This is a genomic window from Desulfosarcina sp. (assembly GCF_055467485.1).
In genome coordinates this window covers 1-57205 of sequence record NZ_JBUOIV010000032.1, presented here as the reverse complement: position 1 = coordinate 57205, position 57205 = coordinate 1, and the positions used below count along the sequence as shown (strand labels likewise).

The following is a 57205-nucleotide window of genomic DNA, read 5'->3' as shown; positions in this document are numbered from 1 at the left end:
CGTCCGCTCCGCCGCAAGGTCCTTTTATCGCAGGCATCGACGCCTTTTCGACTGCCGCCGCCTGGACGGTAAAATAAAGGATGGCCACGGAGATCTGAGGACCGACCACGTTTACTTTACGAAAACCGGTATCCAGATCATCGACTGCATCGAATTCAATGACGGCCTGCGCGTTCTGGATATGATCAGCGACCTGGCTTTCCTGATCATGGATCTCGAATACAACCATTTCACGGAAGCGGCCCGGTCGCTGATCCGGTGGTACGTGAAACTGACCGACGATGTCGGCGCCCTGCCGCTGCTGCCCTTTTTCTGCTGCTACCGGGCCATGGTGCGCTGCAAGGTGAGCTGTTTCCATCTCCGCGAATGCAGCAGCCCGAAGGCTGACCGTGAAATCCTGAAGGCGGCCGCCGGACGCTACCTGACCATGGCCCACGGTTATGCCGCCGCCTTCAGCCGGCCGATCCTCTGGGTGGCCTGCGGCCTGCCCGCCTCGGGTAAAAGCACGATTGCCAGGGCGCTGGCAGCGGTGGTCGACGCCAATGTGATTCGCTCGGACGTGATACGCAAAGCACTGTTTTCCGGTTCACCCGAACCAATCGATCCGACTGCATATGGCGCGGGAATGTATTCCGCCCTTGCCAGCGAGGCGACCTACGAACGCATGTTCGCCCTGGCCCAGGAGGATCTCAAGAAAGGTAAAAGCGTTATCATCGATGCCACCTTCCACAAGGCATTACGAAGGACCCAAGCCCTGCGTCTGGCGACCAGTCGACAGGCAACGCCTGTTTTCGTGGAATGCAGGGCCGCCGAGGCAACCCTGGCAACACGGCTGCTTAAACGGGAAACCGAACCGTCGGTGTCCGATGCCAGGCTGATCCACCTGGAGGCCTTCAAAAAGCGCTTCGAACCCCTAGCCCCGGTCGGCAGTGCCATCCATATTATCGTGGACACCGACAATCCGCCGGCAGTCTGCCTGCGGCAAATCCTGCTGGCCGACAGCCTTTTAAGTTTGACACGGATAGGAGGCAAGCATGTTTAATCGAATAGTAGCCGCCACGGATATCGTCACCTCCGGCGATGCCCCGGTGATTTCGGCAGCCCGGCTGGCCCGGCAGCAGGATGCCCGCCTTTATCTGCTGCATGTGATGGAATCCGCCTCGACAGAAAACCGCCGTTTGATCCGTCACTTCGATACCGGTGCGGAAATGATCACCGATGCCGGCTATGAACAGGCCATCCGGCAACGGTTGGAAAAGACCTATGAGAAAGAATTGACAGATATCCCGCATGAAACAAGGGTCGCCATCGGCTACCCGTGGGAGGAGATCCTGCGGTGGGCCCGGGAGATCGATACCGATCTGGTCGTGCTGGGCCCCCATTCGACCCGGGCGGAAGAAAAAGGCGTCGTAAGGGTTGCCGGGCGCGTCGGATCGACGGTGGAGAACGTCGTCACGCGGGAGACCTGTCCGGTGATGGTGATCAACAGAACTCTACGGACTGACCAACTGCGGTTTCAGCGGGTGCTGGTGGCGGTCGATTTCTCCCGATCCTGTGAATGCGCGGTCAGTTTTGCGGCGGCATTGGCTAAACACTTCAGCAGCCGGCTGATGGTGTTTCACATGATTCCGGTGCCCCCGTTCCCCAAATACACCCGGGACGACTATACTGCCGATGTGGCCCATTCAAGAAAGCGGCTCGAGTCGTTTTATGAGACTTACCTGGACGGTATCGACCACCAGTATCTGATCAGGGCCGGCGCCATGCCCCACCTGGAGATACTCGCCTGTGCCGGGGATAGCGCCGCCGACTTGATCGTCATGGGGTCCCACACCAAGGAAAAGCCGGGCAAATGGTATCCGGGCAGCGCCGTGGAGCGGGTCGCCTACCGGGCGGACTGCCCGGCGATGGTGGTCACCGACCCCGGGGCGCTGACCCACTGGGACCTTACCGTCACCGCCGATGACGGGGAAGGCAAAGACCGGTTGATCCATGTGTTCAGCGGAACGTAAACCGGAAAACTCACAAACGTAAGGAGAATTGCCATGACAACCAAATCTCAAGTATTCAAATGCAAGGCCTGCGGTGCCATCGTCGCCGTCATCACCGGGGGCAAAGGGGAACTGACCTGTTGCGACCAGAAGATGGTTGAAGTAACGCCGGACAAGGCCAAAAAACTGATCTACGGCATGAGTCGTCCCGGTTCTCCTTGAGAAGGATGCGGATGTTTTTTCTTCGTCTCCGCTGGTGGGGTCGCATAACGAAAAGAGCTGTTTTCAAAACAGATTCCCGGAGAACGCTGAGATCAACAGTTGTGCGTATATGATAATGCCGCCGGTGAAGGTGCAAAGGCATCTGCGCGTTGCCATCCAGGGGTTTCTTCAGGGGTGCGGGGTAGGTCGAGACCGCTCTCGTTCCCGGTGTTGAGCTGCGCCAGGCATATTACTGCCGGTAAATTTTATCCACCCACTCCTTGAACCATTTCGGCTTCTGAAACAGAACCATGATCAGTACCATGGCTGTGATCGGAATGGGAACGACGGTGTCGACGATGGCGAGCACGATGAGGTTGATTAAGATCTGCGTTTTTAATGACACGTTCGTTGTCCTTAAGGATGTTGACAAATGCCAGCAAGCCGGTCATGCGGCATTGATCAGTTTACAAAAACGCACCTATTTTCGACCATGTTCCGGTCCATAACCGAACTGGGCGCTTTGCCTGATGGCCTGTTACCTGTTTTTCAACGACCTGTCAAAATACAAATTCAGACGCCTTTGAAGGAGGTTCACGACCACGGCTCGCGAATTCCGAAGATATGGAAAACGGGGCACGGGCAGGATGGTTGCATACTCTGAGAAAATCCAGCGACTTGAGGAGAGGGGAAAATGGCGGGCAGGCTTCAGTGCGGTTGACGTTCAACGGTCCATTGGTCGTCTATGGAAAAGGTCAGTGGATGAATGCAAACCCGAAAACGGGAAATGGTGAACCTGTGAATGCTTGCCCTGAAAATATACTAGGCATCGATATCGGTTCTTCCGCAGTCGCCGTGGCAGAGATCAACCCGGCCGGCGAATCGATCAGGTCCACCTATGGTTTTCACCACGGCCGGGTCGAGGATCACCTGAAACGGGCGCTGGGCCGGTTCGACTTGTCCCGTATCGCCGGGATCGCGGCCACGGCCTCCACCCCATCCACCGTCAAGGCATCCCATCGCTATGACAATCGGATCGCGACCCTGGCAGCTGCGCGTCGCTTTTACCCCAAGGCCCGATCTGTGCTTATCATTGGCGCCGAAAAATTCGGTCTGATCCAATTGGACCGTCAGGGCAATTATCGCACCTTCCGCGCCAACAGCGGCTGCGCCGCCGGCACGGGCAGCTTCCTCGATCAACAGGCGCAGCGTTTGAATCTCGAAGACGCGGCTGCCCTCAGTGCGCTGGCCCTGAGCAACACCGGTTCCATTCCCAAAATCGCCTCGCGCTGCGCGGTGTTTGCCAAAACCGATCTGGCCCATGCCCAACAGGAAGGATATCGGATTGAAGAGATCTGCGATGGATTGTGCTGCGGATTGGCCAAAAATGTAGTGGACGTCCTGTTCAGCGGTCAGACCCCCTTAGGACCGATGCTGTTGACCGGCGGGGTGGCCAACAACCCGGCGGTGGCCGGACATATCCGCGACCTGATCGGGCTGACGCTTATCATAGCCCAGCACCCCTGCGAGGCGGTCGGGGCGGCCCTGTGTCTTTTGGGGGAGAAGCAGCGGCAACGGCTGTCGCAACCGCTTTCGGCAGCGGATATCATCATCCCCCAATCCTTCGAAAAACAATTGTGCCATGATCCCATTGAATTGAGACTTTCCGACTATCCGGCGTTCACCAGCCAGCAGGCCTACACCGATGCACGGTGGGATGCATCCAATCCGGTGGAAGTGGATCTTTACGAGGATCTTGCGCATCTGGCCGGTCAAGCGGTTTATCTGGGCATCGACATCGGCTCCACCAGCACCAAGGCCGTATTGATGACCCGCGCACGCCGTATCGTGGCCGGTTTTTATACCCGTACTGCCGGAAAGCCGGTAATCGCCACCCAGAACCTGCTTGCCGCCATCGACGCCTTGAGGGAGAAACGACAGGTCAAATTTGAAATCGGCGGCGCAGCCACCACCGGGTCCGGGCGAAAATTTGCCGGCACCATCGTGGGGGCCGACTTGATCATCGATGAAATCACGGCCCACGCCATGGCGGCCGTCGCCCTCCATCCGGCGGTGGACACCATCATCGAAATCGGCGGCCAGGATTCAAAATTCACCACTTTGCAAAACGGCCGGGTCACCTTTTCGACCATGAATGCCGTGTGCGCCGCCGGAACCGGCAGCTTTATCGAAGAACAGGCCCAAAAACTGGGTGTCCCCCTTGAGCGCATTTCCGAACGCACCGCCCACCAGCGATCTCCGCTGGCCAGCGATCGTTGCACGGTATTCATGGAAAGGGATATCAATCACTACCTGTCCAACGGGTATTCGGTAGATGAGGTACTGGCCGCCGTGCTGCATTCGGTGGTGGAAAATTATTTGAGCAAGGTGGCCATCGAAAGCAGCATCGGTACGACCGTAGCTTTCCAAGGCGCCACGGCCAAGAACGAATCCCTGGTGGCGGCAATGGAACAGCGCCTGCAGCGACCCATCTTTGTTTCCCGCTTTTGTCACCTCACCGGGGCCATGGGCAGCGCCCTGATCCTGGCCGACAAGGGGGTGGAAAAGACCTGCTTCAAAGGGTTGGGTCTGTATAAACATACCATCCCCATCCGCTCCGAAATATGCGAGCTGTGCACCAACCACTGTAAGATCACCGTTGCCCAGGTCGAAGGCATCGAGACGGCCTATGGCTTCCTGTGCGGCAGGGATTACCAGACCAAAAAACGGGTCGACCACAACCGTTCCGGTTTTGACCTGCTGGCCGAACGCAGCCGAGCGTTTCGTAAGGACCACCCCACCACCCAGCCCCACGGGTTGACCATCGGCCTGCCTGCCGCCCTGTATCTGATCGAAGACCTGCCCATGTGGCAACACTTTTTCGCCGACCTGGGCATTCGCACGGTCACCAGCAAGGCATACAGCAACGCGCTGAAAGCGGGCAAACCACTGGCCGGAGCAGAATTCTGCGCCCCCATGACGGCCCTCTGCGGTCATGTGGCGCACCTGTTGTCACAATGCGATTATGTTTTCACGCCTTTTTATCTGGAAAAAAAGACGCCCCAAAAAGGTGTCCGGCGGCAGTACTGCTACTACACCCAATTCGCACCGTGCGTGGCGTCGACGTTTCCGGCGGCGGACGCAGGAAAAAAACTCCTGACACCGCTGGTGCATTATCTGTACAATATGCTCTCGACCAAAATGCAGTTGTACACCATGCTCAACACCCACGCCCGCCTCCGGATCAGCTTTCTTGACGTCTCCGCTGCTTTCGACGCTGCGCTGAAGTTCAAGCAGGCGGCGCAGGCCAGATTGAAAAATGTGTATCGACACCATCTGCAGACATCCACAGCCCTCCACGCGGTGATGCTGGGAAGGCCCTATACCGTTTTGGTTCCCTCCATGAACAAGGGCATTTTGGATATCTTTGCCGCCCTGGGTGTAAAAACCGTTTATCAGGACATGCTCTCCTATAAGCCGGAAGATGTTCGCGCCATTGCACCGCTGCTTGGGGAGGTTCACTGGCACTATGCCGCCCGGATTCTGGAAGCGGCGGAAGTGGTCGCCCGCATCGATTCGGCTTACCCGGTGCTGGTGACGGCCTTCAAATGCACTCCGGACAGTTTTATCATCGACTATTTCAAAAAGGTGATGGCCGCCCACGACAAACCCTTTCTGATCCTGCAACTGGATGAGCACGACTCCAGCGTCGGCTACGAGACCCGCATCGAAGCCGCCATTGCCGCATTCAGGAGCCATCACACGTCACGGATTAAAAAGACGACGCCGGTCTATGCCCCGTGTCTGGTTCCGAGCAAGGTAAACGTGCTGACCGAAAAAACCCTGTTTTTTCCAAACTGGGATGAAACGGCCCAGCGCCTGGTGGTGGCCAACCTGCAGAAAGAAGGCCTTGACGCCCGGCTGCTGCACGGCAGCGATGCGAGCATGCGCAGGAGCATGCACCTTAACAGCGGCCAGTGTATCCCCCTGAATATAGTCGCCCAGGAGTTAATCGATGCCATCGAAACCCACGACCTGGATCCCGGCCGCACGGCGTTATGGATGTTGGGTTCCAAGATCGCCTGCAACATCGGGCTCTATGCCCACCAGATTCAAAACATCCTGCATGCCCACGGCAACGGGTTGCAACATACCGGCGTGTATACCGGCAGTCTCTCTTTGGCCGATATTTCCATGCGCCTGCCGGTCAACACCTATCTGGCCTACATGTTCGGCGGGCTGCTCAAAAAAATGGGATGCCGCCTGCGGCCTTATGAAAGAGTCCCTGGAACCACGGACCGGATCATGCGTAAGAGCCTGACCCTGCTGGAAGGCGCCTTTCGCTGGGGTCGATCCAAGGAAGACGCCCTGGCACAGGTCGTCACCTGGTTTGAAGCCATCGAACTCCGGGAGGAGAACCTATCCCATCTGCGGCCGAAGGTAGCCATATTTGGCGATATCTATGTGCGCGACAACGAATTGATCAATCAGGACCTGATTCACTTTATCGAGGCGCACGGCGGCGAGGTGGTGACAACACCTTACCACGCCTATGTCAAAATGATCGCTAAACCCTACCTGCACAAATGGTTTGCCGAGGGCCTCTATCTGGAAGCTCTCTCCACCAGAGCCCTGATTGCCACCATCTCCCACCTGGAAAAAACGTACTATAAATACTTCCAGCGCATCCTGAATGAACCGGAACCGGTCTACGACGAATCCCCCGAACAGATCCTTTCGACCTATGGCATCCGCATGGAGAACACCGGCGAGTCCATGGAGAGCATTCTGAAAATCCACTATCTGATAAGGTATCACCCCGACATTGCCCTCTTCGTTCAAACCAGCCCGGCCTTCTGCTGCCCGTCGTTGATCACCGAGGCCATGGCGGCCGCTATCCAGAAGATGACGCACACCCCCATTTCTACCATTACCTACGACGGTACCGGGGGGAACAAGAATGAAGTCATTATCCCCTACCTCACATTTCCTCGAAAAGAAGAACAGTCAGGAGAATCGATCAATGCAAAAAATCATCGGTATCTGGGTTGACCACAAAAAAGCGGTAATCGTTACCCTGAATCAGGCGGGAGAAACGAAATCAATCCGTGAAATCCTATCCGACCTGGAGCGGCATGTCCGACTGTCCGGTGGATCGCGAACCAAACGAACACCGTGGGGTCCTCAACAGATTTCCTCGGACAATAAGATGGAAGCACGATACCGGCAGCAATTGAGCCGCTTTTACCAGAACGTCATCGAAGCGGTCGCCGACGCCTATAAAATTGTTCTCATGGGACCCGGCGAGGCAAAGGTGGAATTGAAAAAGGAAATGGATAAGTCCAAAGTGATATCGGAAAGCCTCGTCTTCATGGAACCCTGCGATAAAATGACCCAACGGCAGATCGCCGCACGTGTCAGAGACTTTTTTGCACCGCTACCTTGAGGTCGGCGGAATAGTGAGACCCGTTGGCCGCGAATAAGGGTTGCCAGCAAGCGGCAGAATGGCGTAGATCATAGGAAGAGGTCATCATCCGGATACCGGATCGGTCGGTTTTTTTGTGCTTTTCCTCAATGCATGGTGAATGCTGTGGTGACGGACCGGAAAACCGGGGGGGCTTCCTCCCGTGGGCTGCCCAAGTGGATCCTGTTACTCCTCATTGTGTCGGCGGCGGTGTGGGCCTTATGGCATTACACGCGGCCGGATCCTGTAGGGGTGTCGGTCAAGCCGGTTACCCGGGGCACGGTTGAACGCACGGTGGCCAATACCCGTGCCGGGACGGTGAAGGCCTGCCGGCGTGCCAAGTTGTCTCCCAGCATCGGCGGGCAGATCGCCCTGCTGCCGGTCAAAGAGGGGGACCGCGTCAAGGAAGGCGCCCTGCTGCTGGAGTTGTGGAACAACGATCTGGCCGCACAGGTCATGCTGGCCGAACGGGAAGTGACCGCCTCCCGTTCCAGGACGCTGTCCGCCTGTTCGCGGGCCGAGGTGGCCGCTAAAAATGCGGACCGGTTGCTGACCCTGCTCAAATCCAATGTGGGAACTCAGGAGCGCACGGAAAACGCCGTTGCCGAGGCCGAGGCTCTCAACGCCGAGTGCGAAGGTGCCCGCAGCGAGGTGCAGGTCCGTGAAGCCCAGCTGGCCGTGGCCAGGGCCAATCTTCAGCGCACCCGGCTGCTGGCGCCCTTTGACGGGGTGATCGGCGAAATCAACGGCGAGCGCTACGAGTACGTCACCCCCTCCCCGCTGGGTGTGCCCACGCCACCCGTGGTGGATATTATCGAATCCGGCTGCTTTTACGTCATCGCCCCCATCGATGAGGTGGATGTGGCCGGCATCCGGGTGGGAATGCCGGCCCGCATCACCATGGATGCCTATGGCAGGCGGATTTTCCAGGGAAAGGTGCGCCGGGTTTCCGATTACGTCCTTGATCTGGAGAAACAGGCCCGCACCGTCGACGTGGAGGTCAGTTTCACCCACCCGGAGGATTTCTCCCTTTTGCTGGCCGGCTACAGTGCAGACATCGAAGTGATCCTGGCTGTTCGCATTGACGTGGTGCGGGTTCCCACCGAGGCTGTCATGGCCGATCAGCACATTTACGTGTTCAAGCCTGCCCAGGGCAAAATCGAGCGTCGCCGCATCCACATCGGCCTCTCCAACTGGGATCATACCGAGGTGACCGATGGACTGAAGCCGGATGAACAGGTGGTGGTCAACATCGATGCGCCGGATCTGGAAGACGGAGCGGCTGCCGTTCAAATCGAGGACGCCCCGTGATTCGCCTGGACGATGTCAGCCGGGTGTTTCAGGTGGGGGGTGACGCCGTGCATGCCCTGGACCGGGTGAACCTGGTTGTGGAAAAGGGTGAGTACCTGTCCATTATGGGGCCGTCCGGGTCCGGGAAGTCGACCCTGCTGAACATTCTCGGGCTGCTGGACCGACCGGACCAAGGCACCTATCGCATCGACGGCAGCGACACCACCGCCTTGACCGATGACCAGCAGGCAACCGTCCGGCGCCATAAAATCGGTTTTATATTCCAGTTCTTTCATCTGGTCCCCCGTCTCACAGCCGCAGACAATGTGGGACTGCCGCTGGTTCTTGCCGGCGTCGACCCGAAGGAACGGCGCCATCGGGTGAATGATGCCATGGATCGATTCGGCCTTTCCAGCCGGGCCGGACACCGGCCGGATCAGCTCTCCGGCGGCCAGCGTCAGCGGGTGGCCATCGCCCGTGCCGTGATCATGAACCCTGCTGTCATCCTTGCCGACGAGCCCACCGGCAATCTGGACCGCACATCCGGTGATGAAATCATTCACGCCATCGAGTCCCTCCAGGAACGGGGCATGACCGTGCTGATCGTTACCCACGATCCGCACATCGGAGGTCGTGCCGACCGGGCCATCCGCATGGTGGACGGTCGCATTGTCTCGGACAGCCGGGGGCAGGCATGAGAACCACGGATGTGATCGGCTTCTGCCGGCGGGCCGTTTCCGGATATCCCCTGCGCTCGTGCCTGATGCTGTTGGCCATGGCCATCGGCGTGGCCTCGGTGGTAATGCTGTCCACCCTGGGGGAGGGAACCCGCCGGTACGTGGCCAACCAGTTCAGCTCCCTGGGGACGCACCTGCTGATCGTGCTTCCGGGACGCTCCGAGACCACCGGCGGCCCTCCGCCGATGATGGGCCAGACGCCCCGGAACCTGACCGTCCAGGATGCCATGGCGTTGACACGCAGCACTGCCGTGAGCCGGGTGGCCCCCATCGTGGTCGGTTCCGCGCCGGTATCCGTCGGCAGCCGGCAACGGGAAATCACCATCCTCGGCTCCACGGCCGAGCTTCTGCCGATTCGCAACCTGGCCTTGTCCCTGGGGCGCTTCATTCCTGCCGGTGACGTATCCCGGGCCGAAGCGGTTTGCGTATTGGGGCACAAGGCCAGAAACGAACTCTTCGGGAACCGGTCGCCGCTGGGCCGGTTCGTGCGCATCGGCGAGCGCCGGTTTCGGGTGATCGGCGTACTGACCCGGAAGGGTCAATCCCTGGGAGTGGACATCAGTGATGTGGCCATTATCCCCGTTGCCTCGGCCACGGCCCTGTTCAACACCGAATCCCTGTTCCGGATTCTGGTGCAGGCCAGAAACCGGGATGCCATATCCCGAGCCAAACGAAATCTGCAGGAAATCATCCGTGATCGGCACGATGGTGAAGACGATGTGACCGTGATTACCCAGGACGCGCTTCTGGCTACCTTCGACCGGATCCTGCGCACCCTGACCCTGGCTGTCGCCGGCATTGCCGCCATCAGCCTGGCCGTAGCAGGCATCCTGATCATGAATGTGATGCTGGTCGCCATTTCCCAACGAACCGCTGAAATCGGTCTGCTCAAGGCTGTCGGAGCCACTCGCGGGCAGGTGCTGGCACTCTTTCTCGTGGAATCGACCCTCCTCTCCCTGTTTGGGACGGCCGCCGGGTTGCTGATTTCCACAGGCGGGGTGATCGTGTTGAAACAGATGTTTCCTGATTTTCCCTTGGCTGTGCCCTGGTGGTCTCCGGCGGCGGCGACCGCCACCGCGATAACCACCGGCACCCTCTTCGGCATACTGCCGGCGCGGCGGGCGGCGCGATTGGACCCCGTGACGGCGCTGGCTGAAAAGTGAAGAAATCAGGGGATTAGGAAATTGAAGAACCTCGCAGCGAGCGGCGAGGAATCTTCGACCGTAAGGAATTCTGTCTATATTTTTGGTTCGCTCGCTAACCCCGCCGCAAGCGACGGGGAATGCGCTCGCTGTTGCGGTTCAAAAACAGGTGGATAGCCGATGATTTTTCGTGATGCGCTAAAGTGGGCCCTGCAGTCGCTTGCCAGCCAGCGCCTGCGCAGTGTTCTGACCATCCTGGGCATTGCCGTGGGAATTGCCGCCGTGGTCCTGCTCACCTCTCTGGGCGAAGGCGTTCACCGCTTCGTGCTGGGAGAGTTCACCCAGTTCGGCACCAACCTGATCGGGATCACCCCGGGAAAGACCTCCACCACGGGCGTATCCGGTGCGGTGATCAGCAATGTCAGACCCCTTTCCATCGACGATGCCGAGGCCCTGGCCCGGATTCCACGAGTCCTGGATACCGTTCCCGTGGTGCAGGGCAACGCCGCTGTGGAGTACGGCCCGCGCAGCCGCCGGACATATGTGTTTGGGGTCGGTGCGGCAGCGCCGGTGGTCTGGCAGATGGCCGTGGCCAAAGGCCGATTTCTCCCCGATGACCATGCGACCGGCACGCGCGCCTTTGCCGTGTTGGGCAGCCGGGTCAGCCATGAGCTTTTCGGCGGGTCGAACCCTCTTGGAAGACGTGTTCGCATCGGCGGTGAACGCTACCGAACCATCGGTGTCATGGCCGCCAAGGGGCAGATGCTTGGATTCGATCTGGACGATGCGGTCTATATCCCGGCCTCCCGCGCCCTGGCCATGTTCAACCGCGAAAGCCTCATGGAAATCGATGTGCTGTTTGCCGCCGGCAGCAATGCGGATATAATTTCAGACCGGATAAAAGCGCTGTTGCTGTCCCGCCACGGCAGCGAAGACTTCACCATCGTCACCCAGACCCAGATGCTCGAGGTATTGGGCTCGGTGTTGGGTGTACTGACACTCGCCGTAGGCGCCATCGGCGGGATTTCCCTGCTGGTGGGCGGTGTCGGGATCACCACGATCATGACGATTGCCGTACGCCAGCGCCGGGCGGAAATCGGTCTGCTGCGCGCCCTGGGAACCGGGCGACGCTGGATCATGGGCCTGTTTGCCATCGAAGCCACCCTGTTGGGCGGAATCGGTGGAATCGCGGGGGTCATACTGGGTACCGGCGGCGCATGGATCCTGGAAACCCTCGTGCCCAAACTGCCCACGCATACCCCCATCTCTTATGTGGTTCTTGCGGAAGTTCTGGCTGCAGTTATCGGCCTGTTGTCCGGCATCCTTCCGGCCCGCCAGGCAGCCCGACTGAATCCCATCGAGGCGCTGCGCGCCGAGTAGGCGCTTCCGACCCGGACCATTTTGTGGACGATGGCCTGAATTAATGCTAAGAATGAAAACTGTTTTCCAACGGCGACACCCCGCAAACCCATCGAGCGGTTATCTTCATTTTTCATCGGGGCGGAGGCTGATCACCGATACTCACTTCGACACGGCACACGCGATTGCCAACCCACTGCAGGAGGAAGCCACAGATGAACATTTCACAAAATGTTGAACGGGCCGCCAGGTTATTCCCGGACAAAACGGCCATCGTCTTTGAAGGGACGCATCTGACATACAAAAAATTGAACGCCCGTGTAAACCGGCTTGCCAGCACACTGGTTGCGGAGGGAGTCGCCAAAGGCGACCGGGTGACCCTTTACCTGCCAAACATTCCCGCATTCATCATTGCCTACCTCGCCACTGTCCGGATCGGGGCCATTGCCGTTTCGGCGAATGCCATGCTCAAGGCGCAAGAATTGAAGTATATTCTGGATGACGCCGGGGCGGTGCTGCTGTTTACCACGGGGGACCTGTTGGAGAATGTCCACATCGACCAGTATCCGCAGTTGCGCAATGTCGTGGTTTGCGAGGGCGAAGCTGCAGGGCATCCGACCCTCGATGACTGGCTCAACGCCGGCCGGGAGACGCTTAACGCAGCGGACATGGATCCCCACGACCCGGCCGTACTGCTCTATACGTCGGGGACCACCGGATTTCCCAAAGGTGCGACCCTTTCACATGGGAATGTCGTTTCCAACGTATGGACAACCGTCCACCATGCGGGTTTTACCGCCGATGATCGCATGATCCTCTTTTTACCCCTCTTTCACGTGTTCGGGCAAAACTTCATCATGAACGCCACCTTTCTGGCCTGCGCGACCCTTGTTCTGCACCGCCGTTTCGTGCCCGACAAGGTTCTGGCATCCATCCGCGACGATGGCGTAACCATGTTTTTCGCGGTCCCGACGATTTACATCCACCTGCTGAACATGGATATGGATCCCATGGATCTCGCCTCCATCCGGTACGAGTTCTCTGCCGCCGCCAGCATGCCGCAGGAAATTTCGGCCCGCTGGACCGAACGCTTCGGGCGCCCGGTATACGAGGGTTACGGTTTGACGGAGTGTTCGCCCTTTGCCTGCTACAACCACGACTTCAATCATAAGTTCGGCAGTGTGGGCACCCCGGTGGAGAATTTTGAAATCAAGATCTTCGACGAGTCGGACCAGGAGTTGCCCCCTGGCCAATGGGGAGAAATCTGCGTTCGAGGACCGGGCGTCATGCAGGGATATTGGAACAAGCCCGAAGAGACGGCCCGTGCGCTGCGCAACGGTTGGCTTCACACCGGGGATATCGGCACCCTGGACGAGGACGGCTACGTGTTTATCGTCGATCGGGTCAAAGACATGATCAACATGTCTGGCCTCAAGATCTGGCCCGCGGAGGTCGAGCAGTTTCTCTATGGGCATCCGGCCGTCAAGGAACTTGCCGTTTACGGCATTCCGCACCCCGAGAAAGGCGAGATCGTCAAGGCCGCCATCGTTCTGAAGGAGGGGGCCACAACCACCGCCGAGGAGATCGATGACTATTGTCGCGAGCACCTGGCCGTGTATAAAGTCCCGTCCGAACTGGAATTTTTGGATGAACTACCCAAAAGCGCCACCGGTAAAATTCTCAAACGGATATTGCGCGACAAGGGATAGGCGCCCAGCCGCACCGGTGACGGAATTGGCCCCGGATCAAGCACACCGACCGTTGCATCGAGCGAAAGGAGAAGCAAACCCATGAACCCGATCGGCCCGGTAAACGCCCTTTATCCCATGCCCACCACATTGGTGGGCGCAACCGTGAACGGCAAACCCAATTTTCTGGCCGTGGCCCACGTGGGAATACTCAACCACGGGAACCCCCAGTATCTTTCCATCGGGCTCGGCAAGGCTCATTACTCCAACGCCGGTATCCATGAAAACCGGGCATTCAGCATCTGCCTGCCGTCGGAGGACCTGATGGTGGAAACCGATTACTGCGGGATCATGACCGGCAGGAAAACCGACAAGGCCGCGCTGTTCGATGTTTTTCATGGCGAACTGAAAACGGCGCCCATGATTCGCCAGTGCCCGGTCAACATGGAACTCAAACTCCACGATGTGCTGGATTTTCCGACCCACGACATCTTCGTCGGCGAACTGGTTCAGACCTATGTGGATGACGACGTCCTGACCAACGGAAAGATCGATATCTCCAAGGTACGGCCGCTGCTCTTCGACATGGCCAGTGTCAGATACTGGCGCTTGGGGCCGGTGGTGGGCAAGTGCTGGAATGCGGGCAAATCGCTGAAGCTGCCGTAGCATGCGTGCAATAACTGTCGACGACAAGACCGGCACGCCGGAAACGACGAGGATATCGGTTCAACCGGGTATCAGCACATCCCGGACCAGATCAGGCTGATCGGGGTCATGGGGCTCGGTGTTGAAGGCGATCAGCAGATTGTCGGTTTCACCCGTATTCAGGACGGCATGGGCGATCCCGGGGGGGATGACCAGGCGGCAGGTCGTGCCGGCGGGAATGGAGCGGTCCGCCGGCGCTTCGACCCCGCGGATCCGAACGAGGGCCGGTCCGCAAACCACCAGCGTTTCCGTACCCCTGATGGGGTAGTGATTCCCCCTGACGCTTCCGGGCCGGCTCACCACGACATGCGTATTCCTCTGGCTTTCAAGACGTTCTCCCCGAATCGGCTCCAATACAAATCCCCGCGTATCGGAAAAACGCCTGATGGTTTCCTTTTCAATCGTTTTCTTCAAGCGGTTCATCGGCTATTTGCCGTAATGCGCCAGGCGCTGCGATTTCATCTCGTCCACCTTCTGGTTGTAGAAGGAAATCACCTCCCGCCGGTTGAGCATGCCCAGCAGAATCCCGTGATCGTCGGACTGCACCACCGGAAGGCTGTCGATATTTCGAGTGGTGAATTTTTTAAGCACGGCGTTGAGGTCCTCATCCGGCGTGGTAACGATGATGTCGGAGCTTCCCACGTCCTTCATTACCACCAGCTGTTCGATTTCGGGTGAAAAGAGAACACCCCGGATATCATTGATGGAGAAGATTCCCACCAGTCGTTTCTCTTCATCCACCACCGGGAAGTAATGCTGCTTGGTCTCGGAAAAGTAGCGCTTGAACTCCAAAAACGGCATATCCTGGGGGATCAGGGTCACCTTTTTTACCAGGGGCATGAGGTCGTTGACCGGGATCGCCTGGAGAATATCCACAAAAAAATCGCCGGCGTGGGCCGGTGAATCGACCTTGCTCTGGACCTGCTGGTTAAAGATGGTCCAGCGCCGCGATGCCATGTAGGCCACCGAACAGACCAGCAGGCTGGGCAGAAGCAGATGATAGGAATTGGTCATCTCGCTGACGAAAATGATCGTTGAGATGGGGGTGTTGGAGACGGCCGTGAAGAAGCCGGCCATTCCCACCACCACGAAGGCACCGGGTTCGGTGACGACGGAGGGCATGATATCGTGAAAGATCTTGCCCACGCATCCGCCCATGGCGCCACCGATTACGATAGAGGGTCCGAAGACGCCGCCGCTGCCCCCGGAACCGATGGAAAAGGATGTCGTCAACACCTTGCCCAATGCAAGAGAAAGCAGGAAAGGCACCGCCAGTTCATTGTTGATGGCCTTCTGGGCGAACCCGTAGCCGAATGCCAGGGTGTGGGGCAGAAAAAAACCGATGATGCCGGTCATCAAACCGCCGATGGCCGGTTTGATGTGGTTGGGAATTTTCTTTATGGATTCGAAAAGGTGGATCGTACCGTAAAAGGCCTTGATGTAGAATAAGCCGGTGGCCACCAGCACCAGAGCCAGCACCAGGTATGGTCCAAGCTCGAGGGGATTTCGGAAATGGAAAGGGGGTGAATCGAACAACGAGCCCCAGCCGAACACCAGGCAGAAGACACAGTAAGCCACCACCGAAGAGATCCCCGCCGGAATGATCACCTCCGATTCAAAATCAGGATCGCGGTAAAGCACCTCGGCGGCAAACAGGGCCCCGGCCAGCGGGGCCCGGAAAATACTGCCCACGCCGGCGCCGATGCCGGCGGCCATCATGATCCGGCGCTCGCGGTCGGAAAGCTTGAGGGTCGTGGCCAGAAAAGAACCGAAACCGGCACCGATCTGGGCAATGGGCCCTTCCCTGCCCCCGGACCCCCCGGTGGTCAGGGTAATGGCCGATGCGATGGTTTTGACGATGGGCACGCGGCCGCGAATGAAACCGCCCTTGTTGTGGTAGGCATTGATGGCGGCGTCGGTGCCATGTCCTTCTGCCTCCGGAGCGAATGTGTAAACCAGCCATCCGCTCAATAGTCCCCCCATGGCCGGAAGGAACAGGAGCATCAAGCGGTTGAATGAAACCGACGTGGGCGGCAGCAAGTGGTGTTCGCCGGCCGGTGCCGGGGGCCGATATCCGGCGAGCATATCCAGAAAATAGTGAAGGCCCAACTGGCACAGGTAATGAAAAACGACTGAGCCAAGGCCGGCAATCAGGCCGATGGCAACAAAATAGACCGACCAGCGGGTGGCCTGGGCAATATTCAGGCTTTTCATCCGTTGATTGATCTGCCGGTACCTACTCGGTTTAGTCCCCGTCTGCGGCATGATCTATTTTATTTTTCCCAGTTCGTTAACTCCCTGAAAAATGGTATCGAACAATTTTTCAACATCGGCTTCTTCCATGCACGAAAAAGCGACACGAAGGTTAGATTCCCCCAGTGATATCAATCCAACGCCGTATCGATCCAGCAGATGAATGCGCAGGCGTTCCGCATCCACGGTCTTGAGTCGGATGCACATGAAGTATCCGGAGTTGAAGGGGTAGACATCCCATGCCGCGGCATACTTGGGGTCTCTGGAGACCTTTTTTACGCGCATTGCCCGAGCCTTGAGAATATCGAATTTTGCCTTCTTTTCGGCCGGGTTTTTCTCGTTTTGCATGGAGTTGAGCAGGATGGTCTGGCTGAGATGCGAGGCGTTGGAAATGGTCCCCCGGATGCAGCCGGCCGTTTTGCGTTCCAGCGCATCGAAAAGTGGTGTCGGGTCACCATTGAACGCGCCACCGTAAGTAATAAATCCCACCCGCAGTCCCCAGACATAATTTTCCTTGGTGGCCCCGTCAAGCTTTACTGCCAGGATACCGGGGTGCGCCCCGCATAGGCGGGCGAAGATAGATTCCTTCAGCGTTTCCGGTTCGTAAAAAAGACCGAAATAGGCATCGTCGGTAACCGCCAGGACATAGGTGCCGCCGGCGGCCGTTTCCGTAAGAATGCGGACAATCCCGTCCGCCTCCCTTTCGGAAATGGTGTACCCCGATGGATTCTGGGGAAAGTTGAGCACCACCGTGATCTTGCGGTGGTCGGCGGCCTCCTGGCGAACCGCCTGTTCGAAGGCACCCAGGTTGAATCCGCCATTCGCGGTAAACAATTCGTAGTGGCGGATGCGGGCATCTTTTCGCACGGAAAAGATCATGCTGTAGTTGCCCCACATCATTTCAGGCAGGATGATCACATCGCCAGGGCTGGTCCAGACATCTGCAAAAGTGGCGATACCATGAGTAATTCCACAGGTGACCACCGGCAGACTCACCGTTTTTCCGGCCAGGGACGGATTTTTTTCAACCATCTCCGCCCGCCATTGTTTGCGCAGCTCTGGAATGCCGAAGGACGGGGCGTAAGTCAGGGACTGGCTGGGCCGGATGTTGTTGATGGAGGCCATCACACTGTCAAACCGCATGGTCCGGCCACCCTCTTTGGCGATGCCGATGGTAGCGTTGATGGCATGGGCTTTTTCCTTGGCTTCGGCACTCTGGCTCAGGATGCCTTTTGGAAAAAATAGTTTTTTGCCCACATCGGACAGCATGTCGTAAACGTGAGGGGCCGCGGATTTAATGGTCTGGTTCAGTTGTTCGGCTAAAGGATTCATGGACATCCATCCTGTATGGGTTTCTTCCAGCCGTGGAACCGGAAAAAGGGATCGGGCAACTGCACTTCACAAGCGGTTCCCGTCCACAGCGGTGATAGAAGGCTCCAGGTTCCGTTGCAGAAGGCTTCAGAATCGATACGGTGACACACGGCCGGACACAATGAAGGGGATATTTACTGCTTGAATGCAAAAAATGTCAAGGGAAAAGCGCTTTAAATATCAAGAGGATGCGCGCGGGACAGGTTTCCAACCCATGCTTGATGCATCAGCGGCCGCAGCGCCACGCAAAAAACCCCGCCACATCCGAACGGTGGCGGGGTTTTCGGCAAATCGATTGGGATGTCCGACAACCGGGCTACTTTCTGGAGCGTTTGGAAGCCTTCAGCGGATTGATCTTCTGGGACGTTTCGGCCATGCTGGAGCTGACATGCGTGGCCAGATTGCAGTTGCCGTTTTTCCATTTGGTCGTGGGTTCTGGGCAGGCCGAGCAATACCATCCCGAAGCGATCTCCAGCGTGCGGTTGCAACCTTTGCACTGCTCCACGATTTCAAGGCAGACACCGCCGTTGTATCCGCAGCCTTTTGCTGTCATGAAGGCACATTCCATGCCTTTGCGAACCGTCGTACATTTCATTTTAAAACACCTCCCATGATGGTCTGAACAATGAAAAAGGCCAAAGAGAAAGGATCCTTCGGCCTTTTCAAAATTGGGCGATATATATTCAGGTCAAATCGGCTTGTCAAGCACTTTTTTCTTGTGCCGCGCCGCCATGCTGGTACACGTGAACGTCACGCTGGGGGAACGGGATGGAGACACCGTTGGCGTCGAAGGCTTTTTTGATTTTTTCGGTCAGGTCGAAATGAACATCCCAGTAGTCTTCAACCTTGACCCATGGACGAACCACGAAGTTCACGCTGCTGTCGGCCAGTTCGGAGACGGAAATCTGAGGTGCTGGCGTCTTCAGGATCCGGCTGTCCTGGGCGATGATGTCGGCCATCAGCGATCGGGCCTTGTCGATGTCGTCATCGTATCCGATGCCGAACACCATGTCCACCCGGCGGGTTCCCTTGACCGTCCAGTTGACGATGTTGTCGTCGGTCAGCTTGGCATTGGGAACGATGACGGTCTTGTTGTCAGCCGTTTTCAACTGGGTGGTGAAAATCTGGATGGCCTCCACCACGCCGAAGACACCGGCAGCTTCGATCAGGTCGCCCACTTTGAAGGGCCGGAAGATGATCAGCAGGAAACCGGCGGCAAAGTTGGACAACGATCCCTGCAGGGCCAGGCCGACGGCCAGACCGGCGGCACCGAGAATGGCGATAAAGGAGGTGGTCTGGATGCCCAACTGTCCGAGGGCGGCGACGACGATAAACGCCAGCAGGCCGATGTAGGCCATGTTGGATGTGAAGGTAACCAGGGTCGGATCGACCTTGCCCTTGGTCATGATCCGTTCCACCATTTTGCGCACCCCTTTGGCCACCCATCGCCCGATAATGAATATGGCAATGGCGGCAAGGACCTTCAATCCGTAGACAGTCAGCAATTGATAGACCTTGTCGAGCATCTCTTCCATTTTAAAAGTTCCTTTCCCCTTGTTACCGGTCCCGAAAAAGGTGTTTCACCGGCAGATCATGTGGTTTGATGTGGTACGATAGTGCACCACGTGTTGAACCGTGTTAGCGCGCGAGCTGGAAATCGACATTCATCCTTGCGGTGAACATTCCCCGTGGCTTGCCGCGGGGAGGGTTCAATACGATCTACATGGTTTTAACAAACGAATCGGCCTCTTTGATGGAACGATTCATATCCGCAATCAGGGAAGAAACATCCGTCTCGATGTCCGCCACTTCTTTTCTCAGTGAACTGACCGCTTGGGCATTGAGGTTGTGCTTGAGGTAGAGCACATAATCCCGCAGGTTGTTGAGCACCGGATCCATGGATGCTTCCGCGCGGGCCATGGAGCGCTGCAGCCGTGAAAACCGGTTGCGGGTGTCTTGCAGGGAGGCCCGGCTTTTAGACTTGAGCTTCACGTTGTCAATGCTGGCTATTTCTGATTCCCACTCTTTGAAAAGATCAGCGGCGATTCGTTCGACCTTGTCGATGCGGTCGCGCAAGGCATCGGCCCGCTCTTCACAGGTCCGATAGTCTTCGCTGAGTTTTCCGTAGACATCTTCAAGCTCTCCGCCGTCAAAGCCATACATGTCCTTGATGCGTTCCACAACCGTGGCGAATTGCTCAGAGGCCTCGGCCTGTTCCTCGCGCACCGCTTCAACATTGTCTTTCAGCAGGTGGCGCTTCTCCTTGCCCATCTTCTCCCAGACTGCATAGTAAGTGCTCTGGCAACCGACGGCAATAAGACATACCGCCATCATCAGAGCAGCAAGACGATGTGCTCCGTTTTTCCCGAATAACGCCGGTAGGTGGCGTTGTCGACTATTTACATCGGTCATACCCCCTGCTCCACTTCCGTTGGGCTCATGACTGCAATGCGGTCCGGAAAACTGGTCTTCCGGACCGCGGGTGACGGCCGCTTATGGTAACCAGCCTCCTATTCCACTTTGGTAAACTGAACCCGACGGTTCTTGGAACGGCCCAGCTTGGTCGCATTGTCGGCGATTGGGCGATCCGGCCCGTACCCCTGGGCTGAAAGCCGGGATGGGGAAACGCCCTTTCCCACCAGGTAATCCACGATGGCCTGAGCCCGTCGCTTGGACAGATCCATATTGAAGGCGCGGGCACCGGTGTTGTCGGTATGGCCCTCGACCACGACCTTCAATTGCGGATTGGCACCCAGTGCGGCGGCGATTTGGTCAAGAACCCCATACGAAGCGGGACTGATATCCGCCTTGGACGTTTCAAAGTTGATCTCATTGAAGGTCCATGAAACCGCACCCGTTTGCAGCACGGTCAGCGGACATCCGGAGGCATCCACCTTCACACCGGCAGCCGTATTCGGGCATCTATCCAGTGAATCCGGCACACCGTCACCATCGCTGTCCAGCGGACAACCGGTTGAATCGACTTTCACACCGGCAGGCGTTCCCGGGCATCGGTCCAGATAGTCCGGCACGCCGTCAGCATCGCTGTCCAGCGGGCAGCCGGCCGTATCGACCTTGACGCCGGCAGACGTTCCCGGACATTGGTCCATGGCATCGGCTATACCGTCGCCGTCGCTGTCCAACATCTCGCCGATGAATACCTTTTTAACAAAGTCGGCCATCTGCTGACCGCTGGCCAGGTCATCGGCATTGGCGGCAAAACCGCAGCCGCCGACCCGGGCAATCTCCTCCATCAACAGTTGACCGTCGGCGTCATCGCCCACGAGAATGGGATAAATGCACAGTGATCCGCCGAACTTTTCTTTGACGGCGGACGCCGACACGATCGGTCGGTTGCCTGAAACCTTGGCATCGGTAATGATGATCATGGCACTGTTTCCATCAAGCCCTTCCAAGTCATTGGCGGCGGCATCGACGGCCTTTTCCAGAGGACTGGTGCCGCCCGCCCGGTATACTGTCGAGAGTGCCTTTTCTAGATTGACCGTGTTGAAGTCGCCCATGCCATCGATTAGCTTGGTACTTTTTCTGGAAACATTGGAGTCATGCCCGTATGTGCGCAATCCACTCTGGATGCCTCTATCGGCAGGAACGGTTTTGGCCATATTGCGCACCACGGCCGTTGCAAGATCAAACTTCTTCCATTGGCGATAGCCCTCATCCATGGATGAAGAGGCATCCAAAATGACAAGCATATTTTCGGCTTTGAGCGCATATCCACCCGCATCCACATCGACCGGGGTGAACGGGGGTGCCGGCTGGTAAGATGTGGCACAGGCACTCACCAGGGCCCCGATCATTAACATGAGTACTCCTTTTAAACAAGCGTGCATCACGGCACCTCCTTTCCATATGCTGGAAATTGTTGGGGATAGAACTTCTTATAGCGATCTGGTTTGGAAACGGTGGAACAGCGAAAATAGAACAAACCGGTTCAGGAAAAAACAGTCTCTGATGTGCAGCTGGGTGAGTGAAACTAACCTCAGGCTACAAAAACACCTTGCTTAAATCAACAACTTTATACTTGATCCAGACAAGTACCAAAGTAATCGCCTTTCAGAAAAAATCCAGTGCGCGATCAAAATATTTTGGACACATTTGTATTTAGCACACCCACGGTGGACCTGATATCATCATCCGGTCGGCTGGTCATCCGCTCGGGGACATCCCTTCAATCTTTCGTAAACCATGCCCTTTCGCTGACATGAGATTCATTGACTTTTCAGGCAAATGGGCTATTGTTGGTCAGCATAAAATCCATTTATGGGGGCGCCAAAGCCGCTCGCCAAAGCGACGAACGCACCCATCATGTCATCAATCGCAATCATCGAACAGGAATCTTGAATAATGATTTTAGATGAAGCGCGCCAGGTTCTTCAAATTGAAGCTGACGGCATTTTAAATCTGATCGGTCGCCTCGACCACCGGTTCGATCAGATGGTGGAAGTCATCCTGAAAGCAACCGGCCGCGTCATCATCAGCGGCATTGGAAAATCAGGCATCATCGGGCGCAAAATCGCAGCCACCCTTAACAGCACCGGTACGCGATCGCTGTTTCTGCATCCTGTGGAGGCCATGCACGGGGACCTGGGAATCGTCGGACCGGACGACGTCTTTCTGGCCATGTCCTACAGCGGAGAGACGGATGAGCTGAATATACTGATGCCCAGCATCCGCAAGATCGGGTGCCCCGTCATCTCCATGACGGGGAACCCGGCATCCACCCTGGCCAAACACAGTGACATCGTCATTGATGTCGGGGTGGAAAAAGAGGCCTGCCCATTGGGCCTGGCCCCCACAGCCAGCACCACCGCGCTGCTGGCCATGGGGGATGCGCTGGCCGTGGTGCTGATCAACAAGAAGCAATTCAAGACAAGTGACTTCAAACGGTTTCATCCCGGCGGGGCACTGGGCCAGCGGTTGTCCAGCCAGGTGCAGGACATCATGTTCACCGGTGATGCCGTCCCCATCGCTACCACATCGGTATCCATGCAGGAAGCCGTGGAAGAGATGGACCGGCACGGGCTGGGTGCCCTGATCATCGTTGGCGAAGACCAGCGGCTTGCGGGCATCCTCACCGACGGCGACCTCAGGCGCATGATTGCCCAGAAAAAGCCGGTTCTCGAACAATCCCTGACTGAACAGATGACCCCATCGCCCTTGCATGCATTTTCCCATACCCCCGCCTTTGATGCCCTCAACATCATGGAGCAGCATGAAATCACGGTCCTGCCAATCATCGACAGTGACCGCCGGGTGCTGGGTATCCTGCACCTGCACGACATCCTCGGCAAGGGCGAATTCAAGTTCAATGGGCTCGATACCGATAAAAGGCATGGCCTGAACGGTAGACATGCAAGGAGCGTTTATGAATCCCGAAACCATTGAAACCCGCATTCGCACACTGGGTGAAGCCAAGATTCCATCACCGATGCTCAAGGAAGAGCATGGTGGAATTCACCACCTGTTCGTTTCCGACGACGATCAGGTGATGATCAATATCAAGCGGGCCAATATTGAAGCGATGATAGAAAAAGGCATATCCCCTCCGGCATTCGAAGTCGCCGGCCCGCGACGAAAAGTCTATTTCGACGCATCCAAACTCAGGTGTGCCATCGCCACCTGCGGGGGCCTGTGCCCGGGGTTGAACGACATCATCCGCGCCATTGTGCTGGAGTTGCACTACCGCTATGGCGTAAAGATCATCTACGGTGTCCGCCATGGGCTGGAAGGATTTATCCCCGAGTACAACCACGATTTTCTTGACCTGACGCCGGCCCGGGTCACCACCATCATGAACATGGGTGGTTCTATTCTCGGGTCGTCGCGCGGGGCGCAGGATATCGATCGGGTGGTGGACTGCCTGGAGGTGAACAACATCGGCATCCTGTTCATGGTGGGTGGCGACGGCACCCTCATGGCCGCATCCAGGATTGCCGACACCATTGCTGGACGGGGACTGAAAATCAGTGTGGTGGGCATCCCCAAAACCATCGACAACGATATCCACATGGTTTCCCGCTCCTTTGGATTCGACACCGCCGTGGATGTCGCCCGCATGGCGATCCAGAGCGCCCACAACGAGGCTATCGCCTACCCCAACGGCGTGGGCCTGATCAAGCTCATGGGGCGGCACTCCGGTTTCATTGCCGCCACGGCGGCCCTGGCCCAGCAGGATGCCAATTTCGTGTTGATTCCCGAGGTTGACTTCGACCTCGAGGGACCCAAAGGATTGATGGCCGCTCTGCAGGCAAGGGTAACCAGCCGGGGACATGCGGTGATTGTGGTGGCTGAAGGGGCCGGGCAGAAATTTTTCGAACATGTGGATGAGCGCCGGGATCCCTCGGGAAACATCCGGCTAAACGACATCGGTCCGTTTCTGAAGGAGGCGATCAAGGCTCACTTCCTTCAAATGAACATTCCGCTGAACATCAAATACATCGATCCCAGCTACATGATCCGCAGCCTTCCGGCCAATGCCAACGACAGCGTGTTCTGCGGGTTTTTAGGCAGGGATGCCGTACACGCGGGGATGGCGGGAAAAACCAAGTTGGTCATCGGCCATTGGAACAACCATTTCGTTCATTTGCCCATGGAAGCCACCGCAGGCAGAAGAAAACAGGTTCGGCCCAACGGAAAGCTGTGGACAACGGTACTGGAATCCACCGGCCAGCCATCGCTTAAAAACGGTCAGCCTTAGGGTTTCGGGTCTCTGGTTCCTGGTTTCTGATTTCTGGTCGCCGGTCTCTGCTTTTCGCTTACCTGCTTACCAGCTACAATGCTCGGGATTCAATGTCAGGCAATAATTCCGCGACGACCCGCGCATGGCGGCGGGCCGCCCCCTGGTTGGAAAGCACGGCCCGCTTTGCCAGACGTCCCAACCGGCGGGCCTCACCGGGATGCATCAGCAAATGAAGGGCCCGCTCGGCCAGATCCATTCCGTCTTTGACGCAGATACCACCGCCTGCCGTCTCGAGCAGGGTTCTGGCCTCCTCGAAATCCTCCATGGAGGGGCCAAAGAGTACCGGCTTGGCCCACACGGCGGCCTCCAGCACATTCTGCCCGCCAAGCGGGACGAGGCTGGCCCCGCAAAAAACCACCGAGGCGATGCTGTAAACATCGCGCAGTTCACCGATGGTGTCCAGGATTACTACCGGTGCAGACCGCGCGACCCCGGGTTCGCCCAGTTGTGTTCGGTATTGCCATTCGACACCTTTGGCGCGCGCAATGTCTGCGATCCGGGATGACCGGCTGAGATGCCGCGGCGCAAGAATGAATACCAGTTCCGGGATCTGCGTGGCCAGTCGTTCATAGACCGTCATCAAAATATCCGCCTCCGCCCCGCGAATACTTCCCGCGATGAACACCGGTGTGTTTTCCTCCACGGCGTAGAACTGCCTCAACGTTTGAATCCCAACCTCAGACCGATATAGATCCGGAGCGTCCATCTTCGCGTTGCCGTTAACCTGGACCCGATGGGCCGGTGCGCCCAGAGATATGATTCGACGGGCATCCGCTTCGGAGATCATGCTGAAGGCATCCACCCGCTCCAGCACTGGCTTCATCAACCGCCTTATTTTCATATACGAATGACTCGACCGGTCGGAGATGCGGCCATTGACAAACACCGTTTTTATACCGGCCCCATGGGCGTTGGCGATCCAGTTGGGCCAGATTTCCGTCTCCATGCAAACCAGCAGGTCAGGCCGGTAAACCCATAAAAACCGCCTGGTGGCCCCCCATAAATCCACCGGTGCGTAGCGCACGGTGGCCCGTCCGGCGAACCGCCTGCATGCGTCTCGCTGGCCGGTCATGGTTGTGGTGGTAAGCAGAATGGCGGCCTTGATGCCGGATACCTTCATCGCATCAACGATGGCTTCAGCCGCCTTCACTTCGCCTACGGAAACGGCATGGATCCAGACGAGCGGGCGCCCGGACCCGACCGGGTCCAGGGGGCGCAAATCGTATCCCAGCCGCTGGGTCAGCGCCAATTTCCGTTCCGGGTCTTTCCGTTCGTGGCACCAAATGGCGGGAAGGACGATCAGGGAAAGCCCGAATGTAAAGAAGTTATAAGCGAAATGATAAATGTTCATGGTCGCAGACGGAACCCGGCTTACTGACTTTGAATGACGGGTTCCGCTTCATGGGTTCGCGTGGCTTGAACAAAGCGCCCCCGGTTGATCCGAAGCATCTGCAGGGTTTTCTCGGCTTCCCCGTTTTGGGCGAAGCCGGTCCGGCCGGAAACCCCGTCGAAATCGTTGATCTGCAAAAGCGCCTCTTTCAAGTCCCGTCTTGAGTCGGTGGCGGTCTGGCGCATGGTCTGAAGTACCATCATGGCACTGTCGTAGGCGACGGCCTCGATGAAACCCGGCGTCCTGCCATAGGCATGCTGGAAGGCCGCCACGAATTGTTTAACCCCTTCAGACTGGCTATCGGCAAAAAAGCCGTCCGCGATCAGCGTGCCTTTCATGTATTCGCCTGACATCTCCAACAGGGTGCTGGAGTTCCACAGGTTGGTGCCAAGCAAATAGACATCGCGTATATCGTAATAGGCCAGCTGCGGTATGATCAACCCCGCTTTTTTCGGCGCATCTGGAATGAAGACCGCATCAAATTCCACAATGGGATGCCATTGATCCTCCCTGTCCGGATTGTATCGCCCGAGCGTGTCGATGGTCTTTCGATCAAGAGGGATGCCGGTGATTCGCTCAACCGGATCGGCGATCACACTTTTCGGTTGGCGATTGGCATCGCCCACAGGGGGCAGCGGCGGCGTATGAAGCCGCGGTAAGCTCGCAACCGTCAAATCCTCGGGGACGTCATAGAAGATGCCAGCCATTTTTTTTATGGGCGTGGCGAAATCCGTGCTCTCGGGATCATACATCTCGACACCGTTGACCACCCCCCCATAATCGACCACCTGGTCCCAGAACAGGTTCATGTATCGCCGACCGTAATTTTCATCGGGATACAGGATGGCAAACCGCCTTGCCCCCAGTTCTTCAACGGCGAATGATACCAGGGCCCGCACCTGCATCTGAGGAGTGATGAAATTTCTGAACACATAGGAACCGATATCCGGAATCCCATCTCGCTGGGTAAAAACGAGAATCGGAATGCCCCGTGCCTGTGCGGTTTGGGAGGCGGCTTCAGCTGCCGACATGGGCCCCAAAATAGCCCCGACCCTTTGCTGATCGAGTTGATCCACCGCCTTTGTGGCCACAGTGGGATCGGAGCGCGAATCCTCGACAAGGATGGTGAAGGGAATCCCGCCACCGGTCTGGCTGGTCTGGCTAAGCGCCATTTCGATGCCGTTCAACGCCCGTTGGCCAAACATGGCATAGCTGCCGGAAAGGGGCAGCACGCAGCCGATGGAAAAGGGGGTAAAGCGGGCACGTTCAGTCAGTGAACGGATCATATCTGACGCATCCGAATAGTCGGGGTGCTCGGGGAAGCGCTCCACGAACGCGTCGAGGACATCCATTGCATCATCGTATTTTTCATCCAGGATGAATGCCATACCGAGCCGGTAAAGCAAAAGGCCCATGAGGCGGCGATCCGTCACCTGCGAGATCAGCTGCTGAAGGTCATCGGCACCGAGCTGCTCGGCGGTATACTTCAATTTGGTCCAGGCGACCTCCACATCCGCACCGGAGGCCGTGTTCCACGCCCGATAATAAAATCGAGCCGCATCCAAATGCGCACCCATCTCCTCATACGCATCGGCAACGATTAAGAAAAAAGGCGTCCGTAAAAGGGTGGGGTCAGTGGGTTCGATATAGGCCAGTCCATATTTGACAACCGACTCGAAATTGCCGCTGTCGAACAGGATCTTCAAGATTTCCAGCCTGGCATCGGGAACCAGGACGCTTTCTGGAAATTCACGGTTCAACCTGGAAAAAACGGCGATGGCATCATCGTCGCGGCCGGCAAGACGGGATGCGCTTCCAATTTTGAACAGGGCATCATCAGCGAAAGGGTCATCATAGGCTTCCCGCAAGAAGGCGTTATAACCGTCCAAGGCCTCGGTGTACAGGCCATTTTCAAAGGCTCGCTCGGCGTCCTGGAACGCCTGATGGCCCGGCATCTCGGGAACCGGCCCGGGGATGGATACCGGAAATGGTTTTGGCGCACACCCCCAAAAGACAACCATGAAAATCAGAATCACCGTCCGAGTGATCGAAGTCATTTTTTCAATATCTTTCTGCAGGCGCTTCCGCTCGAGGAATCCGTGCCCAGCGGTTTCAGTTGAATCAGAGGCCGCAATGTGGCCTCGCTCAATCTACACAAGCCGATTTCATTGTCAAACAATAGTTCATCGTGCGTCTGATTGTCCATGGATTGTTTTGGATACCCGCGTCGGTGCTTGACATCCACCCGGCACCGACATTATAGTTGGGCATTCAAATGGTTACCATTCATCGTGGATGTATTCCACCTTCATCTCACAACAAAGGCTTTCCCCATGAAAAAACCAATGTCGGCCTTTATTCTGGTCATTGCTCTATTGTTCGCAGCGTCGGTGTACGCTGAAATATACAAATACACCGATGAGAATGGTCAAAAGCGCTGGACAGACGACCTCAGCCAGGTGCCGAAAGAACAGCGCTCCGCGGTCCAGCGGATTGAAGCCGAAGAAAGCCAACCGGTCGAAGCAGCAACCAAGCAGGGGCAGCGGGCTCAACCGGAATCCGCAGGCGATGCCAACACAGCGGTTCCCGATAACAGCGCAGCAGGCGATGCCGCCGAACTGAGCCGGGAGTCGCTTGAGAAGGAAAAAGCGGACTTAGACCGCTTGTACCAGCAACTGATGGAAGAAAGAAAACAAATTGAAAAGTTAAGGCCGGAAGCGGTTAACTTCAAAACCCGGGCGGAACTGAATCAAAGAATCAACGCGTTCAACGACCGAACGGAACAATACGAAGCTCAGTTGAGCGAGTTCAACCAAAGGGTAAACACCTTTAACCAAAAGATCATGTCAAAGCAATCACCCCAAAAAGAGTAAAACGCACCACTCAACTATCGAATCGCCGCCCGAGCATGGACGGTTGCTCAGCCATTGAACATCTGCAGTGGACCGCCGTTGTAGACAGCCTGAAATTGACTGGATGGTCATTACCTTCCACTTCGACCAATGATCATCATCCTAATCCTGAAAAATGTGTTTAAGGAGGAAAACCATGACATCATCGAGTGAATTCAACAAAGCGGTTTCCGTGGGCCGACCCCCCAATATCCAGAAACGGTTTCCCAATTCGAAGGCGCTGCTGGTCAGCGGCAAATTCATCGACCTGGCAATGATCAAAAAGAAGAACGCCATCTGCATGGCTGCCAACGGCAGAAATATATTTGTGATCCGGGGTGCGCTCAAGGCCGCGCAACGGGCAAATTCTGCATTGATCATCGAGATTGCCCGTTCCGAAGGGGGAGCCGATGCCTATTGTGCGGTCAATTATTGGAATATGGCCCGGATTGTGGATGCGATGTGCAATGAACTGGGCATAACCATTCCTGTGGCCCTGCATGCCGATCATTATGGCATAAAAAGCAAGGCCGATATACCGGATGCCAAAATAGAAATTCCGACGATGTTCGAAGCCGGCATCACCTCCATTGCCATTGATGCATCCCACCTGCCTGATGACCAGAACCTGACCACTAATCTGGAGCTGAAACCGTTTATTCCCGACTGGTCAGGGTTGGAAACTGAAATCGGTGAGATAAAAGGAAAACTGGGACTGTCAACCAAGGCCGAGGCCCTTTTCCTGATACAGGGACTCAATGCGCACGGCATATTCCCCAACTGGATCGCCCTGAACAACGGGACCGTCCACGGTATCGAGGCCAGTGGCCAGGGAATCCAGGTAGACCTGACGCAACAGATCCACGATGCGCTGGCAGTTTACCATGTATCGGGAGCACAGCATGGCACCTCGGGCAACAGCTCGCAGCGCCTGCGCGAAATCGCTGACCGCACCAACACCACCAAGGCCAATGTCGCCACCGCTCTGCAAATGATTTCATGGGGACTCGATGTCAATGATGACGGCAATGCCGCCTTGGATGGCAACGGCAACTTCATAAAAATTGCCGATCAAGGGGTCACTGAGACCATGTGGGCAACCATGGTGGCCTATGCCGACAATAAGGGATGGAAGGGAGGCAATTACAAAAAACTGAACCTGCCTTTCGAAAACAAGCTGCAGGGGCTCCCCCGGGAAATCCGGGATCGAATGGAAAAGCGGGTGGAATCGTTCGTTTACAACATGCTCGTCAATGTTTTCAACGCTCAAGACACCGCCGATCTGGCCATTGAAACGATACTTGAAACCAATGGTTTTGATCCGGGCCCCAAAGCCAAACGGATTGAAGACCCTGAAGAATGGACACCGGGTAAAATAACCGAACGGGCCGCTTTAATTGAAAGCAACGAAGGCCCGGAGGGAGACTTTGACGATTGATTAAATCGATTTTCAGTTCGCGCGCCACAGCGGTTCGCGCACGCTGAACCTGGAAGTCATGCAGGCGAATAAACATGCAAACCACTGCCCCGTGCATTTCACACGGCAGTGGTTTTGTTCGTTTGTACCGTGATAGCGTTCCCATTCCCCGCGGTTTACCGCGGGGAGGGTTCAATCCTCCCTTCAGCCAGACGCGGCTCGCCCCCCACCCTATAACCAACGAGATGTCGGGTTCCCATGCAGAAAGAAACCAAACAATTTTGTCATTTTTGTGCCTCGCCCCTCGGAAACAATTGGGTTGAAGGAAGAATGCGCCAGTATTGCGCCAGGTGCCGGAAGCCCATATATGAGAATCCGGTGCCGGCAGCTTGCGTGGTACTTGTCGATGACCGCAATCGCCTGTTGCTGGTGAAACGGCGTGTGGCCCCGAAACCTGGCATGTGGTGCCTGCCGGGTGGATTTGTAGAGTGCGGAGAAACGCCGGAGCTGGCAGCTCTTCGTGAGCTTCAAGAGGAAACCGGCCTGACCGGTCGCATCAACACCCTCATCGGCGTCACCGCCAGTCCCGGCACGCTCTATCGATCTATCTTGCTGGTCGGATACCTGGTGACCTCTTTTTCAGGATCAGCAACGGCCGGCGACGATGCATCGGATGTCAATTTCTTTGGAAGTGAAAATTTACCCGATATCGCATTTGAAAGCCATCAATCATTTATTCGCGTTTATTATTCGATACTTACACTCTAAAATGAATTGCATCCCATGGATGTGACCCACACCGAATTACCTTTTTTTTCTTTTTTCCTAAAGGTTTTTTCATGACCTGCCGATAAGGTAATCGGAGGAACCCATATGTATATTCAAAGCTATCAGATCCATAACGTCCTGAATGTCTATCGACGGCAATTGAGCCAGGGTAGAGCGGATCATCCCCGGCATGTGAACACCCACGATGCCAGTTCGGATGCGATTTCGATCTCAAAAGACGCGAAAAACCAGTCGATCATGGAAAAAGTGGCTGCCGGCGTACTCAAAAAGATCACCAATTTTGACCCCGGATCAGACTTCGGCCAGGAGTTGGTCGGTCAGGTTCAAGATACGAAAACGGACCTGAACATCGGTGATACGGATAATGCATTTGTATTCAACACGATCGTCGGCGACAATCAAAAGGAGATTCGATCCATCGCCGTCGACGACTCTCAAGGGTTGATGGATCGGCTCGACGAACTGGCCAAAGCGGCCATAGAACGTAAAGCAGAATAAATAAACAAAAAGGCAGGCCGGCAACTGGTATTGCTGAAAGGACAAAGTCACCAGGAACGGCAAACACATTTGTAGAAAACAAAAGGGGGATTGCCATGTTAAATACAATTGGCGAATCAGCCGTCAGAACGACGACGCGTTTGGACAACAATCTGGCTATAGAAAATAAGGATGTCGACCTTAAAAAGGTCGAAAAAGCCCTTGAAGAAAGACCCATCGAGACCACTCAAGAAAGCGCAAAACCTGAATCCGAGGGCGAACACAAGACCGGTGGCTACAATGCGGACGATGAGGGTGTCTTCTTTGAAAAATACGATAAAAACGGGAACGTTATTTTTAGAACGCCGCCGGAGCAAAAGCCGATAGACGAGCACGCTTAAAAAGAAGCTTTCGTTTTTAAGAGATAAAGCCGGCTGCATAGCCGGCTTTTGTCATTGGCAGAAACGGTTCTTTGACCAAAAACAGCGATATCCGCGTGGCGATCAACCCACTGTTTGTTTGGCCTCATCCCAGAGATCGTGCATTTCTTGCATGCTGAGGCTGACGATGTCCCGACCCGCTTGGAAAGATTTTTCTTCCATGTAGGTGAAGCGTTTTTCAAATTTTTGAATCGACCGGATCAAGGCGGTTTCCGGGTGAATGCGGGCAAACCGGGCGACATTGACCATGGTAAACAGGATATCACCGAACTCCATGGCCGCCTTGTCGCTACCGGATGCATATACTGGATTGTTGATCTCCGTTGAGAACTCCTCCCACTCTTCCATGGTCTTGGCCATCACGCCGGAGATATCATCCCAGTCAAAACCGGTTTTGGCGGCCCGTTCCGAAACCATCGAGGCCCTGAGCAGAGCGGGCAAACTCGGGGGGATGGAACTGAGCACCGAATGACACCCGCCATCGCCCTTCTCTTTCCGCTTGATTTTTTCCCAGTTTTCACTGACGGTTGCAGGCGTTTCTGCAGTAACATCGCCAAACACATGGGGGTGTCTGCGAATCATCTTTTCAACATTTTTTTCGACCACGTCCGAAAGGCTGAATTGACCCGACTCCCTGAACAGGTTGACCACAAAAAGAAGCTGGAACAAGACATCACCGGCTTCTTCGCAAACAGCGGTCGAATCTCTGGAGATGATGGCATCTACCAGTTCGTAAACCTCCTCGACCAGGTAGCGCGCCATGGTGTCAGGCGTCTGCTTTTTATCCCATGGACACCCTTCTTCACCCCTCAGGGTTTCAATCAGCGCTTCGAGGCGCGCGATGGGTGCTGATCGGCCTGGTTTTACCGGGTCTGCCAAGATTTTTTCAAATCCTTTAATTTAATAATGAAATTTTCTTTCATTTCCTTTGAAATCACCTTGGCCATCACTTCAGATACCATCGATACATGCGGAGAAAGGGTCGCATTTTTAACAACCGGAGCTCCTTTAGGCAAAAAGGCGGTCAGAACAATAAATACCACACAGACGACCAGCCCGCCTTTAAGCAGTCCAAACAAGGCGCCGCAAACCCGGTCCACCCATCCCAGGTATGCAATGTTGAGAAGATATTTGATGACCACGGCAAGAATGGCAACGACGATCACCACAGCGGAAAAAACCGTCATGTAGCTTACAATATTGAGGTAAGCGGCATCGGAGATCCAAGGAGAAGCCAACCTGGCTATATGTGGATAATAGGAATACGCGGCATAAAATCCGCCCAGGACGCCGATGATGGAAGAAAGCTCCCTTACCAGGCCGCGAAAAATGCCACGGATCAGCCCATAGGTCAGAGTGGTGACAACAAGAATATCGAAAGGATTCATATTGGTCCCTAGAATGAAGCAACACCGTTTACCGGTAAGGCATCCGCCAGAGGGGGTGAATGGACCCGTATAGCTTCGCGAGCGTATCGCGCAAAAAATAAAATCATCAATAAAAACAAAGTGTTTCTGAATTTTTAAGTGGGTAACGTTAACAGAGCGGTATTTCCCAGTCAAGCATTTTCACCGGAGGCATCGAGGGAAATTTGGCGTTTGCATTCCCCTGAAAAGTCGGATATTCCAATGGCGGTATTGGTATTTACAAAACCGGCCTGGCCGGTAGTTTGACAAATCAACGGGGTCGATTCATACTGACTGGCGGTGACGCTTCTAAACCACGGGAAAAGCACTTGTCTAACTTATGGATGAATGCACACAAACCAAACAGACCCGACTGACGTTTTCCGAGATCGAACTGGCCCGGCAGCTATTTGGTGAGCAGGACGGGCACCTCAAGCGCCTTGCGGATCTATTGGCCATTCATGTTCATGCCCGCGGTAACACCGTCCATCTCAAAGGCGAAGCGGTGGCGGTGGATCTTGCGCGTCGGGTATTGGAGCAGCTCTATGGCCTGCTCAAGGAAAAGTACCCCGTCTATCCCAATGATATTGACTATGCCCTGCGCGTGTTGAAAGAAAACCACACCGCTGACCTGAAGAAAATCTTTCTGGACACGGTTTACATCACCTCGAAAAAGCGGGCCATCACCCCCAGAAACCAGAGCCAGAAGGCCTACATTGAAGCGATCCGCAACTATGACATCGTTCTTGGCATCGGACCTGCCGGCACGGGGAAAACCTACCTGGCCATGGCCATGGCCGTATCCGCTCTCTCCAAAGGAACGGTCAGCCGGATCATCCTTACCCGGCCTGCCGTGGAGGCCGGTGAATCATTGGGTTTTTTGCCGGGGGACCTGACAGACAAGGTAGACCCCTATCTCCGGCCCCTCTATGACGCCCTTCATGACATGATGCGATTTGAGAAGGTGGCCGCCCTGATGCAAAACGGGGTGATCGAAGTTGCGCCATTGGCCTTTATGCGGGGGAGAACCCTCAACGAGGCGTTTATTATCCTCGATGAAGCCCAAAACACCACAACGGAACAGATGAAAATGTTTTTGACGCGGATCGGTTTTAACTCCAAAGCGGTGGTAACCGGTGATATCACCCAAATCGACCTGCCGGCAGGCAAGTCTTCGGGGCTTGTCGAGGCCAAAGCGATTCTGACCCCCATAACAGGTATACAGTTCATCCACTTTACCAAGCAAGATGTCGTTCGTCACCGGCTGGTCCAGGATATTATCAACGCCTATGAATTGCTTGAAGCCAGCCGCATCAAGAAATAGACGTGCCGAGCAATCCTGCCGACGGTTTCACCGGTATATGGGCAAATGGATCGATCGGCTGCACCAAGTGATCAGAAAATGATTCGTGACCGCAAAAAAAAATCCATCAACCATTTTTTCAGCCTGAACCCTCATGTCCGTTGGGCATTGCTGGTGATCATCCTGGTTGTTTTTACAACCGGCCTCTACCCGGGATTGGTCATCAAGAAGCACCGCTATGAAATCGGTGATGTCGTAACAACCGATATCAAGGCCTCAACCGATTTTTTCATAGAAGACCTTTCCGTCACCGAAGCCCATCGCCGCCAGGCGGTGGACAGCGTGCTCCCCGTCTACGACCTCAATCCGAAGATCCTCAAAGGCACGGTTACCCGCCTGAACACTGCCTTCGATGAATTGCACGCCATATATGAAACGGAAACCAAAAACCTGGAAAGGGACTCAAAGACCTTACCCGCCCCGCCACAGGCTTCGGACAAGGCACCTGTCGAACCCGCCGATGTCCCGGACCTTCCGCAGGTATCGCTCGCGGAGCGAATGCTGGCCAGGAAAAGCCTGTTGGAAAAAGCAATGGGCATCGAGATCAGCAACGGGATGTTTTCGATCCTCATCGAACATGGATTCGCAGCAGACATCCCCAAACTGCTGACCACCATCATCACCCAGGTGCTCTCTACCGGTGTGGTTGCGAACAAGGAGATCCTGCTGAAGGAAGCAGACAAGGGCATCACCCTGCGCAACGTGGAGACCTTGACTGAAACCCATGTGATGAATCTGAAACAGTTTTACGGACCGGACCAGGCCAAGACCATGGTCCGGGTTGTCGGCGACCCGCTGCTCAAAGGGATGAACTATGCCTTGCTGAACCTCATGGTTGATTTTTGCCAGCAGCTGATTCAGCCCAATGTCACCTTGAACAGCCACGAAACCGAAGCGCGCAAAGAAGTCGCTGCTCAGCATATCAAGCCGGTCCTGTATATGATTAAAAAGGGAGAGATGCTGCTGCGCGAAGGCGAGCGGGTTACGCCGCTCCAGCTTCGAAAACTCGAGGCGATGGAAGGCCAGGCCGATGCCCATCAAGTGCCTCTTGCCGGTTCCGGCGCCGTGGCGCTGCTGACCGCCGTATTGATCATCCAGTACCATGTCCGGCTCAAACGTCGAATGGAATTCGCCAACACCGCCAACAAGGACCTGCTGTTCTTATCGTGCATCATGGTTTCATTTATTGTCGTGGTCAAAATTTCCACAACCCTGCCCGACACCTGGTTTCTCGGCATGCCCCTGTCCCGCCCGGCGTCTCCGGTGGGTTTCGGCATCCCGCTGGCCGCCGGGGCCATGATCGTCTGCCTCTTCATGGGGCGGGAAACCGCGCTGATTTTTGCCCTGGCGCTGGCCCTGTGCACATCCATGCTGCTTCAGGGCGGCCTGGAGACGTTCATCTATTTTATTTTGAGCTGCACCATGGCATCCTGGTGGCTCCAAGATTGCCGGGAGAGAAAAATCATCATCAAGACCGGTGCAAAGCTTGGACTGCTCAATGCCTTTCTGGCCCTTGTCATCGACGTTTATCTGGGTACCGCCTCATTGAGCACGCTGCCTTTTGACCTGACCGTGGCTTTTTTGGGAGGAATCGGTGCCGGAATCATCACCGCAGGCATGGCACCGGTGGTGGAAATGGTGTTTCACTACACCACCGACATCACCCTGCTGGAACTGGCCAACCTGGACAGGCCCATCCTGCGCCGACTGATGCTGGAGGCGCCGGGAACCTATCACCACTCCATGGTGGTCGGGTCCCTGGTGGAGGCGGCGGCCACGGAAATTGGCGCCAATCCGATCCTGGCCAAAGTGTGCGGCTACTATCACGACATCGGCAAATTAAAACAACCCCTTTATTTTATCGAGAATCAGTCGGACGGCAGGAACAAGCACGACAAGCTGGCCCCGTCCATGTCTGCCCTGATCCTGATCGCCCATGTAAAGAACGGCGTTGAAATAGCGCGTGAACACAAACTGGGGCAGGTGATTATCGACACCACCCAGCAGCACCACGGCACCAGCCTGATCAGTTATTTTTACGAAAAAGCCAAAGCCGTTAAAGGAGAGGATGCCGTCAACATCGATGATTTCAGGTATCCGGGGCCGCGTCCCCAGACCCGGGAGGCCGGACTGGTCATGCTGGCGGATGTGGTTGAAGCAGCCTCACGCACCCTGGAGAACCCAACCTCGTCACGAATTCAGGGCCTGGTACAGAACCTGATCAACAAAATTTTCTCCGACGGCCAGCTGGATTATTGTGAACTGACCTTGAAGGACCTTCACCGCATTGCCAGAAGCTTCAACAAAATTTTGAATGGCATCCATCACCATCGGATAGAATACCAGGACAGCGCCAGCATGACCCCCGGAAAGGCTAAAAATGGAAGTGCTGATCGAAAACCGGCAAAACCGCCACAGACTGGCAAAACAAAAGATTCGTATGACAGCCAGGCGCATTTTAAACGCCTTGGGCTATCCTGATGCCCAGTTGTCCATTCTGATCGTGGACGACCCCCAGATTGCGGAATTCAACCTGACCTACCTGAACCATGCAGGCCCTACCAACGTGATCGCTTTTCCCATGCAGGAGGGCCCGTTTTCAGGAATTTCACCCGACCTTCTTGGCGATGTGGTCATTTCGGCCGACACGGCCCATCGGGAGGCGGTTGAAGCGGGCATGGAAATGGCGGAACGTTTCTACCAACTGTTGATTCACGGGATTCTTCACCTGACAGGCTACGATCACATCCATTCGGAAGAAGAGGCGGCGGTCATGGAACAAAAGAGCGATGAATTGATGCAACTGATTGGCAAGGAGGATTGCGCATGGCAGGTCTAGCGGTGAATATCGATCATATTGCCACGTTGAGGGAAGCCAGGAAAGTGAACTATCCGGATCCGATAGCGGCCGCTGTAATCGCTGAACTGGCCGGAGCGGACGGCATCGTCTGCCATTTGCGGGAAGACCGGCGGCACGTTCAGGACCGCGATGTCCGGTTGCTACGCAAGACGGTCCAAACCAAGCTGGTCCTGGAGATGGCGGCCACCTCGGAGATGGTTGGCATTGCCCTGGATGTGCGGCCGGATTTGGTCACCCTGGTACCCGAAAGCCGCGAGGAGGTCACCACCGAAGGGGGAATGGACCTGATTGTTCACAACAACATCGGCGAAACCATCGGGGCCCTGCAGAACAATGGCATTCCGGTGAGCCTTTTCATCGACCCGGAGCCGGAGCAGATCAAACTGGCTCACCAGGCCGGTGCCAACCTGGTTGAAATTCACACCGGTGTTTTCTGTGAAGCCACCGGCAACGCCAAGCGCACACAGGCTTTCGCGAGGATCGTGGACGCCGCCAAACTTGCCAAAAAGCTCAAACTGGGCGTCAATGCCGGCCATGGGCTGTGCTACAAGACCATCAAGGCCTTCAAAGGGTTGTCGGAGATCGATGAGTACAGCATCGGCCACAGCATTGTGTCCCGGGCGGTTCTGGTAGGCTTGGACCGGGCGGTAAGGGAGATGCGCGATCTGATCCAAAGCCTCTAGCGGCTTCGGAATACTATCGGGGGAAAAGAATGAATCTGGTCACGGCAGATGAAATGCGGCGGATGGATCGGGCGACCATCGAATCGTTTGGCATCCCGGGCCGCGTGCTGATGGAAAATGCAGGCCGGGGGGCGACGGCTTTTTTTTTGGAAGCGGTCTTCCGCGATCACCCCGGCGCCGTGGGCATTGCCGCCGGCCCGGGCAACAACGGCGGAGACGGGTTTGTCATGGCTCGCTATCTTCACCAGAAAGGCATCCGGACGACGGTATTCCTGCTATCGTCAAGAGACCGGATCAAAGGGGATGCCGCTGCCAACCTCAAACTGCTGGATACCATGGACGTACCGGTGGTGGAACTGGCCGACGAGACGTCCTTTCAATCCCGCCAATTGCTGATGCGCCATCAGCACACCTGGATCGATGCAATCCTGGGTACGGGTCTCTCGTCGGATGTACGGGGATACTTCGTAACGATAATCGATTTCATCAACCGACAGGCCCGGCCTGTCTTTGCCGTGGATATCGCTTCGGGACTGGACTCGGACACCGGACGGGTCTGCGGGACCTGTATCCAGGCTGCCGCCACGGCCACCTTCGGCTTTGCCAAGGTCGGCCACCTGTGCTATCCCGGACGAGCCCTCACCGGCCGGTTGAAAATCATCGACATCGGCATTCCTCGACATCTTGCCGCAGCGGTCGGTTCCCGTCAGCACCTCATCACGCCCGGGGTCCTGAAGAACCAGATCCCCCGACGATCGGCAACGGCCCACAAAGGCCACACGGGTCACCTGTTGATCCTGGCCGGGTCCCCCGGGAAGACCGGTGCGGCCGCCTTGACCGCCGCGGCTGCCATGCGCGCGGGTGCCGGATTGGTCACACTGGGAGTCCCAACATCCCTGAATCCGGTGCTGGAAACCATGGTCACCGAAGCCATGACCGTCGAATTGCCCGAGACGGCGGAAGGGTATCTGGATGAATCCGCCCACGGCTCCGTCATCTCCCTGATGGAGGGAAAACGCTGTCTGGCCATGGGGCCGGGGTTGGGGTCCCAGGCCTCGACGGGCAGGCTGGTCGGGCGATTGATCGAAGAAAGCCCGCTTCCACTGGTTATCGATGCGGACGGCCTCAACCTGATTGCCGCCCAGCCGTCCGTGCTTTCCAGGCGGCGATCACCCATCGTGCTCACGCCCCACCCCGGTGAGATGTCCAGGCTCAGCGGCCATTCAACTGCTGACATTCAGGATGACCGCATCGGCCATGCGCGAGCCTTCGCCGAAAAGTATCAGGTGCATCTCGTGCTCAAAGGGGCTGCCACGGTGATCGCCGGGCCCGACGGGGACGTTTTCGTCAATGCCACCGGCAATCCGGGTATGGCCGCCGGCGGGATGGGAGACGGGCTCACCGGTCTGATCGCCGGCCTGGTTACCCAGGGCATGGAAGCCGGTCCCGCCGCCCAAACCGGCGTGTATCTTCATGGATTGGCCGCGGACCGGATGGCGCAAAAAAAGGCACCGGTCGGTTACCTGGCCACGGAGGTCATCGACACCCTCCCTGAGGCGATGGATGAACTTCTCACCGGTGGAGATCATCTTTTCTGGCCCGAAAGGGACCGTCTGTTCTGCTATTCGGATGCTGCCGGAAAATGAGCGGCACCCCCTCATACCCGGATCACGAAGATGCCCATGAGTTCGAGACCCAGGCGCACGACCAGACCGTCGCCTTAGGCCAGGCCATGGGCCGGCGGTTGAATCACGGCCTCGTCCTCTTGCTGTTCGGCGATCTGGGCAGTGGGAAAACGGCATTTGCCCAGGGACTGGCCCGCGGGCTGGGCGTTCCGTCTTCCTTTACCATTACCAGTCCCACCTACACCCTGATCAACGAATACCCCGGTAGACTGCCTTTTTCTCATGTAGACCTCTACCGCCTGCCGACACCCGCGGATCCGGATGAAATCGGGTTGCTGGATCTTTTCGATGAAGACGGCGTCGTCGCTGTGGAATGGGCCCAGCGGCTTCATGCGGCCGACCGGCCGGCCTGCCGCATGGAACTCTTTTTTACCGTCACCGGCGATACCGCCCGCTCGATCCGCATAATTGCGTATGGACTTGACCCATCGGATCTGTTACATGACATCGACGTTTGCTCTGCCCCTCCATAGAGGCTTGAACCGCCATAGCGGGCGCATTCCCCGCCGCTTGGGGCGGAGTCAGCGAGCGAACTGGAAATCGCTTTTTTATCCTTGCGGTGCTTCGCAACAGTTCCGTTACAGACAGGACCGGTTCTGCGGTTTACCGCGGGGAGCGTTCAATTTGATTTTCATTGTCAAGACGTGAAGGTGAAAGACCATGGCATTGATCGTTCAAAAATTCGGTGGCACATCGGTGGCCGACATCCAACGCATCCGCAACGTCGCCAATCGGGTGGTTAAGACCCACGAACAGGGAAACGATGTGGTGGTGATCCTGTCCGCCATGGCCGGCGTAACCGACCGCCTCATCGCTCTGGCCAACGAGGCCGCGGAGACCCCGGATCGGCGTGAACTGGATGTGCTGCTGGCCACCGGCGAACAGACCACCGCTGCGCTGCTGGCCATCATGCTCAGGGGCATGGGACACCAGGCCCAGTCTCTGCTGGGACACCAGGCCGAAGTGGTCACCGACTGCGAATACGGCAACGCCCGCATCCTTGAAATCGGGACCGACCGGATCAAGCGTTTGCTGACCGAACGAAATATCGTCGTGGTGGCCGGTTTTCAGGGCAGCGACATCAAGGGCAACATCACCACATTGGGCCGCGGCGGGTCGGACACCTCGGCGGTGGCCATCGCCGCGGCCTTGAATGCAGGCGTTTGCGAAATTTATACGGATGTGGACGGCATCTACACGGCGGATCCGAACATCTGCCCGCGGGCGAGAAAAATCAAAGAGATCTCCTACGACGAGATGCTGAACATGGCCAGCTTAGGCGCCAAGGTTCTGCAGATCCGTTCGGTGGGGTTCGCCAAGAAGTACAATATCCCCGTGCACGTCCGATCATCATTTTCAGAGGAGGAAGGCACCATGGTTGTTCAGGAAGATTCCGTAATGGAGCAGCTGGTTGTTTCCGGCGTGACCCATGATCTGAACCAGGCGCGCATTACCCTTAAGAAGGTTCCGGACCAGCCGGGAATCGCGGCCAAGATATTCTCACCCATTGCCGAGGCAGGGATCCTGGTGGATATGATCATCCAGAACACTCGCGCTGCCGGCCAGACGGACCTGACCTTCACCGTACCCAAAGCGGATTATAAGCGGGCCATGGAGATGCAGCAGCGCCTGGCGGAAAAGATCGGAACGGAGGAGGTGTTCGGCGATCCCCATATTGCCAAGGTATCGGTCATCGGTGTGGGAATGAAAAACCATTCCGGTGTGGCTTCGCTGATGTTCAACGCCCTGGCACGGGAAAACATCAACATCATCATGATCAGCACATCCGAGATCCGCATCTCCTGCATCATCGAGGAAAAGTACACTGAACTGGCCGTCAGGGTCCTGCACACGGCCTTCGGGCTGGACCGGGAAGATTGACGGTTTTTTGAGCTATCCCGATGAAGCACTTCTCACCCGGTCAAATCCGTTTCGTTATCCTAATCTGCGTCGTGGTGCTGGCGATTGCCTTGTGGCGATATACAACGGGTTAGCACTGATTCGTTCATAGAACTTCATCTTGCCGGCGGGCTCGTAAAAAATTCGAGATCAAGGCTTGCGGGCCGCGAAAGCGAGCGAACAGGAACTCGACCTTCATCCCCACGGCGAACATTCATGTTCCATTCCGAGGAATGAGGCGTAACGCAGATATCGGATTGTTTACGAGCCCGTCAAGGCGCCCTGAATCTCTGCGGCGATATCCCGAGCAGCCTGCCGGGGATCGGCGGCATCCCGAATGGGTCTGCCGATCACCAGATAATCCGATCCCCGCCGAACCGCCATGGACGGCGTGACGATCCGGGACTGATCGTCCGCGGCGACCCCACCGTCGATCGGTCGAATGCCGGGTGTCACCGCCTGAAAACTATCTCCAAAAGCACCCTTGATGGCTTCGACCTCCTGGCCGGAGCAGACAATTCCGGCACAGCCGGCATCCCGGGCCATAGCTGCCTTTTTCATCACCAACTGCTGCAGATCCCTTGAATAGCGTTCCCGGTAGCCTGCCTCGGCCAATTCAGCAGGAGAAATACTGGTCAGCACGGTGACCCCCAGCACATTGACCCGTCCGCCGGCCCCTTTCACGGCAGCCTCCAGCATCGCCCGGCTCTCGCCGCAGTGAACCGTCGCGAAATGGACACCCAACTCAGCCACCTGGACCATGGCCCGTTGGACGGTTGCCGGGATATCGTGAAGCTTCAAATCCAGAAACACCATGGCCGGACCCGCCTGCTGAATCCAGCGCACCAGTTCGGCTCCCGAGTGAATAAACAGTTCCAGGCCGACCTTGAACATTCCCACATCCTCGGCAAGCAGGCTGACCAGCGACCTGGCAGCCCGGGAGCTGGGTACGTCGAGGGGAAAGACGATATAATCTTTGGCTCTTTTCATGCGTGTTCCTCATGCTGTCCTGGTTAAAGGAACGCCGTCCGAACATGGCTGCTGTTCATTACCTCAAAATAGCCGATCGTTAAAGGAATTGTTGGCCAATTGTGAAAAAGCGCGCCATCCGCGATGGCCGGCGGTCGTCGGGCTGCCTTTCGCCGGCATCATGCGCCGTTGACACGCAGCGGCCACCTGTGCAATTTTCAGGCTTGTTTTTTTACCGAAGCGTTTGAAAACTTTATTGCCACCCACTTTCGGAGGGCTTCTTTTGGCCAACCTGCTTAAAAAGATACCTTACGCCGCACTGGTACCGCTGACCGTATTCATGTTGCTGGCGCCATTCAATCCCATGCCGCATGTTTGGGAAAAACTGATCATGATCAAACAGGGGACGCTCTCCCGCCCCATCGACATTTTCGATCTGATCTACCATCTGGCGCCCCTGGCGATGGTGATCGGCAAGGTGTGTCTGCATCGGCGAGACAAAGGAGAAAGGTAGCCGTGCGCGTACGGTATACGGGATGTCGGTCCATCGACGAATGGACCGCTCTTTTCCCCATCGATGAAACCGAGGCCGCGGCCACCGTCAGCCAGCTTGTCGTCCCCTCCCGGCAGGTGCTGGCCATTGTTCGCGACCGGGGTAAAAACCGACTGGAACCGCTCCACTGGGGCCTGGTACCATCTTGGGCCAGTAACACGGGCATGGGGCAGTGTCTGATCAATGCCAGGGCGGAAACCGTGGCCGTCAAGCCCAGCTTTAGAGACGCATTCAAGCGCCGCCGCTGTCTGATACCGGCCGACGGCTTTTATGAATGCCAGGCTGAAAAAGCCGGGAATCCGCTTTTTTACTTTACCCTGCCGGACAGCAGGCCCTTTGCCTTCGCCGGAATCTGGGAGCGCTGGGATGATCGGGGCAAAGCCGATGCGATCTATCTGTCCTGCGCCATCATTACCGCTGCCGCCAGCGGGTCGGTGGCGCCCGTCCATCACCGGATGCCGGCAATTCTCGACCCCGGCGCCTACACCGCCTGGCTGGACCCTGAAAACAGGGACACCGGCGCACTGGAGACTATTCTCAAGACAGACCTCATCAATGAGTTGACCTGCCGGCCCGCACCCCGCCAGATCGACGCCACCGGGGACAACGACCCGAACCCCATCCTGACCATGTCCCAGATGGACATCGACTTCAAGTGGTTCGACTGACAGATGGGGTTAAAACAGCAAAATGAAAGCACGTTGAATGGATAACCTCAGCATCGTTCTCGTGGAACCCCAGGGACCGATCAATGTGGGGTCGGTATGCCGCTGCATGATGAATTTCGGTTGCTCGGACCTTCGCCTGGTAAATCCCTGCCCGGGCTACCGGTCGCTGGACGCCCGGCGGATGGCACTCAAGGCCGAGTCGATGTTGACGCACGCGCCGGTATTCCCGACCCTGCAAGCGGCGTTGGCCGATTGCCACCTGGCTTTCGGCACCACCCGCCGATTCGGTAAGTATCGTGAGGATTTTTTAACCCCCCAACAAGGTGCCGGACAGGCCCTGGCCCAATCATCCGACAGCCGCGTGGCCTTCGTGTTCGGCCGGGAGGACCGAGGCCTTCACACCAGCGAACTGGACCTGTGCCAGTTTTTCATAACCATCCCCACCGACAGCGCCTACCCATCCATGAACCTGTCGCATGCGGTCTCTCTGTTGCTTTACGAACTTCGCAAGGGGGCGATGGGTGGAGCGAGGAATGTCCCGGGAATCTTCAATGACGACGCGTTGCCGGCGCAGGCCGCGGATGTGGAGAACATGTTCCAGCACATGCGCCGCACGCTACTGGAGGCGGCGTACCTGGATCACCAGAACCCTGACCATGTCCTGCGGTCGTTCCGGAGGCTGTTCGGCCGCACCGGGCTCAGCGACCGGGAGGTACGCATCCTTCAGGGGTTGTGGAGCCGGATCGACTGGATCGAAGGGGAACGCAGGCGGCTGGCTGAAAGGAAATAATACGGGTATCGATCTTGCGGAACGGAAATTTTACCAAACCGTCAATCAGGAAAGTTTGAAGGCCACCACCACCAGTCCCACCACGATACTGATGATAAAGAAAAAGGTTTCGTTGTTGCGCATGGCGTCCACCAGGGTTCCCCCGGTTCGCTTGACTTCTGAGTAGGCGGACAAAAAGGCCAGGCCCATAATCAGCCAGAAAACCAGAACGGTCAGTATCAGTGTTTGGGTATTCATCCAGAATGTCTCCCGGCAAGCATAAGGTTAAACCGATTCCGTATTTAATGCCATGGGGGGACACTTGTCAAAATGAAAAATCGGCACGTCCCGCGAATCCAACCTCCCCGTCCTCGTGCACCCTGGACAGGCCCTTCGCTACCCCCTTGACAGGATCTTGCCCAGCACCGCGGACAGTTCTTCACTGGCATCGTCGGCCGGGACCAAGTCGATTTCCGACGCGGAACGGACACCGATTCCCAGTTCGGCCGCCCGCTTGATTTGGCGCAACTCGAAGATGCCCGGCGCCATCACGGCGGGATTGCTGCCCAGATGTTTGAGCATGGCAACGCCGACGCTATCCACTGCCACCCGGTCCGTGGCCGCCAGCATCACGTTGCCCTTGATCCGCTTTCCGGTTGCCGGGCCGCCGTCGACGAAGGTGTCGATCCCGTCCATCACAATCAGCGCTGGAGAAAAAGGGGCGTTGATTTCGGCGATCATCTCCTGTTGATAGGGAGAACCGTGCAGTTCCTGCATGTAGGCGAACCCGTTGCGGAACGTCGGCACCACCCCCACATGCAGCTTGAGTGAAAGGGTGATGACGCCGCCGAACTGGTGGGTTTTCAGGCATCCGGTGGAAACCAGGCACTCGGCGTCAAGGATCGGCCGGGCGACGCGGAAGCCGTCTTTCCAGTGGGTGCCGGCCGGACGGCACGCCACCCAATCGTCGGGTGACAAGTCGTCGAAATCGATCACTTGGACCTGGCGCTTTTCCAGGAGCGCGCCAACCCCTTTTTGTTGCATGACCTGGCGGGTAGGCGGATAGCTGCGCTCTCCCAACTGGATGGAAGCGGCCCCCATCTCCCAAAGCTGGTCGACCAGGGCCGCCAACGTGTCGTTGTGGGTCGATCCCGGCGCCGGATCGGCCGTATTGAAATTGGGTTTGATCAACACTGCCTTGTTTTTCACCGGGTTTTCCGCCAGCGCGGCCAGCGCACCGCGCACGCCTGCCCTGCGTTCCTCTGCCTGCATGACCGACACCCGAGCCATGGTTTTACCTCCTTGATCGCTTGCCTTGTGCGACCGAATCCGATAGAACCGGCACACGGTCGCGCGGCCGGATCATCGCCAACCCGAAACCCCCTGCCATTTAAAGTGAGCATAACCCAATGGACCGTCAATTGAAAACCCTCGAACAGAAAATTATCGATTTTAGAGACCGGCGAGACTGGGCACCATTCCACTCGCCCAAGAACCTGGCCCAGGCCCTGGGTATCGAGGCGGCCGAACTGCAGGAAATTTTCCTGTGGCAGACCAGCGAGGCGTCCCGGACGCCAAGCGCCGCAGACCGTGATCGGGCGGGGGCGGAAATCGCCGACATTTTTATTTTCCTGACTTACCTGTGTCGGGAACTGGATGTGGATATTTTTCAGGTGGTGGAGAAAAAACTGATCGAGAACGAAAGAAAATACCCCGTTGACAAGGCAAAGGGAAACGGTCGGAAATACAATCAGCTATGAAAAATCAAGAACCCTTCGGAAAAGGGCGAGCCCCCGAACACATTGGGGATCGTTGGGGGCTCTTGGAGTGAGAGGAGGTAAGGATGGAAGCTGAGCATGTTTTCACCTTCCACGACTATAGAGCCTCAACCGGCCAATAAGTTACATGCTTGGCGTGGTTGCCAACATTTTTTTGCCGGGTGCGGAAATGCCCCACCCCGCTCCCGCCCACATGACCCCGCCCAAACGGTCAGGCGAAGGCCTGCAGCGGTGCCCCCGGGGTTGCTTTAAGAAGCGTGGCTCATTTGATTTTTTCGATGGCTTCGTCTGCCGCCGCCTTCACCTCCTCATCTACCTCACCGGCAGCCACGTTCTCCAAAAACGGCAGTGCCGCCCGGTTTCCCGACTCCCCCAGCACATGAATCAGGTCCCCTTTGACCATGTCGTCCAGGTCGGCGAAAACCGCCACCAAGGGTTCGACAACCCCACCGGCCAATCCCGGGTCACGCTCCACCAGCGTTTCGAATGACACCATGGCCCCTAACCGTACGGACCAGCGCGGGTGGATCAGCAACTCGATGAAGGCAGGAAAAATCAGTCCACGTTCGGCCATCATCCCGGCCACCCCCTCAGCGTTGCCCGCTTCGATCATGCCTCGAAGGGCATCGGCACCCAGGTCGGCCGGATCCCGGCCCAACATCAGGGTGACCAGTTCACCGGCATCCACGGCCCCCGTCCAGCGGAACCGGTCGTCCAGGATAACTGTGGGCGCCGCGCTGACACGGTCTTTTTGGGCGGCGTCAGCGAACAACTCCCCGTCGATGACGGTCACCCAGACCTGGTCGCTACAGGCGGCCAGGCCTAATAGCATGGACACGGTGGCCGGGCAGAAGGAACAGTGGGGCGTAATGTAAACCTTGACCAGGGCCGGTACCGAGATCTGCACCAGTTGCTGCCTTACGTCCGGGGCGATGCGATCCGCAAAAGCGCTGCCATCGCCCAATATTGCCAGAAACGGTTCCAGTTCGCGGTCCAACGGCAGGGCCTGGTAGACCACGTGGCTGCCGACGAACAAGGCGGGCAGGGAAACCGTCGCATCGCCGTCTTTCTTCGTTTGGACACGGGGTGCCAGATCGGCCATCTGGTCGACAAAGGATTTGAAGCGTCCATCCATCACATGGCTGGTGGTCGTATAGCGCAGGGTGATATCGTCGTCGAGCCCCCTGCCCCATTGCCGGATCCGTTCTTTGTCGTTGTCGGTTATTGCCGCCATCAAGCCATTTTCCCAAAGTTGAATTGTTCCGCAAGCAATCGGCGGGTGGCCGGGTTCACCGTCAATCCATCCAGCTCTTCTGCTGTTATCCAGCGGGCATCGGCGGCATCGTCTCCGGCCCGGGGTTGCCCGCTGACATAGTCGGCAGCCAGATCCACAATCACGTAGTGATATTTTACCTGGCCGCGGTTGTCTTTCTGAATGACGTCGAAGGCGAGAACCGGCGCGTTTGCCCGGATGACCACACCGGTCTCCTCGAAGATCTCCCGTTCGGCGGCGGTCTGGAGCGTTTCGCCCAGTCGGACGCGGCCGCCGGGAATGCTCCACATCCCCCGCGAGGGCGGGTTGGCGCGCTGAACCAACAGGACGGCGTCACCTTTGAACACCACGGCTCCCACCGCCGGCCGGGGCGCATCAGGGTATTTACGGATTGACGGAGGATGGTTTTCCATGATGCCTGCTCGCTTGCATGTCCGGTTACGAGATCGTTGGTATCACCATTTGCCGGCCGCTTCAATTTTAAACTGGGAGTCAACCCATCCTCGCCAGGCTGCGGGAAAGGTTCCCTGCGAATAGTACAACCACGTACCTATTCGCCGGCACCCCCGCTGCGGTCGACAGGCGGTAATGCGCGATGTCTCGGTTCCGACCCGTCCGGGATCATTGACGCCCCTGATGAATTCTGATAGCTGCAAAAGCGTCCACTACCACCACGGGGACCAAACAGGATTGGACGCCTTATGGATTTGCTGCTGGAAGAAAAACATCGCGCCGTACGCCAGTCGGTGCGACGGTTCTGTGATCGCGAGCTTCGGCCGATAGCCGCACAGATCGACCGGGAGGCACGCTTTCCCTGGGAAGTGGTCGAGAAAATGGGCAAGCTGGGCTATTTCGGCATCCAGGTGCCCAAAGGGCTGGGCGGTGCCGGCCTGGACGCCGTCAGCTATGCCATCATCGTCGAGGAAATATCGAGGGTCAGCGCCGCCATCGGCCTGTGCATCACCGTCCACAACAGCGTGGCCGTCTACCCCATCATGGCCTTCGGCAGCCAGGCGCAGATCGAACAGTGGGTGCCGCCCCTGGCCCGGGGAGAAAAAATCGGCGCCTTCTGCCTGACCGAGCCCAATGCCGGCTCCGATGCCGGTGGAATCGAAGCCACGGCCATTTCCGACGGCGATGCTTACCGGGTCAACGCCAACAAAGTTTTTGTGACCAACGGCGGTATCGCCGACGTCTGCCTGATCTTCTGCCGAACGGATCCTTCTGCAGGGCGTCGGGGCATCAGCGTCGTGGTGGCCGAACGGGGGACCGCCGGTTTTGTCGTGGGCGACCTGGAGGACCTGTGCGGCATGCGGGCCAACCCGGTCTGCTCCATCCGCCTCAACGACTGTCGGGTGCCGCTGGGAAACCTGTTGGCCGAGGAAGGCATGGGCCTGAAAATCGGCCTGGCCGCGCTGGATACCGGGCGCATGGGCATCGGTGCCCAGGCGGTGGGAATTGCTCAGGCGGCTCTGGAAGAGGGGGTGCGCTATGCCCGGCAACGTCAGCAGTTCGGGGTTCCCATCCAGCGGCATCAGGCGATCCAGGTCATGATCGCCGACATGGCCACCCAGGTGGATGCCGCTCGCCTGATGGTCTACCGGGCCGCTGCCCTGAAGGACAAGCGCCTGCCCTTTTCCAAGGAGTCTGCCATGGCCAAGCTGTTCGCCTCCGAAGCGGCCACCCGGGTGACGGATCTGGCCGTCCAGATCCACGGCGGATACGGATACAGCAAGTCCTACCCCGTGGAACGCTACTACCGGGATGCGCGGGTCACCCGCATCTATGAAGGCACCTCGGAAATCCATCGCATGGTGATTGCCAAATGCGTGCTGGATGGATGACTAAAAGGAGCACCCCTTGCACATCATCGTCTGCATCAAATCCGTGGTGGTCAACGCGCCCCGGGGGAAAATCGTGCGCACGGCCGATACATGCGCCCTCAACCCCTTTGACCGGCCGGCACTGGAAGCGGCCCTTAAGTTGAAGGAAGAACACGGGGGGTCGGTAACCGTCCTGAGCATGGGACCGCCCCCCGCCGAGACAGCCCTGCGGGAAGCCCTTGCCGCCGGTGCCGATCGCGCCGTGCTGCTATGCGATCCGGCATTGGCCGGCTCAGACACCCTGGCGACATCGACCGCTTTGTGTGCCGGAGTGAACGGCCTGGCGCCTTTCGACCTCTTGCTGTTCGGTGCACGGACCTCGGACAGCGACACCGGCCAGGTCGGCCCCCAGACCGCCGTGCTGCTGGATCTTCCCATGGTGACCGGTGCCGTCAAGATCGATGGCACCCCTGACGGTTTCACCGTGGAACGCAAGATGGACGGTTTTATAGAGACATACGAAGTGGTCGTACCCGCGGCACTCACCATCCATCCTGCTGCCGCTGCACCACGGGATGCGGCACTGGGCGACATTGCCGTCGCTTTCGATGAAATGCCTGTGGAGACCGTTTCCATCAGGCAGCTGGGTCTCGATCCAAAGCTGGTGGGTGAGGCCGGCTCGCCCACACGGGTGCTTTCCATGAAGCCGATACAAAAAAACAGAGCCTGCCGGTGGATCGAAGGGACACCGGCGGCGCAGGCTGACACCCTGGTCCGAGAACTGGTGGATGCGGGCCTGATCGGATAAACAGACCGTTTCCTCATGGACACTATTTACAGGAACGTACAAACGAGGACCATGACTGACACGACAACCAACGAGATCTGGGTATTCGGCGACCTTCGAACCCGGCAGCTGCTGGACGGGAGTCTCAAGGTGCTGGCCAAGGCGGCCGGCCTGGCCGGGAAAACAGGAGACCGGGTCGTCATGTTCTCACTGGCGCCGCACGAAGCCAACCCATTGGTCGCATCGTATGACGGCGCGTGCGGCATCCGGGAAACCGTAGAAGATGAAGCCATCGCCTGGGGCGCGGATGGGGTCTGCCTGTTCGAGAACGATCGATTCTCCTCGCCGACGCCTCATCTTTTTGCAGACGCCCTGGCGCCGGCATTCAAGGAACGATCTCCCCGGCTGGTGTTATTTCCACTCACCGACTTCGGCCGGGACTTGGCCGCACGAAGCGCAGCAGCCGCAAGGGCCGGACTGATGGCGGACTGCGTGGAACTCAGAGCGGGGGAAGATGGATCGGTTGTGGGCCTCTGCCCGGCCTGGGGTGGGGAGATCATGGCCGAAATCACTTATGCCCCGGGCCACGGCACCGGTTTCGCCACCGTGCAGCCCCACAGCGCAACCGTCAAAAAGGATACGTCCCGCAAAGGCCGCGTCGAACGAGTGCCCCTGGCTGATATCCCCGCGTCAAAAGGAATCCGGCTGGTTTCCAGCCGACCGGCGCCCCTGAGCGACAACGATATCGAAAACGCCCGCACGGTGGTGGTCGGTGGGGCAGGACTGGGCAGCATGGAGAATTTCGGACAGGTGCGGCAGTTGGCTGCCGCCGTTGCCGGACAGGTCGCCGCCACACGGCCACCGGTCTTCAGTCACTGGGTGGCTGAGGATCGACTCATCGGCCAGACGGGGAAAACCGTGAGGCCCGACCTGCTGATCTCCATCGGCACTTCGGGTGCCGTCCAATACACCGCCGGCATCATGGCCTCGGGTACGATCGTGGCCATCAACCGGGATCCCGCCGCTCCCATTTTCAGGCTGGCGGACATCGGCGTGGTTGCCGATGCGGCGGCATTTCTGCCGTTGCTGATCTCGCGCATAAGGCAGGCGATCATGCGCCGACTGACTGATGACATGTGCGCGGACATACCGGAACAATTGGCGAAACGCGGTTTTGGAGAAAAAATCAAGGCCCTGCGCGAAGCCCAGGGCTGGTCCAGGGAACACCTGGCCGAGGCCACCGGCCAGACGCCGGAATTCGTTGCCGATGTGGAATCCGGTGAGATCTCTCCGCCGGTGGCATTCATCCTGCGGCTTTCCAGCGCCTACGGCGTGGATCCAGGCACCTTTCTGCGAGATGAGGAAAAAGAACGGATTCGGGATCAGCGGACCCAGGCGTATGTCAACCGAACCCGCAACTATTCCTATGAAACGCTGACATCCGGTGCCGAGCATGACCACCTGCGGGCCTTCATGGTCACCATCGAACCTCACCACGATCACAAGCCGGTGGCCTACAAGCATGAAGGTGAAGAATTCATCTTCGTCATGGAAGGCGAATTGGAATTCACCCTGGGCAGCAAGGTGCATATCCTGAAAAAAGGCGAATCCATCCATTTCCATTCCAATACGCCTCACAAACTCAAGAGCCGGACCGCGGAGATGACGCGGTGTCTGGTGATTCTGTATACGATCTGAAAACAGAGGTCGTCAGACGGATGTCGGAGATCTGAAGACGGTTTTAAGTCAGCTTTTCAACATCGGGGAACCATGAACAAGAAAAAAAGACCATATATCGGGGTCGCCGTCATCGTTGTCCGGGATGGGCGGGTGCTCCTCGGAAAGCGCAGGAACGCCCACGGTGCAGGCACCTGGCAGTTTCCCGGCGGTCACTTAGAGTACGGCGAATCCATCGAGGCCTGCGCCCGTCGGGAGCTGTTTGAAGAAACCGGCCTGTCCATCGTCAACCTGCGCATGGGGCCATTTACCAACGATGTCTTTGAAGACGAGAAAAAGCACTACGTCACCCTGTTTGTGATCGCCGACCAGACGACCGGCGACGCACGGGTGAAGGAACCGGACAAGTGTGAGCGGTGGGGCTGGTACCGCTGGTCGGCGATGCCGAAACCCCATTTCCTCCCCATCGCCAATCTGCTCGGTCAAGATTTCACCATTGACGAAGCGCCTTCGCCGGGCGTTTCTCAAATGAATGGTTAGCCGCCGGACATGTCACAACGGAAGGGAGATAAACGGATGAATGTTCCGCAACCGGTGTCGGTTCACGGGGGCCACAGCGGCCAGTTCTGCGGCCACGCCACGGACACGCTCGAGGAGATCGTCCGGGCCTACATCGATCAGGGATATCTCTGGGTGGGCATCACCGAACACATGCCCCCGGTGTCGGATGCCTTTGTCTATCCCGAAGAGAAAAACGCCGGATTCGACACCGGCACCCTCAAGGAACGGTTTGCCGGCTATATGACCACCTGCCGGCGTCTCCAGGCAAAATATGCCGACGCCATTCGGATCTATGTCGGGTTCGAAACCGAAGATTGCGGCGGCAGCCGCCGCTATGCCAAGGCGCTGATCGAGACCTTCTCACCTGACTATGTGGTCGGTTCCGTTCACCACGTCAACGACATCCCCTTTGATTACAGCAAAGCCAGCTATGACCAGGCAGCCGATTGCTGCGGTGGGCTGGATGGATTGTACGCCGCCTATTTCGATCAACAGTACGAAATGATTCGGACGATAACGCCTCGCGTGGTGGGCCACCTGGATATCGTTCGGATATACGATCCGGATTACCGTTCCCGGCTGCTCAGACCGATGATCTGGGAGAAAATCGTCAGGAATCTGAAATTGATCAAAGCGTTGGACCTGATCCTGGACTTCAACCTTCGCCCGCTGTCGAGGGGTGAGAACGAGCCCTACCTGTCCGCGCCGATTTTGAACAAAGCCGCCGGCATGGGCATAGACATCGTTCCGGGCGATGATTCACACGGGGTGGCCACCATCGGCGCACACATGCAACACGCCATCACCATGCTTCGAGCGGCCGGTGTGTCCACCCAATGGCGAAAACCCGTCGATTGACCGCATCGGCCGCTGCTCGCCAGAGAATGCGCGGTGCGTTGGTGAGGTCAAACCGGACGGTTGTTCGGTTGGTAGTCGAATCCTGCCCGCTTCAAGCAACCGGAAAAGCACGCTTCGTCGCGGTACAATCGACGGTCATCCGTCCTCTGAAGCAACCCTTTTAAAGACGGCTTCCCGCGATTCGGAAAACCCTTTTTCCTCGAACGGCACGTCGGCGAGATTCTCGTCTGGCCGGCTTGCCTGAATATCGATTTCGGGAAACGGCTCGGTGTTTTCCGCCACGCCGTTGGCCTCAAAGGACTCCAAAAAGGAACGCGTCCTGACCGTCCGTCTGTCCCTGTTGCGCCGCCGTTCAGGCTGGTGGTTGGCAGAATGGATCCAACGCCGGTCGATTCCGGTTCTGCGGGTGATTGGATTGCGGGGCTTAATTTTATTCATCATCGGTCCTGTCCGTGTGCAGCCTCGCCCATGCCGCATCCCATGCATGCCATTGTCCATGCACGGTTCGCCGGCTCGCGCATTCAGGCGAAGCTCAGGCATATATTCTATTATCGGCTGAACCGGCCGACACTTTATTTTTTTGTGAGGGAGTCGGGTCGCAGGCGCCTGCATGCGCGCGACCCCCTTGACAGCCAGACGGTTTTTACCTAATGTTTTTTTAAGCTTTTTTGCCCGACGACCGAATAAACAATAAAACGACCAACCATCCCGGTACCGTTTTTCGCCGGACAGGATTGACGCCATCACCGCTGTTCACCCGACGAGAAACTGACCGTAAATTGACGTTAAGGAATGTTGACGATGGAAGATTTCACATCTGTTACCAATCACCGCAGAAACTTTTTGAAATGGGGGGCATCAGCAATCCTGACCACCGTCTTCACCCACCCGGTGCTGGCAGCTGTGGGTCCCACCAACCATGACCACCACATATTGTCTTTTTATAATATCCACACCGGAGAGACCCTTAAGACCTGTTATCGATCCAGAGGGAAGCTGATCCATCGTGCGGTTGACCGGATCAGTCATATCATGCGCGATCACCGCACCGGAGAGGTCAAGCCGGTGGATCCCAATCTTTTGGATCTGCTTCATCGCATCGTCTTGGAGGAGAAGCCGCGCTCTCCCCTCAGCATCATTTCCGGTTACCGCTCCCCGAGCACGAATGAGGCGCTGAGAAAAGTCACCGCAGGGGTCGCCGCGAAAAGCCTGCATATGGAAGGCCGCGCCATCGACATCCGAATCCCCGGTTACGAGACTGCCGCCCTTCGCCAGATCGCTGTAAACCTTCGATGCGGTGGTGTCGGCTACTATCCCGAATCGAATTTCGTTCATCTGGATACCGGACCGGTAAAGGTCTGGTAGGTCGGTTGCCTGCCGATGTGCGAATCGTATGCTCATTTCGCTGTAACGAATTGTTGTTCTCCTTCTAAAACAAAGAGGCCCGATCATTCAGACAGATCATTTTTCGGTGATATTCTGGGTGCTTGACATTTCCCCATCGATCCATTATGCTCACTTCAGCGCCTGCATATCCTGTTCTCAGGAGACTTTCAGGCAGGTTTTCATTTTCACCTGCGGTGCTTCCCGGTCTGGCAACGCCACATCAACCGAGAATCGAGCGGCGTTTACCAGGCCGACGAAAGACAAAAAAATCAACCGAGCTGCTGCCCGCCTGAATCTTTGAGTCGTCTATCTACCGAGCAGCGTCTCGTCCTTTCCTAATATATGGCTGTAAGAAAAAAGCAATCGCACACCCCTTTACATGGAGGACTCCGGTTATGAAAAAAATTGCCAAAGACCTAAAAACCGTCGCCCGACAGTTGAATACGCTGGCCAAGAAAACCGAAGCCATGGCCAATGCATTTGAAAAAACATCCCCCGCAGCCGCCCCAAAGAAAAAAGCGGCGCCGGCTGCCAAAAAAAAGGCCGCTCCAAAGGGAAAAGCCCTTACCCCCACGGATCAGGTGCTCACGATCATGAAACGGTTTAAAAAAGGAATCTCCGTGGAAGCCTTGAGAGGGAAATCCGGCTTTACCGAAAAGCAGATCAGCAATATCGTCCATCGCGCCTGTAAAAAAGGCAAAATGCGACGCGCGGGAAGGGGCATCTACTCTGTGTACGGCATGTAATTAGAGGCTCCGCACAGGAAAACCCCTTCTCTTGAACCGGCTGGTGGAGGGTGGTTTAATTTGAACTGAACAGTTTAACGGGATCCATAACAGCTGCTGAAAAGCACTGTGAGCGCTGGCAAGGCAACATTCGGCGAAACAATGGAGTTTATGTGTGATTCGTGGTCATGTCGGGTCGAATGGTAATGATGGTTGGCCGCGCGCAGTGGTTTTCAACAGCCTGTTGATGATAAATTCCATTAATTTTGCGAGGACCGACTTCTCGGTCGGTCGGTCATGCAAATGGGGGTGTTCATCGTTACCGGGATAATGAAAACTGTCGTTCGTGCCGGCAAGACAGGTTTTAAATGTGGCGGAAACGCGCATGTCGACCCTAACGAATGAGAAATATCGTCGAGTGCCAATGCGGTTTGGCCACGCGTAACGTTTTTTCAAAAACCGGGTAAACGATGGCAGGCAACGTTCGAGACCGATATGTTTACTTTTTTTCAAGGAGGCTGCAGAAATGGCAAACGGTGTTGTAAAATGGTTCAGTGACAAAAAGGGGTTTGGTTTCATCGAACAGGAGGGAGGTCAGGGCGACATCTTCGTTCATTTCTCTTCCATTCAGGCTGAGGGTTTCAAAACCCTGTCGGAAGGAGATCGGGTGACCTTCGACGTGGAGAATACCGACCGTGGCCCAGCTGCCGCCAATGTGGTAAGAGCTTAGCCAACTGACATAGACAAAAAGCGAAAACGGCATCCGTTGTCATCGGATGCCGTTTTTTTTATCCCTCGGCGATAGACGGCAATCAGTCACGTTCTGCAGCAGCGATCATACCACGCCCTGGTCGATCATGGCGTCCACCACCTTGACGAAGCCGGCGATGTTGGCCCCGTTCATGTAGTTGCCCGGCGTGCCGTACTGCTCGGCCGCATTCAGACAGGTCTGGTGGATGCTCTTCATGATCATCTGCAGCCGGGTGTCCACCTCCTCGCGCGTCCAGGACAGCCGCATCGAGTTCTGGGTCATCTCCAGACCCGATACCGACACCCCGCCCGCATTGGCCGCCTTGCCCGGACCGTACAACAGCTTGTGCTCGATGAACAGGTCGAT

Annotated in this window: 55 protein-coding genes and 1 pseudogene (1 of these 56 cut by a window edge); 37 read left to right on the top strand and 19 right to left on the bottom strand. The window is 56.9% G+C overall.

What is annotated here, in order from left to right; genetic code table 11:
* The 3 genes in view from ACZCED_RS15560 to ACZCED_RS15550 are tightly spaced (at most 33 nt apart) and all read left to right on the top strand, a layout consistent with a single transcriptional unit that may run on beyond the window.
* Nucleotides 1-1042, top strand: the 3' portion of a protein-coding gene (locus tag ACZCED_RS15560; protein ID WP_462970426.1) for a bifunctional aminoglycoside phosphotransferase/ATP-binding protein. 548 nt of this gene lie to the left of the window's left edge; only the last 1042 of its 1590 coding nucleotides appear in the window; its start codon lies off the left edge, out of view; it ends in the stop codon at nt 1040-1042.
* Complete coding sequence (locus tag ACZCED_RS15555) at nt 1035-2012, top strand: universal stress protein (RefSeq protein ID WP_462970425.1); 978 nt, start codon at nt 1035-1037, stop codon at nt 2010-2012. The genes ACZCED_RS15560 and ACZCED_RS15555 overlap by 8 nt, the downstream gene beginning before the upstream one ends.
* A gap of 33 nt (nt 2013-2045) precedes the next feature.
* Nucleotides 2046-2213, top strand: a complete 168-nt coding sequence (locus ACZCED_RS15550; protein ID WP_462970424.1) for a desulfoferrodoxin FeS4 iron-binding domain-containing protein — start codon at nt 2046-2048, stop codon at nt 2211-2213.
* Nucleotides 2214-2442: 229 nt separating this feature from the next.
* Here the strand turns inward: ACZCED_RS15550 and ACZCED_RS15545 are convergent, their stop codons facing one another.
* A complete protein-coding gene (locus ACZCED_RS15545) occupies nt 2443-2598 on the bottom strand; it encodes a hypothetical protein (RefSeq protein WP_462970423.1) in 156 nt (51 codons plus the stop codon).
* 392 nt (nt 2599-2990) lie between these two features.
* Between ACZCED_RS15545 and ACZCED_RS15540 the strand changes: the two genes are divergently transcribed.
* The 8 genes from ACZCED_RS15540 to ACZCED_RS15505 all read left to right on the top strand — a co-directional run bounded on the left by ACZCED_RS15540 (nt 2991) and on the right by ACZCED_RS15505 (nt 14538).
* Nucleotides 2991-7244 carry an acyl-CoA dehydratase activase gene (locus ACZCED_RS15540; protein WP_464861152.1) on the top strand — a complete coding sequence of 1418 codons (4254 nt, stop codon included), beginning with the start codon at nt 2991-2993 and terminating at the stop codon, nt 7242-7244.
* Nucleotides 7216-7638 carry a hypothetical protein gene (locus tag ACZCED_RS15535; protein ID WP_462970421.1) on the top strand — a complete coding sequence of 141 codons (423 nt, stop codon included), beginning with the start codon at nt 7216-7218 and terminating at the stop codon, nt 7636-7638. The genes ACZCED_RS15540 and ACZCED_RS15535 overlap by 29 nt, the downstream gene beginning before the upstream one ends.
* A 147-nt stretch (nt 7639-7785) precedes the next feature.
* On the top strand, nt 7786-8967 hold the full coding sequence (locus tag ACZCED_RS15530) for an efflux RND transporter periplasmic adaptor subunit (RefSeq protein ID WP_464861151.1): 1182 nt from the start codon (nt 7786-7788) through the stop codon (nt 8965-8967).
* The gene (locus tag ACZCED_RS15525; protein ID WP_462970418.1) at nt 8964-9644 is read left to right on the top strand and encodes an ABC transporter ATP-binding protein; all 681 of its coding nucleotides are present in this window, start codon (nt 8964-8966) and stop codon (nt 9642-9644) included. The genes ACZCED_RS15530 and ACZCED_RS15525 overlap by 4 nt, the downstream gene beginning before the upstream one ends.
* Nucleotides 9641-10846: an ABC transporter permease gene (locus ACZCED_RS15520; protein WP_464861150.1), complete on the top strand. Its 1206-nt coding sequence runs from the start codon at nt 9641-9643 to the stop codon at nt 10844-10846. Before ACZCED_RS15525 ends, ACZCED_RS15520 begins: the two co-directional genes overlap by 4 nt.
* Nucleotides 10847-11005: 159 nt before the next feature.
* Nucleotides 11006-12205 (top strand): ABC transporter permease, encoded by a 1200-nt coding sequence (locus ACZCED_RS15515; protein ID WP_464861149.1) that lies wholly within the window; start codon nt 11006-11008, stop codon nt 12203-12205.
* A 194-nt stretch (nt 12206-12399) separates the two neighbouring features.
* The gene (locus ACZCED_RS15510; RefSeq protein ID WP_462970415.1) at nt 12400-13893 is read left to right on the top strand and encodes a long-chain-fatty-acid--CoA ligase; all 1494 of its coding nucleotides are present in this window, start codon (nt 12400-12402) and stop codon (nt 13891-13893) included.
* Nucleotides 13894-13974: 81 nt separating this feature from the next.
* Nucleotides 13975-14538 carry a flavin reductase family protein gene (locus tag ACZCED_RS15505; protein WP_462970414.1) on the top strand — a complete coding sequence of 188 codons (564 nt, stop codon included), beginning with the start codon at nt 13975-13977 and terminating at the stop codon, nt 14536-14538.
* 60 nt (nt 14539-14598) lie between these two features.
* Here ACZCED_RS15505 and ACZCED_RS15500 read toward each other — a convergent pair whose 3' ends face one another.
* From ACZCED_RS15500 to ACZCED_RS15470, 7 genes are all read right to left on the bottom strand, one after another.
* The gene (locus tag ACZCED_RS15500) at nt 14599-15000 is read right to left on the bottom strand and encodes a polysaccharide biosynthesis C-terminal domain-containing protein (RefSeq protein ID WP_464861148.1); all 402 of its coding nucleotides are present in this window, start codon (nt 14998-15000) and stop codon (nt 14599-14601) included.
* Nucleotides 15001-15003: 3 nt separating this feature from the next.
* Nucleotides 15004-16791 carry a chloride channel protein gene (locus ACZCED_RS15495; RefSeq protein WP_462970412.1) on the bottom strand — a complete coding sequence of 596 codons (1788 nt, stop codon included), beginning with the start codon at nt 16789-16791 and terminating at the stop codon, nt 15004-15006.
* Between the two features lie 54 nt (nt 16792-16845).
* The gene (locus ACZCED_RS15490) at nt 16846-18162 is read right to left on the bottom strand and encodes an aminotransferase class I/II-fold pyridoxal phosphate-dependent enzyme (RefSeq protein ID WP_462970411.1); all 1317 of its coding nucleotides are present in this window, start codon (nt 18160-18162) and stop codon (nt 16846-16848) included.
* A gap of 355 nt (nt 18163-18517) precedes the next feature.
* On the bottom strand, nt 18518-18796 hold the full coding sequence (locus ACZCED_RS15485; RefSeq protein ID WP_462970410.1) for a PxxKW family cysteine-rich protein: 279 nt from the start codon (nt 18794-18796) through the stop codon (nt 18518-18520).
* Between the two features lie 106 nt (nt 18797-18902).
* Nucleotides 18903-19736, bottom strand: coding sequence for a mechanosensitive ion channel family protein (locus tag ACZCED_RS15480; RefSeq protein WP_462970409.1), 834 nt, complete (start codon nt 19734-19736; stop codon nt 18903-18905).
* 184 nt (nt 19737-19920) lie between these two features.
* A complete protein-coding gene (locus ACZCED_RS15475; protein ID WP_464861147.1) occupies nt 19921-20535 on the bottom strand; it encodes a DUF2959 family protein in 615 nt (204 codons plus the stop codon).
* Nucleotides 20536-20711: 176 nt separating this feature from the next.
* A complete protein-coding gene (locus ACZCED_RS15470; protein ID WP_464861146.1) occupies nt 20712-22025 on the bottom strand; it encodes an OmpA family protein in 1314 nt (437 codons plus the stop codon).
* A 541-nt stretch (nt 22026-22566) separates the two neighbouring features.
* Between ACZCED_RS15470 and ACZCED_RS15465 the strand changes: the two genes are divergently transcribed.
* Both ACZCED_RS15465 and ACZCED_RS15460 read left to right on the top strand, forming a co-directional pair.
* On the top strand, nt 22567-23607 hold the full coding sequence (locus tag ACZCED_RS15465; RefSeq protein WP_462970406.1) for a KpsF/GutQ family sugar-phosphate isomerase: 1041 nt from the start codon (nt 22567-22569) through the stop codon (nt 23605-23607).
* Nucleotides 23588-24919 (top strand): ATP-dependent 6-phosphofructokinase, encoded by a 1332-nt coding sequence (locus ACZCED_RS15460; RefSeq protein WP_462970405.1) that lies wholly within the window; start codon nt 23588-23590, stop codon nt 24917-24919. The genes ACZCED_RS15465 and ACZCED_RS15460 overlap by 20 nt, the downstream gene beginning before the upstream one ends.
* 73 nt (nt 24920-24992) lie before the next feature.
* On the opposite strand, the gene ACZCED_RS15455 is transcribed toward ACZCED_RS15460, so the two are convergent.
* Nucleotides 24993-26312, bottom strand: a complete 1320-nt coding sequence (locus ACZCED_RS15455) for a 3-deoxy-D-manno-octulosonic acid transferase (RefSeq protein ID WP_464861145.1) — start codon at nt 26310-26312, stop codon at nt 24993-24995.
* Between the two features lie 20 nt (nt 26313-26332).
* On the bottom strand, nt 26333-28408 hold the full coding sequence (locus tag ACZCED_RS15450) for a penicillin-binding protein activator (protein WP_464861144.1): 2076 nt from the start codon (nt 28406-28408) through the stop codon (nt 26333-26335).
* A 276-nt stretch (nt 28409-28684) separates the two neighbouring features.
* Here ACZCED_RS15450 and ACZCED_RS15445 point away from each other — a divergent pair, with 276 nt between their 5' ends.
* The 5 genes from ACZCED_RS15445 to ACZCED_RS15425 all read left to right on the top strand — a co-directional run bounded on the left by ACZCED_RS15445 (nt 28685) and on the right by ACZCED_RS15425 (nt 32326).
* A complete protein-coding gene (locus tag ACZCED_RS15445) occupies nt 28685-29224 on the top strand; it encodes a DUF4124 domain-containing protein (RefSeq protein ID WP_462970402.1) in 540 nt (179 codons plus the stop codon).
* A gap of 175 nt (nt 29225-29399) precedes the next feature.
* Complete coding sequence (locus ACZCED_RS15440) at nt 29400-30680, top strand: class II fructose-bisphosphate aldolase (RefSeq protein WP_462970401.1); 1281 nt, start codon at nt 29400-29402, stop codon at nt 30678-30680.
* A 237-nt stretch (nt 30681-30917) separates the two neighbouring features.
* A complete protein-coding gene (locus ACZCED_RS15435; RefSeq protein ID WP_462970400.1) occupies nt 30918-31427 on the top strand; it encodes an NUDIX hydrolase in 510 nt (169 codons plus the stop codon).
* A 105-nt stretch (nt 31428-31532) separates the two neighbouring features.
* The gene (locus ACZCED_RS15430; protein ID WP_462970399.1) at nt 31533-31946 is read left to right on the top strand and encodes a DVU0524 family FlgM-associated protein; all 414 of its coding nucleotides are present in this window, start codon (nt 31533-31535) and stop codon (nt 31944-31946) included.
* 95 nt (nt 31947-32041) lie between these two features.
* The gene (locus ACZCED_RS15425) at nt 32042-32326 is read left to right on the top strand and encodes a hypothetical protein (protein ID WP_462970398.1); all 285 of its coding nucleotides are present in this window, start codon (nt 32042-32044) and stop codon (nt 32324-32326) included.
* 102 nt (nt 32327-32428) lie between these two features.
* Here the strand turns inward: ACZCED_RS15425 and mazG are convergent, their stop codons facing one another.
* Nucleotides 32429-33244: a nucleoside triphosphate pyrophosphohydrolase gene (gene mazG, locus ACZCED_RS15420; protein WP_462970397.1), complete on the bottom strand. Its 816-nt coding sequence runs from the start codon at nt 33242-33244 to the stop codon at nt 32429-32431.
* Complete coding sequence (locus ACZCED_RS15415) at nt 33229-33753, bottom strand: CvpA family protein (RefSeq protein WP_462970396.1); 525 nt, start codon at nt 33751-33753, stop codon at nt 33229-33231. Before ACZCED_RS15415 ends, mazG begins: the two co-directional genes overlap by 16 nt.
* 358 nt (nt 33754-34111) lie before the next feature.
* Here ACZCED_RS15415 and ACZCED_RS15410 point away from each other — a divergent pair, with 358 nt between their 5' ends.
* The 7 genes from ACZCED_RS15410 to ACZCED_RS15380 all read left to right on the top strand — a co-directional run bounded on the left by ACZCED_RS15410 (nt 34112) and on the right by ACZCED_RS15380 (nt 42243).
* The gene (locus ACZCED_RS15410; protein WP_462970395.1) at nt 34112-35095 is read left to right on the top strand and encodes a PhoH family protein; all 984 of its coding nucleotides are present in this window, start codon (nt 34112-34114) and stop codon (nt 35093-35095) included.
* A gap of 78 nt (nt 35096-35173) precedes the next feature.
* A complete protein-coding gene (locus tag ACZCED_RS15405) occupies nt 35174-37615 on the top strand; it encodes an HD family phosphohydrolase (RefSeq protein ID WP_464861143.1) in 2442 nt (813 codons plus the stop codon).
* Nucleotides 37575-37973, top strand: coding sequence for an rRNA maturation RNase YbeY (gene ybeY / locus ACZCED_RS15400; RefSeq protein WP_462970393.1), 399 nt, complete (start codon nt 37575-37577; stop codon nt 37971-37973). Before ACZCED_RS15405 ends, ybeY begins: the two co-directional genes overlap by 41 nt.
* The gene (locus tag ACZCED_RS15395) at nt 37961-38677 is read left to right on the top strand and encodes a pyridoxine 5'-phosphate synthase (RefSeq protein WP_462970392.1); all 717 of its coding nucleotides are present in this window, start codon (nt 37961-37963) and stop codon (nt 38675-38677) included. The genes ybeY and ACZCED_RS15395 overlap by 13 nt, the downstream gene beginning before the upstream one ends.
* A 29-nt stretch (nt 38678-38706) precedes the next feature.
* Nucleotides 38707-40323, top strand: a complete 1617-nt coding sequence (locus tag ACZCED_RS15390; protein WP_462970391.1) for an NAD(P)H-hydrate dehydratase — start codon at nt 38707-38709, stop codon at nt 40321-40323.
* A complete protein-coding gene (gene tsaE, locus ACZCED_RS15385) occupies nt 40320-40835 on the top strand; it encodes a tRNA (adenosine(37)-N6)-threonylcarbamoyltransferase complex ATPase subunit type 1 TsaE (protein WP_462970390.1) in 516 nt (171 codons plus the stop codon). Before ACZCED_RS15390 ends, tsaE begins: the two co-directional genes overlap by 4 nt.
* A 187-nt stretch (nt 40836-41022) precedes the next feature.
* The gene (locus tag ACZCED_RS15380; protein ID WP_462970389.1) at nt 41023-42243 is read left to right on the top strand and encodes an aspartate kinase; all 1221 of its coding nucleotides are present in this window, start codon (nt 41023-41025) and stop codon (nt 42241-42243) included.
* A 279-nt stretch (nt 42244-42522) separates the two neighbouring features.
* On the opposite strand, the gene pyrF is transcribed toward ACZCED_RS15380, so the two are convergent.
* Complete coding sequence (gene pyrF, locus ACZCED_RS15375; RefSeq protein WP_464861142.1) at nt 42523-43251, bottom strand: orotidine-5'-phosphate decarboxylase; 729 nt, start codon at nt 43249-43251, stop codon at nt 42523-42525.
* Between the two features lie 262 nt (nt 43252-43513).
* Between pyrF and ACZCED_RS15370 the strand changes: the two genes are divergently transcribed.
* Genes ACZCED_RS15370 through ACZCED_RS15360 form a run of 3 tightly spaced genes read left to right on the top strand, consistent with a single transcriptional unit; the run spans nt 43514 to nt 45241 of the window.
* On the top strand, nt 43514-43744 hold the full coding sequence (locus tag ACZCED_RS15370) for a hypothetical protein (RefSeq protein ID WP_462970387.1): 231 nt from the start codon (nt 43514-43516) through the stop codon (nt 43742-43744).
* A 2-nt stretch (nt 43745-43746) separates the two neighbouring features.
* Nucleotides 43747-44451 carry an SOS response-associated peptidase gene (locus ACZCED_RS15365; protein ID WP_462970386.1) on the top strand — a complete coding sequence of 235 codons (705 nt, stop codon included), beginning with the start codon at nt 43747-43749 and terminating at the stop codon, nt 44449-44451.
* Between the two features lie 37 nt (nt 44452-44488).
* The gene (locus ACZCED_RS15360; protein WP_462970385.1) at nt 44489-45241 is read left to right on the top strand and encodes an RNA methyltransferase; all 753 of its coding nucleotides are present in this window, start codon (nt 44489-44491) and stop codon (nt 45239-45241) included.
* Nucleotides 45242-45286: 45 nt separating this feature from the next.
* Here ACZCED_RS15360 and ACZCED_RS15355 read toward each other — a convergent pair whose 3' ends face one another.
* Together ACZCED_RS15355 and ACZCED_RS15350 are read right to left on the bottom strand one after the other, a co-directional pair.
* On the bottom strand, nt 45287-45478 hold the full coding sequence (locus ACZCED_RS15355) for a hypothetical protein (RefSeq protein WP_462970384.1): 192 nt from the start codon (nt 45476-45478) through the stop codon (nt 45287-45289).
* Between the two features lie 138 nt (nt 45479-45616).
* Entirely contained in the window at nt 45617-46510 is an 894-nt protein-coding gene (locus tag ACZCED_RS15350; protein WP_462970383.1) for a DUF362 domain-containing protein, read from the bottom strand.
* A 119-nt stretch (nt 46511-46629) separates the two neighbouring features.
* Here ACZCED_RS15350 and ACZCED_RS15345 point away from each other — a divergent pair, with 119 nt between their 5' ends.
* Nucleotides 46630-46980, top strand: coding sequence for a nucleotide pyrophosphohydrolase (locus tag ACZCED_RS15345; protein WP_462970382.1), 351 nt, complete (start codon nt 46630-46632; stop codon nt 46978-46980).
* Nucleotides 46981-47260: 280 nt separating this feature from the next.
* Here ACZCED_RS15345 and ACZCED_RS15340 read toward each other — a convergent pair whose 3' ends face one another.
* Complete coding sequence (locus ACZCED_RS15340; RefSeq protein WP_462970381.1) at nt 47261-48232, bottom strand: thioredoxin family protein; 972 nt, start codon at nt 48230-48232, stop codon at nt 47261-47263.
* Nucleotides 48232-48684, bottom strand: a complete 453-nt coding sequence (locus tag ACZCED_RS15335) for an NUDIX hydrolase (RefSeq protein ID WP_462970380.1) — start codon at nt 48682-48684, stop codon at nt 48232-48234. The genes ACZCED_RS15340 and ACZCED_RS15335 overlap by 1 nt, the downstream gene beginning before the upstream one ends.
* A gap of 288 nt (nt 48685-48972) precedes the next feature.
* On the opposite strand from ACZCED_RS15335, the gene ACZCED_RS15330 reads away from it, so the two are divergent.
* The 5 genes from ACZCED_RS15330 to ACZCED_RS15310 all read left to right on the top strand — a co-directional run bounded on the left by ACZCED_RS15330 (nt 48973) and on the right by ACZCED_RS15310 (nt 53977).
* Complete coding sequence (locus ACZCED_RS15330; protein ID WP_462970379.1) at nt 48973-50115, top strand: acyl-CoA dehydrogenase family protein; 1143 nt, start codon at nt 48973-48975, stop codon at nt 50113-50115.
* A gap of 16 nt (nt 50116-50131) precedes the next feature.
* Nucleotides 50132-50902, top strand: a complete 771-nt coding sequence (locus ACZCED_RS15325) for an electron transfer flavoprotein subunit beta/FixA family protein (RefSeq protein ID WP_462970378.1) — start codon at nt 50132-50134, stop codon at nt 50900-50902.
* 51 nt (nt 50903-50953) lie between these two features.
* A complete protein-coding gene (locus tag ACZCED_RS15320) occupies nt 50954-52579 on the top strand; it encodes an FAD-binding protein (protein ID WP_464861141.1) in 1626 nt (541 codons plus the stop codon).
* 72 nt (nt 52580-52651) lie between these two features.
* Entirely contained in the window at nt 52652-53098 is a 447-nt protein-coding gene (locus ACZCED_RS15315; RefSeq protein WP_464861140.1) for a nucleotide triphosphate diphosphatase NUDT15, read from the top strand.
* Between the two features lie 36 nt (nt 53099-53134).
* A complete protein-coding gene (locus tag ACZCED_RS15310; protein ID WP_462970375.1) occupies nt 53135-53977 on the top strand; it encodes a histidinol-phosphatase in 843 nt (280 codons plus the stop codon).
* A gap of 135 nt (nt 53978-54112) precedes the next feature.
* Here the strand turns inward: ACZCED_RS15310 and ACZCED_RS15305 are convergent, their stop codons facing one another.
* Nucleotides 54113-54418, bottom strand: coding sequence for a hypothetical protein (locus ACZCED_RS15305; protein ID WP_464861139.1), 306 nt, complete (start codon nt 54416-54418; stop codon nt 54113-54115).
* A gap of 360 nt (nt 54419-54778) precedes the next feature.
* Between ACZCED_RS15305 and ACZCED_RS15300 the strand changes: the two genes are divergently transcribed.
* The 3 genes from ACZCED_RS15300 (at nt 54779) to ACZCED_RS15290 (ending at nt 56818) form a co-directional block, all read left to right on the top strand.
* The gene (locus tag ACZCED_RS15300) at nt 54779-55342 is read left to right on the top strand and encodes a peptidoglycan L,D-endopeptidase MepK (RefSeq protein ID WP_462970373.1); all 564 of its coding nucleotides are present in this window, start codon (nt 54779-54781) and stop codon (nt 55340-55342) included.
* A 416-nt stretch (nt 55343-55758) separates the two neighbouring features.
* A complete protein-coding gene (locus tag ACZCED_RS15295) occupies nt 55759-56109 on the top strand; it encodes a hypothetical protein (protein WP_462970372.1) in 351 nt (116 codons plus the stop codon).
* Between the two features lie 505 nt (nt 56110-56614).
* A complete protein-coding gene (locus tag ACZCED_RS15290; protein ID WP_462970371.1) occupies nt 56615-56818 on the top strand; it encodes a cold-shock protein in 204 nt (67 codons plus the stop codon).
* A gap of 105 nt (nt 56819-56923) precedes the next feature.
* Here the strand turns inward: ACZCED_RS15290 and ACZCED_RS15285 are convergent.
* Nucleotides 56924-57205, bottom strand: a pseudogene (locus ACZCED_RS15285) (NADP-specific glutamate dehydrogenase); the annotation flags it as partial.

What these genes read in the sequence shown, in the direction of transcription:
- ACZCED_RS15345 (WP_462970382.1), top strand. Translation starts at nt 46,630, where the DNA reads ATGGACCGTCAATTGAAAACCCTCGAACAGAAAATTATCGATTTTAGA.
- ACZCED_RS15415 (WP_462970396.1), bottom strand. Translation starts at nt 33,753, where the DNA reads ATGAATCCTTTCGATATTCTTGTTGTCACCACTCTGACCTATGGGCTG.
- ACZCED_RS15435 (WP_462970400.1), top strand. Translation starts at nt 30,918, where the DNA reads ATGCAGAAAGAAACCAAACAATTTTGTCATTTTTGTGCCTCGCCCCTC.
- ACZCED_RS15485 (WP_462970410.1), bottom strand. Translation starts at nt 18,796, where the DNA reads ATGAAATGTACGACGGTTCGCAAAGGCATGGAATGTGCCTTCATGACA.
- ACZCED_RS15340 (WP_462970381.1), bottom strand. Translation starts at nt 48,232, where the DNA reads ATGGCGGCAATAACCGACAACGACAAAGAACGGATCCGGCAATGGGGC.
- ACZCED_RS15295 (WP_462970372.1), top strand. Translation starts at nt 55,759, where the DNA reads ATGAAAAAAATTGCCAAAGACCTAAAAACCGTCGCCCGACAGTTGAAT.
- ACZCED_RS15450 (WP_464861144.1), bottom strand. Translation starts at nt 28,408, where the DNA reads ATGACTTCGATCACTCGGACGGTGATTCTGATTTTCATGGTTGTCTTT.
- ACZCED_RS15405 (WP_464861143.1), top strand. Translation starts at nt 35,174, where the DNA reads ATGATTCGTGACCGCAAAAAAAAATCCATCAACCATTTTTTCAGCCTG.
- ACZCED_RS15535 (WP_462970421.1), top strand. Translation starts at nt 7,216, where the DNA reads ATGCAAAAAATCATCGGTATCTGGGTTGACCACAAAAAAGCGGTAATC.
- ACZCED_RS15455 (WP_464861145.1), bottom strand. Translation starts at nt 26,312, where the DNA reads ATGAACATTTATCATTTCGCTTATAACTTCTTTACATTCGGGCTTTCC.
- ACZCED_RS15290 (WP_462970371.1), top strand. Translation starts at nt 56,615, where the DNA reads ATGGCAAACGGTGTTGTAAAATGGTTCAGTGACAAAAAGGGGTTTGGT.
- ACZCED_RS15360 (WP_462970385.1), top strand. Translation starts at nt 44,489, where the DNA reads ATGGATAACCTCAGCATCGTTCTCGTGGAACCCCAGGGACCGATCAAT.
- ACZCED_RS15310 (WP_462970375.1), top strand. Translation starts at nt 53,135, where the DNA reads ATGAATGTTCCGCAACCGGTGTCGGTTCACGGGGGCCACAGCGGCCAG.
- ACZCED_RS15335 (WP_462970380.1), bottom strand. Translation starts at nt 48,684, where the DNA reads ATGGAAAACCATCCTCCGTCAATCCGTAAATACCCTGATGCGCCCCGG.
- ACZCED_RS15320 (WP_464861141.1), top strand. Translation starts at nt 50,954, where the DNA reads ATGACTGACACGACAACCAACGAGATCTGGGTATTCGGCGACCTTCGA.
- ACZCED_RS15350 (WP_462970383.1), bottom strand. Translation starts at nt 46,510, where the DNA reads ATGGCTCGGGTGTCGGTCATGCAGGCAGAGGAACGCAGGGCAGGCGTG.
- ACZCED_RS15555 (WP_462970425.1), top strand. Translation starts at nt 1,035, where the DNA reads ATGTTTAATCGAATAGTAGCCGCCACGGATATCGTCACCTCCGGCGAT.
- ACZCED_RS15510 (WP_462970415.1), top strand. Translation starts at nt 12,400, where the DNA reads ATGAACATTTCACAAAATGTTGAACGGGCCGCCAGGTTATTCCCGGAC.
- ACZCED_RS15440 (WP_462970401.1), top strand. Translation starts at nt 29,400, where the DNA reads ATGACATCATCGAGTGAATTCAACAAAGCGGTTTCCGTGGGCCGACCC.
- ACZCED_RS15505 (WP_462970414.1), top strand. Translation starts at nt 13,975, where the DNA reads ATGAACCCGATCGGCCCGGTAAACGCCCTTTATCCCATGCCCACCACA.
- ybeY (WP_462970393.1), top strand. Translation starts at nt 37,575, where the DNA reads ATGACAGCCAGGCGCATTTTAAACGCCTTGGGCTATCCTGATGCCCAG.
- ACZCED_RS15470 (WP_464861146.1), bottom strand. Translation starts at nt 22,025, where the DNA reads ATGTTAATGATCGGGGCCCTGGTGAGTGCCTGTGCCACATCTTACCAG.
- ACZCED_RS15390 (WP_462970391.1), top strand. Translation starts at nt 38,707, where the DNA reads ATGAATCTGGTCACGGCAGATGAAATGCGGCGGATGGATCGGGCGACC.
- ACZCED_RS15425 (WP_462970398.1), top strand. Translation starts at nt 32,042, where the DNA reads ATGTTAAATACAATTGGCGAATCAGCCGTCAGAACGACGACGCGTTTG.
- ACZCED_RS15355 (WP_462970384.1), bottom strand. Translation starts at nt 45,478, where the DNA reads ATGAATACCCAAACACTGATACTGACCGTTCTGGTTTTCTGGCTGATT.
- ACZCED_RS15480 (WP_462970409.1), bottom strand. Translation starts at nt 19,736, where the DNA reads ATGGAAGAGATGCTCGACAAGGTCTATCAATTGCTGACTGTCTACGGA.
- ACZCED_RS15520 (WP_464861150.1), top strand. Translation starts at nt 9,641, where the DNA reads ATGAGAACCACGGATGTGATCGGCTTCTGCCGGCGGGCCGTTTCCGGA.
- ACZCED_RS15515 (WP_464861149.1), top strand. Translation starts at nt 11,006, where the DNA reads ATGATTTTTCGTGATGCGCTAAAGTGGGCCCTGCAGTCGCTTGCCAGC.
- ACZCED_RS15410 (WP_462970395.1), top strand. Translation starts at nt 34,112, where the DNA reads ATGGATGAATGCACACAAACCAAACAGACCCGACTGACGTTTTCCGAG.
- ACZCED_RS15475 (WP_464861147.1), bottom strand. Translation starts at nt 20,535, where the DNA reads ATGATGGCGGTATGTCTTATTGCCGTCGGTTGCCAGAGCACTTACTAT.
- ACZCED_RS15445 (WP_462970402.1), top strand. Translation starts at nt 28,685, where the DNA reads ATGAAAAAACCAATGTCGGCCTTTATTCTGGTCATTGCTCTATTGTTC.
- ACZCED_RS15460 (WP_462970405.1), top strand. Translation starts at nt 23,588, where the DNA reads ATGAATCCCGAAACCATTGAAACCCGCATTCGCACACTGGGTGAAGCC.
- ACZCED_RS15300 (WP_462970373.1), top strand. Translation starts at nt 54,779, where the DNA reads ATGGAAGATTTCACATCTGTTACCAATCACCGCAGAAACTTTTTGAAA.
- ACZCED_RS15500 (WP_464861148.1), bottom strand. Translation starts at nt 15,000, where the DNA reads ATGAACCGCTTGAAGAAAACGATTGAAAAGGAAACCATCAGGCGTTTT.
- ACZCED_RS15315 (WP_464861140.1), top strand. Translation starts at nt 52,652, where the DNA reads ATGAACAAGAAAAAAAGACCATATATCGGGGTCGCCGTCATCGTTGTC.
- ACZCED_RS15490 (WP_462970411.1), bottom strand. Translation starts at nt 18,162, where the DNA reads ATGAATCCTTTAGCCGAACAACTGAACCAGACCATTAAATCCGCGGCC.
- ACZCED_RS15305 (WP_464861139.1), bottom strand. Translation starts at nt 54,418, where the DNA reads ATGATGAATAAAATTAAGCCCCGCAATCCAATCACCCGCAGAACCGGA.
- ACZCED_RS15395 (WP_462970392.1), top strand. Translation starts at nt 37,961, where the DNA reads ATGGCAGGTCTAGCGGTGAATATCGATCATATTGCCACGTTGAGGGAA.
- ACZCED_RS15465 (WP_462970406.1), top strand. Translation starts at nt 22,567, where the DNA reads ATGATTTTAGATGAAGCGCGCCAGGTTCTTCAAATTGAAGCTGACGGC.
- ACZCED_RS15495 (WP_462970412.1), bottom strand. Translation starts at nt 16,791, where the DNA reads ATGAAAAGCCTGAATATTGCCCAGGCCACCCGCTGGTCGGTCTATTTT.
- pyrF (WP_464861142.1), bottom strand. Translation starts at nt 43,251, where the DNA reads ATGAAAAGAGCCAAAGATTATATCGTCTTTCCCCTCGACGTACCCAGC.
- ACZCED_RS15550 (WP_462970424.1), top strand. Translation starts at nt 2,046, where the DNA reads ATGACAACCAAATCTCAAGTATTCAAATGCAAGGCCTGCGGTGCCATC.
- ACZCED_RS15330 (WP_462970379.1), top strand. Translation starts at nt 48,973, where the DNA reads ATGGATTTGCTGCTGGAAGAAAAACATCGCGCCGTACGCCAGTCGGTG.
- ACZCED_RS15430 (WP_462970399.1), top strand. Translation starts at nt 31,533, where the DNA reads ATGTATATTCAAAGCTATCAGATCCATAACGTCCTGAATGTCTATCGA.
- ACZCED_RS15380 (WP_462970389.1), top strand. Translation starts at nt 41,023, where the DNA reads ATGGCATTGATCGTTCAAAAATTCGGTGGCACATCGGTGGCCGACATC.
- tsaE (WP_462970390.1), top strand. Translation starts at nt 40,320, where the DNA reads ATGAGCGGCACCCCCTCATACCCGGATCACGAAGATGCCCATGAGTTC.